General features: G+C 74.0%; 46 protein-coding genes and 4 tRNA genes. 23 read left to right on the top strand and 27 right to left on the bottom strand.

The window, feature by feature from the left end; translation table 11 throughout:
- Window positions 1–6 precede the first annotated feature (6 nt).
- On the bottom strand, window positions 7–1,032 hold the full coding sequence (locus ACUXPL_RS09395) for a dioxygenase family protein (protein ID WP_454183439.1): 1,026 nt from the start codon (window positions 1,030–1,032) through the stop codon (window positions 7–9).
- Between the two features lie 298 nt (window positions 1,033–1,330).
- On the opposite strand from ACUXPL_RS09395, the gene ACUXPL_RS09390 reads away from it, so the two are divergent.
- Together ACUXPL_RS09390 and ACUXPL_RS09385 are read left to right on the top strand one after the other, a co-directional pair.
- Window positions 1,331–5,419, top strand: coding sequence for a Pls/PosA family non-ribosomal peptide synthetase (locus tag ACUXPL_RS09390; RefSeq protein ID WP_454183437.1), 4,089 nt, complete (start codon window positions 1,331–1,333; stop codon window positions 5,417–5,419).
- On the top strand, window positions 5,416–6,861 hold the full coding sequence (locus ACUXPL_RS09385; protein ID WP_454183435.1) for a heparan-alpha-glucosaminide N-acetyltransferase domain-containing protein: 1,446 nt from the start codon (window positions 5,416–5,418) through the stop codon (window positions 6,859–6,861). The genes ACUXPL_RS09390 and ACUXPL_RS09385 overlap by 4 nt, the downstream gene beginning before the upstream one ends.
- Before the next feature lie 16 nt (window positions 6,862–6,877).
- Here the strand turns inward: ACUXPL_RS09385 and ACUXPL_RS09380 are convergent, their stop codons facing one another.
- The 3 genes from ACUXPL_RS09380 to ACUXPL_RS09370 all read right to left on the bottom strand — a co-directional run bounded on the left by ACUXPL_RS09380 (window position 6,878) and on the right by ACUXPL_RS09370 (window position 10,242).
- On the bottom strand, window positions 6,878–8,590 hold the full coding sequence (locus ACUXPL_RS09380) for a thiamine pyrophosphate-binding protein (RefSeq protein WP_454183433.1): 1,713 nt from the start codon (window positions 8,588–8,590) through the stop codon (window positions 6,878–6,880).
- Window positions 8,587–9,603, bottom strand: coding sequence for an agmatinase (gene speB, locus ACUXPL_RS09375; RefSeq protein WP_454183431.1), 1,017 nt, complete (start codon window positions 9,601–9,603; stop codon window positions 8,587–8,589). The genes ACUXPL_RS09380 and speB overlap by 4 nt, the downstream gene beginning before the upstream one ends.
- A 69-nt stretch (window positions 9,604–9,672) precedes the next feature.
- Window positions 9,673–10,242 carry an XRE family transcriptional regulator gene (locus tag ACUXPL_RS09370; RefSeq protein WP_454183429.1) on the bottom strand — a complete coding sequence of 190 codons (570 nt, stop codon included), beginning with the start codon at window positions 10,240–10,242 and terminating at the stop codon, window positions 9,673–9,675.
- Between the two features lie 186 nt (window positions 10,243–10,428).
- On the opposite strand from ACUXPL_RS09370, the gene ACUXPL_RS09365 reads away from it, so the two are divergent.
- The gene (locus tag ACUXPL_RS09365; protein WP_454183427.1) at window positions 10,429–11,937 is read left to right on the top strand and encodes a sodium:solute symporter; all 1,509 of its coding nucleotides are present in this window, start codon (window positions 10,429–10,431) and stop codon (window positions 11,935–11,937) included.
- A gap of 208 nt (window positions 11,938–12,145) precedes the next feature.
- Window positions 12,146–13,339, top strand: coding sequence for an alcohol dehydrogenase catalytic domain-containing protein (locus tag ACUXPL_RS09360; protein ID WP_454183425.1), 1,194 nt, complete (start codon window positions 12,146–12,148; stop codon window positions 13,337–13,339).
- Window positions 13,340–13,414: 75 nt separating this feature from the next.
- Here the strand turns inward: ACUXPL_RS09360 and ACUXPL_RS09355 are convergent, their stop codons facing one another.
- Entirely contained in the window at window positions 13,415–13,738 is a 324-nt protein-coding gene (locus ACUXPL_RS09355) for a DUF202 domain-containing protein (RefSeq protein WP_041103052.1), read from the bottom strand.
- A gap of 4 nt (window positions 13,739–13,742) precedes the next feature.
- Complete coding sequence (locus ACUXPL_RS09350; protein WP_454183423.1) at window positions 13,743–14,162, bottom strand: YidH family protein; 420 nt, start codon at window positions 14,160–14,162, stop codon at window positions 13,743–13,745.
- Between the two features lie 93 nt (window positions 14,163–14,255).
- Here ACUXPL_RS09350 and ACUXPL_RS09345 point away from each other — a divergent pair, with 93 nt between their 5' ends.
- Both ACUXPL_RS09345 and ACUXPL_RS09340 read left to right on the top strand, forming a co-directional pair.
- Entirely contained in the window at window positions 14,256–15,386 is a 1,131-nt protein-coding gene (locus ACUXPL_RS09345; RefSeq protein ID WP_454183421.1) for a VIT1/CCC1 transporter family protein, read from the top strand.
- Between the two features lie 520 nt (window positions 15,387–15,906).
- Window positions 15,907–16,719 carry a hypothetical protein gene (locus ACUXPL_RS09340; protein ID WP_454183419.1) on the top strand — a complete coding sequence of 271 codons (813 nt, stop codon included), beginning with the start codon at window positions 15,907–15,909 and terminating at the stop codon, window positions 16,717–16,719.
- A gap of 108 nt (window positions 16,720–16,827) precedes the next feature.
- On the opposite strand, the gene sucD is transcribed toward ACUXPL_RS09340, so the two are convergent.
- From sucD to pcrA, 3 genes are all read right to left on the bottom strand, one after another.
- The gene (gene sucD / locus ACUXPL_RS09335) at window positions 16,828–17,748 is read right to left on the bottom strand and encodes a succinate--CoA ligase subunit alpha (protein ID WP_087114394.1); all 921 of its coding nucleotides are present in this window, start codon (window positions 17,746–17,748) and stop codon (window positions 16,828–16,830) included.
- A 27-nt stretch (window positions 17,749–17,775) separates the two neighbouring features.
- A complete protein-coding gene (gene sucC / locus ACUXPL_RS09330) occupies window positions 17,776–18,945 on the bottom strand; it encodes an ADP-forming succinate--CoA ligase subunit beta (RefSeq protein WP_180536907.1) in 1,170 nt (389 codons plus the stop codon).
- Between the two features lie 184 nt (window positions 18,946–19,129).
- Window positions 19,130–21,691, bottom strand: a complete 2,562-nt coding sequence (gene pcrA, locus ACUXPL_RS09325) for a DNA helicase PcrA (protein WP_454183417.1) — start codon at window positions 21,689–21,691, stop codon at window positions 19,130–19,132.
- 248 nt (window positions 21,692–21,939) lie between these two features.
- On the opposite strand from pcrA, the gene ACUXPL_RS09320 reads away from it, so the two are divergent.
- The 3 genes from ACUXPL_RS09320 (at window position 21,940) to ACUXPL_RS09310 (ending at window position 24,095) form a co-directional block, all read left to right on the top strand.
- Window positions 21,940–23,127 (top strand): acyltransferase family protein, encoded by a 1,188-nt coding sequence (locus ACUXPL_RS09320; protein ID WP_454183415.1) that lies wholly within the window; start codon window positions 21,940–21,942, stop codon window positions 23,125–23,127.
- 200 nt (window positions 23,128–23,327) lie between these two features.
- Window positions 23,328–23,978 carry a hypothetical protein gene (locus tag ACUXPL_RS09315; RefSeq protein ID WP_454183413.1) on the top strand — a complete coding sequence of 217 codons (651 nt, stop codon included), beginning with the start codon at window positions 23,328–23,330 and terminating at the stop codon, window positions 23,976–23,978.
- Between the two features lie 43 nt (window positions 23,979–24,021).
- Window positions 24,022–24,095 (top strand) — tRNA-Arg (locus tag ACUXPL_RS09310).
- Between the two features lie 26 nt (window positions 24,096–24,121).
- On the opposite strand, the gene ACUXPL_RS09305 is transcribed toward ACUXPL_RS09310, so the two are convergent.
- The 3 genes from ACUXPL_RS09305 to ACUXPL_RS09295 form a co-directional block, all read right to left on the bottom strand.
- The gene (locus tag ACUXPL_RS09305) at window positions 24,122–25,990 is read right to left on the bottom strand and encodes an ABC transporter ATP-binding protein (protein ID WP_454183411.1); all 1,869 of its coding nucleotides are present in this window, start codon (window positions 25,988–25,990) and stop codon (window positions 24,122–24,124) included.
- 75 nt (window positions 25,991–26,065) lie between these two features.
- A complete protein-coding gene (locus ACUXPL_RS09300) occupies window positions 26,066–26,560 on the bottom strand; it encodes an HNH endonuclease (protein WP_020628346.1) in 495 nt (164 codons plus the stop codon).
- 160 nt (window positions 26,561–26,720) lie between these two features.
- Window positions 26,721–27,443 carry a metal-dependent transcriptional regulator gene (locus ACUXPL_RS09295; RefSeq protein ID WP_454183408.1) on the bottom strand — a complete coding sequence of 241 codons (723 nt, stop codon included), beginning with the start codon at window positions 27,441–27,443 and terminating at the stop codon, window positions 26,721–26,723.
- A gap of 128 nt (window positions 27,444–27,571) precedes the next feature.
- Here ACUXPL_RS09295 and serC point away from each other — a divergent pair, with 128 nt between their 5' ends.
- Window positions 27,572–28,699, top strand: a complete 1,128-nt coding sequence (gene serC / locus ACUXPL_RS09290) for a phosphoserine transaminase (protein WP_454183406.1) — start codon at window positions 27,572–27,574, stop codon at window positions 28,697–28,699.
- Window positions 28,700–28,790: 91 nt separating this feature from the next.
- Here the strand turns inward: serC and ACUXPL_RS09285 are convergent, their stop codons facing one another.
- Together ACUXPL_RS09285 and ACUXPL_RS09280 are read right to left on the bottom strand one after the other, a co-directional pair.
- Window positions 28,791–29,312, bottom strand: coding sequence for a DUF3027 domain-containing protein (locus ACUXPL_RS09285; RefSeq protein ID WP_454183404.1), 522 nt, complete (start codon window positions 29,310–29,312; stop codon window positions 28,791–28,793).
- Window positions 29,313–29,315: 3 nt separating this feature from the next.
- A complete protein-coding gene (locus ACUXPL_RS09280; RefSeq protein ID WP_020628350.1) occupies window positions 29,316–29,699 on the bottom strand; it encodes a cold-shock protein in 384 nt (127 codons plus the stop codon).
- A 211-nt stretch (window positions 29,700–29,910) separates the two neighbouring features.
- On the opposite strand from ACUXPL_RS09280, the gene ACUXPL_RS09275 reads away from it, so the two are divergent.
- From ACUXPL_RS09275 to ACUXPL_RS09255, 5 genes are all read left to right on the top strand, one after another.
- Window positions 29,911–30,174 (top strand): hypothetical protein, encoded by a 264-nt coding sequence (locus ACUXPL_RS09275; protein WP_036382536.1) that lies wholly within the window; start codon window positions 29,911–29,913, stop codon window positions 30,172–30,174.
- Window positions 30,175–30,252: 78 nt separating this feature from the next.
- Window positions 30,253–30,960 carry a response regulator transcription factor gene (locus ACUXPL_RS09270; protein ID WP_113913968.1) on the top strand — a complete coding sequence of 236 codons (708 nt, stop codon included), beginning with the start codon at window positions 30,253–30,255 and terminating at the stop codon, window positions 30,958–30,960.
- Between the two features lies 1 nt (window position 30,961).
- Window positions 30,962–32,767: an ATP-binding protein gene (locus ACUXPL_RS09265; RefSeq protein WP_454183402.1), complete on the top strand. Its 1,806-nt coding sequence runs from the start codon at window positions 30,962–30,964 to the stop codon at window positions 32,765–32,767.
- Between the two features lie 55 nt (window positions 32,768–32,822).
- Window positions 32,823–33,113: a WXG100 family type VII secretion target gene (locus ACUXPL_RS09260; protein ID WP_010079419.1), complete on the top strand. Its 291-nt coding sequence runs from the start codon at window positions 32,823–32,825 to the stop codon at window positions 33,111–33,113.
- A 67-nt stretch (window positions 33,114–33,180) separates the two neighbouring features.
- Complete coding sequence (locus tag ACUXPL_RS09255; RefSeq protein WP_454183400.1) at window positions 33,181–34,113, top strand: DUF4031 domain-containing protein; 933 nt, start codon at window positions 33,181–33,183, stop codon at window positions 34,111–34,113.
- 110 nt (window positions 34,114–34,223) lie between these two features.
- On the opposite strand, the gene groL is transcribed toward ACUXPL_RS09255, so the two are convergent.
- The 3 genes from groL to ACUXPL_RS09240 all read right to left on the bottom strand — a co-directional run bounded on the left by groL (window position 34,224) and on the right by ACUXPL_RS09240 (window position 37,514).
- Window positions 34,224–35,855 (bottom strand): chaperonin GroEL, encoded by a 1,632-nt coding sequence (gene groL, locus ACUXPL_RS09250; protein WP_180536897.1) that lies wholly within the window; start codon window positions 35,853–35,855, stop codon window positions 34,224–34,226.
- A gap of 318 nt (window positions 35,856–36,173) precedes the next feature.
- Complete coding sequence (locus ACUXPL_RS09245; protein ID WP_454183398.1) at window positions 36,174–37,166, bottom strand: LytR C-terminal domain-containing protein; 993 nt, start codon at window positions 37,164–37,166, stop codon at window positions 36,174–36,176.
- A 3-nt stretch (window positions 37,167–37,169) separates the two neighbouring features.
- Window positions 37,170–37,514 carry a DUF3263 domain-containing protein gene (locus tag ACUXPL_RS09240; protein WP_454183396.1) on the bottom strand — a complete coding sequence of 115 codons (345 nt, stop codon included), beginning with the start codon at window positions 37,512–37,514 and terminating at the stop codon, window positions 37,170–37,172.
- A gap of 36 nt (window positions 37,515–37,550) precedes the next feature.
- Between ACUXPL_RS09240 and ACUXPL_RS09235 the strand changes: the two genes are divergently transcribed.
- Complete coding sequence (locus ACUXPL_RS09235) at window positions 37,551–38,228, top strand: uracil-DNA glycosylase (protein ID WP_073116088.1); 678 nt, start codon at window positions 37,551–37,553, stop codon at window positions 38,226–38,228.
- 13 nt (window positions 38,229–38,241) lie between these two features.
- Here the strand turns inward: ACUXPL_RS09235 and ACUXPL_RS09230 are convergent, their stop codons facing one another.
- From ACUXPL_RS09230 to ACUXPL_RS09210, 5 genes are all read right to left on the bottom strand, one after another.
- Window positions 38,242–40,152 (bottom strand): threonine/serine exporter family protein, encoded by a 1,911-nt coding sequence (locus ACUXPL_RS09230; RefSeq protein WP_454183731.1) that lies wholly within the window; start codon window positions 40,150–40,152, stop codon window positions 38,242–38,244.
- Between the two features lie 166 nt (window positions 40,153–40,318).
- Window positions 40,319–40,392 (bottom strand) — tRNA-Val (locus ACUXPL_RS09225).
- Window positions 40,393–40,592: 200 nt separating this feature from the next.
- Entirely contained in the window at window positions 40,593–42,044 is a 1,452-nt protein-coding gene (locus ACUXPL_RS09220; RefSeq protein WP_454183394.1) for a S8 family peptidase, read from the bottom strand.
- A gap of 276 nt (window positions 42,045–42,320) precedes the next feature.
- Window positions 42,321–42,397 (bottom strand) — tRNA-Thr (locus ACUXPL_RS09215).
- A 118-nt stretch (window positions 42,398–42,515) separates the two neighbouring features.
- The gene (locus tag ACUXPL_RS09210; RefSeq protein ID WP_454183392.1) at window positions 42,516–43,388 is read right to left on the bottom strand and encodes a DsbA family protein; all 873 of its coding nucleotides are present in this window, start codon (window positions 43,386–43,388) and stop codon (window positions 42,516–42,518) included.
- A 107-nt stretch (window positions 43,389–43,495) separates the two neighbouring features.
- On the opposite strand from ACUXPL_RS09210, the gene ACUXPL_RS09205 reads away from it, so the two are divergent.
- Window positions 43,496–44,797: a DUF4032 domain-containing protein gene (locus tag ACUXPL_RS09205; protein WP_180536893.1), complete on the top strand. Its 1,302-nt coding sequence runs from the start codon at window positions 43,496–43,498 to the stop codon at window positions 44,795–44,797.
- Between the two features lie 13 nt (window positions 44,798–44,810).
- On the opposite strand, the gene treZ is transcribed toward ACUXPL_RS09205, so the two are convergent.
- From treZ to ACUXPL_RS09185, 4 genes are all read right to left on the bottom strand, one after another.
- Window positions 44,811–46,802 carry a malto-oligosyltrehalose trehalohydrolase gene (treZ, locus tag ACUXPL_RS09200; RefSeq protein ID WP_454183390.1) on the bottom strand — a complete coding sequence of 664 codons (1,992 nt, stop codon included), beginning with the start codon at window positions 46,800–46,802 and terminating at the stop codon, window positions 44,811–44,813.
- Entirely contained in the window at window positions 46,799–49,279 is a 2,481-nt protein-coding gene (gene treY, locus ACUXPL_RS09195; protein ID WP_454183388.1) for a malto-oligosyltrehalose synthase, read from the bottom strand. The genes treZ and treY overlap by 4 nt, the downstream gene beginning before the upstream one ends.
- A gap of 62 nt (window positions 49,280–49,341) precedes the next feature.
- The gene (locus ACUXPL_RS09190) at window positions 49,342–49,827 is read right to left on the bottom strand and encodes a hypothetical protein (RefSeq protein ID WP_454183386.1); all 486 of its coding nucleotides are present in this window, start codon (window positions 49,825–49,827) and stop codon (window positions 49,342–49,344) included.
- A gap of 36 nt (window positions 49,828–49,863) precedes the next feature.
- Entirely contained in the window at window positions 49,864–50,907 is a 1,044-nt protein-coding gene (locus ACUXPL_RS09185) for an aldo/keto reductase (protein ID WP_454183384.1), read from the bottom strand.
- A gap of 65 nt (window positions 50,908–50,972) precedes the next feature.
- Here ACUXPL_RS09185 and ACUXPL_RS09180 point away from each other — a divergent pair, with 65 nt between their 5' ends.
- The 5 genes from ACUXPL_RS09180 (at window position 50,973) to ACUXPL_RS09160 (ending at window position 55,237) form a co-directional block, all read left to right on the top strand.
- Window positions 50,973–51,875, top strand: coding sequence for a fumarylacetoacetate hydrolase family protein (locus ACUXPL_RS09180; RefSeq protein WP_454183382.1), 903 nt, complete (start codon window positions 50,973–50,975; stop codon window positions 51,873–51,875).
- Window positions 51,862–52,605: an NADPH-dependent F420 reductase gene (locus ACUXPL_RS09175; protein WP_454183381.1), complete on the top strand. Its 744-nt coding sequence runs from the start codon at window positions 51,862–51,864 to the stop codon at window positions 52,603–52,605. The genes ACUXPL_RS09180 and ACUXPL_RS09175 overlap by 14 nt, the downstream gene beginning before the upstream one ends.
- A gap of 62 nt (window positions 52,606–52,667) precedes the next feature.
- On the top strand, window positions 52,668–54,227 hold the full coding sequence (locus tag ACUXPL_RS09170; protein WP_454183379.1) for a DUF5129 domain-containing protein: 1,560 nt from the start codon (window positions 52,668–52,670) through the stop codon (window positions 54,225–54,227).
- 92 nt (window positions 54,228–54,319) lie between these two features.
- Window positions 54,320–54,817: a carboxymuconolactone decarboxylase family protein gene (locus ACUXPL_RS09165; protein WP_180536885.1), complete on the top strand. Its 498-nt coding sequence runs from the start codon at window positions 54,320–54,322 to the stop codon at window positions 54,815–54,817.
- Between the two features lie 57 nt (window positions 54,818–54,874).
- The gene (locus tag ACUXPL_RS09160; RefSeq protein WP_257747146.1) at window positions 54,875–55,237 is read left to right on the top strand and encodes a GNAT family N-acetyltransferase; all 363 of its coding nucleotides are present in this window, start codon (window positions 54,875–54,877) and stop codon (window positions 55,235–55,237) included.
- Window positions 55,238–55,301: 64 nt separating this feature from the next.
- On the opposite strand, the gene ACUXPL_RS09155 is transcribed toward ACUXPL_RS09160, so the two are convergent.
- A tRNA-Pro gene (locus ACUXPL_RS09155) sits at window positions 55,302–55,378 on the bottom strand.
- A gap of 131 nt (window positions 55,379–55,509) precedes the next feature.
- Between ACUXPL_RS09155 and ACUXPL_RS09150 the strand changes: the two genes are divergently transcribed.
- Entirely contained in the window at window positions 55,510–55,938 is a 429-nt protein-coding gene (locus ACUXPL_RS09150) for a hypothetical protein (RefSeq protein ID WP_454183376.1), read from the top strand.
- Window positions 55,939–56,105 lie beyond the last annotated feature (167 nt).

The following is a 56,105-nucleotide window of genomic DNA, read 5'->3' as shown; positions in this document are numbered from 1 at the left end:
GAAGGCTCAGGGGCGCGCCGGGGGCTGCCCGCCGCCGGGCCCGCCCATCCCGCCCTGCTCCTGCTCGGTGGTGGTGTCGATCGGGACGTCGATGGTGATGGCGAAGCCCTTCTCCACGGAGCCCGTGATCTGCGGCAGCTGCGTCTCGTAGCCGTCCGAGAAGACGTTGTCCGTCTCGAGGCTGACGTCGGCCAAGTTCTCCGTGGACCCGTCGTAGGCCGAGGTGGCGTAGACCTGCGCGGACTGCTCCTCGGGCATGGCGATCTGGGAGGTGAGGACGTTGTTCGTCGCGTCCGTGATGGACGCCTTGTCCGGGAACACCTCGAAGTGCAGGTGGGGCCACCGGCCGGCGTAGCAGCCGGGCCACACCGTGGTGAAGGTGACCGTGCCGTCGTCGCCCACCACCTGGACGCCGCGCAGGTAGGTCTCCTCCGTGATGCCGTCCGAGTACATCGAGTAGCGGCCCTGCGCGTCGGCGTGCCAGAGGTACACGGCGGCGCCGGTCATGGCGGCGTCGCCGTTGGCCATGTCGATCACGTTCATCGTCACCGTCAGCGGGACGCCCTCGGCGACGGTGCCCGTGTCGATGCTCGTGGTCAGGTCGGAGCGCTCGATGCCGGACGCATCGAGCACGTCCGGGCCGTTGGAGCCGTCGCCCGGGTACGGGCCTGCGGTCTCAGTGACCATCTCGGTCAGGGTGGCGGACGGCGAGGCGCTCGCCGCCGACGAGGAGGAGGCCGCGGGCGACGAGGAGCCGGCGCTCGCAGACGTCGAGTTGGAGGAGGACGAGGCGCCCTCCTGGACGCCGCACGCGGCGAGGACGAGGGCCCCCGCTCCCGCGCCGAAGATGCCGAGCGCGTTGCGGCGGGAGACGAGCGTGCCGACGTCGAAGGCGGCGCCCTGGTCCTCGACGTCCTCGGCCGGGCGGTGGAAGGCCCGGCCCTCGAAGGTGGGCGTGACGGCGGGGGCCTCGCCTCCCTCGGTGACCTGGGGGAAGGGACGGCGGGAGCGGGTCGGGAGCCAGGGGGCCATGGAGTTCCTCTCGTGGGGCGCCCGCCGGGTGGCGGGCCGCGTCGAGAGGCCAGCATGGCAACGAATACCGGACGTTTCCGTGAGATCGGCGGGATGGCTCCAGGACGTCTTCTGGGAGGTTTCTGGCACGGGTAGGACCCCCGGCCCTCCCCAGCGCCTCGGGCGACGCGTCAACCTACCCGCCAGCCCAGTTTCATTGCTGCGACATATGCGCTATAAAGGTGGCGCACAACCTCACGGCCGAGTCAGCGGCTCCGGCGCCGGGCCGACCTCCGGCTCGTCGAAGGAGAACAGCAGGATGACGACGCAGCAGTTCGACCCGGCCCACGCGCCGGGGGCCACGAGTCACGCGGAGTCCGAGGACCGCGCGCTCTACCCGGTGGAGCCGCCACCGGCACCCCGGACCCTCGTCGACATTCTGAAGGCGACGGCGGCGGCCCACCCCGACGCCGTCGCCTTGGAGGGCCATGGCCCCGGCGGGTCGGAGGCGCTGAACTACACGCAGCTGCTGGCGCGCGCGGAGCAGGTCGCCGCACGGCTGCGTGAGGCGGGGATCGGCCCCGGCGACCGGGTCGGCCTCCGCGTGCCCTCGGGCACCACGGACCTGTACGTGGCCCTGGTGGCGATCCTGCTGTCCGGTGCGGCCTACGTGCCCGTCGACTGGGACGACCCCGCCTCCCGCGCCGAGACGGTGTTCGGCGAGGCCGCCGTCGCGTGCGTCATGGGCGAGGGCATGGCGATCACCCCCGTGGACGGCGTCGCCCCGCTGCGCCGGACGGGCGCGCCGGGCCTCGAGGACGACGCCTGGATCATCTTCACCTCCGGCACCACGGGGCTGCCGAAGGGGGTGGCCATCACCCATCGCAACGCGGCAGCGCTCGTCGACGCCGAGGCGCGGATGTACCTCCAGGACGACCCGCTCGGCCCGGGCGACCGCGTGATGGCCGGCCTCGCCGTCAGCTTCGATGCCTCGTGTGAGGAGATGTGGCTCGCCTGGCGGCACGGCGCGGCCCTGATCGCGGCACCGCGCGAGGTCGTCCGGTCGGGTCCGGACCTCGGCGCGTGGATCGCACAGAAGCGGCTCACCGCCATCTCCACCGTCCCGACGCTCGCAGCCCTCTGGCCGGACGACTCGCTGACCGGCATCCGCCTGCTCATCTTCGGCGGCGAGGCGTGCCCGCCCGAGCTCGTGGCGCGCCTGGCGACGGAGGACCGCGAGCTCTGGAACACCTACGGCCCCACCGAAGCCACCGTGATCGCCTCCGGCGCGATCCTGCGCCCCGGCCAGGAGGTCCGGATCGGCCTGCCCGTGCCGGGCTGGAAACTGGCCGTCGTGGACCCGGAGGGCAGGCCGGTGCGCTGGGGCGAGGCGGGTGAACTCGTGATTGGCGGGGTCGGACTGGGCCGCTACCTGGACCCGGAGAAGGACGCCGAGAAATACGCCCCGCTGGCGGCCCTGGGGTGGGACCGGTGCTACCGGACCGGGGACATGGTGGTCGCGGAACCCGAGGGCCTGGTGTTCGCCGGCCGCATCGACGACCAGGTGAAGATCAGCGGCAAGCGCATCGAGCTCGGGGAGGTGGACGCCCACCTGACCGCCATGCCCGGAGTCCGGGCCGGGGCCGCCGCGGTGCAGCTCACGGATTCCGGGACCGCGGTGCTCGTGGGCTACCTGATGCCCGAGAAGGGCGTCGAGCTGGACCTGCCCCGCATCCGCGAGCTCATGGGCGAGCGGTTGCCCGGCGGCGTGGTCCCCACCCTCGCCGTCCTGGACGAGCTGCCGCTGAAGTCCTCCGGCAAGGTCGACCGCACGGCGCTGCCGTGGCCGCTGCCGTTCGACGCCGGCGAGGCCCCGCCGCTGCCCGAGGACCTGCGCTGGCTCGGAGAGCGGTGGACCGCCGTGCTCGGCCCGGCTCCCTTCACGCCCGAGTCCGACTTCTTCGCCCTCGGCGGCAGCTCCGTGGCCGTGGCCCACCTCGTCACCGCACTGCGCGAGCACCACCCGCAGCTCGAGTTCCCGCAGGTGTACGCCAACCCCACCCTGGCCGGGATGGCGGACCTCCTGGCCGGCATGGCAGACTCCGGGCCCCGTGTCGAACGGCGACAGCCCGCCGCGATGCCACGCTTCACCGGCCCCGCGCAGATCGCCTGGGTGACGGCCCTGACCGGGGTCGCCGGTCTGCGCTACGTGGCCGGAGCCACCGTGGCGATCTGGGCGCTGGGCCAGTTCTTCGGGGCCGGCTGGGTGGTCACGCCGCCGGTGCTGCCCACGCTGATCGCCTGGGCCGTGCTGTTCTCCGTCCCCGGGCGGCTCTACGGCACCGCGCTCGTGGTGCGAGCGCTGAACGCCGGGCTGCGGCCGGGCCGCTACCGCCGCGGCGGCCTCACCCACCTGCGGGTGTGGGCCGCGGACCGGGCGATCGCCACGGCCCGGCTGGAATACCTGCTCGGGGGGCCGGCCGCCTCGCACGTCCACCGCGTGCTCGGCACTCGGGTCGGCAGCGGCGCCCACCTGGATCACACGCCCTCGGCCACCGGCCTGGTCCGGATCGGCCACGGCGTCAGCGTGGGCGCCGAGGCGGACCTGCACGGCCACTGGGTCGAGGCCGACACGTTCATCCTGGGTGAGATCGTGGTCGGCGACCACGCCCGCATCGGTGCGCGCAGCATCGTGCTGCCCGGTGTGCGTGTGGGCGCCTGGGCGGAGATCCAGGCCGGTTCCCGGGTGGCGTCCTCGGTCCCGGCCCACGAGTACTGGGGCGGCTCCCCGCTGCGCCGGCTGGGCGAGGCCGGCGTCACGTGGCCGTCGGAGGACCCGCGGGCGGCCCGGGGCGTCCGCGCCTGGCCGGTGGCCCTGGCCGCGGCGGGCCAGATGCTCACGCTGGCCGTCCTCGCCCTGCTGCCCTGGGTGGTGCTGGTGCTGAGCCCGCTGCGCGGGGCGACCGACTTCCGGGACATCCTCCCCGTGATGGCGCTGTGGGTCCCGGTGGTGGTGGTCCTGGCCGTGCCCACCTGGTTCCTGCTGGTCTCGGCCTTCGTCCGGCTGCTCGCCCCCCTCGTCAAGCCGGGCTTCTATCCCGTGCACTCGCTCCAGGCGTGGGCGGCGTGGAGCATCCAGAACGTCATGCGCCGCACCCTGATCGGCACCTATCCCGTCTACGCCTCCTCGGCCACCCCCTGGCTCATGCGGCTGATGGGCGCGCGGATCGGCAGGAACGTGGAGATCTCCACGGTGGAGACGATCCCCCACCTGACGGTCGTGGAGGACGGGGCCTTCCTGGCCGACCACTCCATGGCCGCCGTGCCCCGCGTCGGACGCGGATGGGTCCACATCGGCTCCACGGTGATCGGTCGCGGCTCCTTCGTCGGCAACTCGGCGATCGTCGGGCCGGACCGCGATCTGCCGGACGACGCCCTGGTGGCGGTCCTGGGCGTCTCCCCCCACCGGCCCGCACCGGGCACGTCCTGGCTGGGCCGCAGCCCCACGGCCATCCCCCGCGTGAAGGTGGCGGCCGACGCCGCGGCCACCTTCGCACCGCCCCGGCGCCTCAAGGCCGCCCGCTGGGCGGTGGAGCTGTGCCGGTTCGTGCCCGCCTTCATCGTGGGCTGGCTGGACATCGCCGTGGTCTACTTCCTCGCCACCGTGTACATGGGCGCCTCGGGCCAGGGCTCGGACCCGCTGCGCGGCGTCGTCGTCGCCACCGTGGCGTCCCTGCCGGCGGCGGTGGCCGCCGCGCTCATCGCCTCGGCGATGCCGGTGCTGTTCAAGTGGGCGCTGGTGGGCGAGTTCGTGCCCCAGGACCGCCCCCTGTTCTCCTCGTTCGTCTGGCGCAACGAGCTGATGGACGCCTTCGTCGAGGTGCTGGCGGTCCCCTCACTGATCCGCATCGGCCTGGGCTCCCCCGTGCTGACCATGTGGGCGCGGTGGATGGGCGTGGAGATCGGCCGGAACGCGTGGGTGGAGTCCTGGTGGCTGCCGGAGACGGACCTGGTCTCGATCGCGGACAACGCGACGGTGAACCGCGGGACCGTGCTGCAGACCCACCTGTTCCACGACCGGGTGATGACGATGCAGCCGGTCCGGCTGGACGAGGGCGCGACCCTCGGCCCCAACTCCTTCATGCTCCCGGGCTCCAGCCTGGGCCCGTGTGCCACCGTGCGGCCGGGCTCGCTCGTGCTGCGGGAGGACGCGGTCCCCGGGCACTCGGACTGGTCCGGCAACCCGATCCGGGCGGTGCAGGACGCCCCCGCTGCCGCGGCCACCGGTGACACCGCGACCCGCGCCCGGGCCCGCGCCGATCACCCGGACGCGGACGAGCGACCGCAGACCGGGCCGGTCCCGGTCGTCGCCACGAGCACCCCCGCACGAGAGGAGCCGACGTCGTGACACCGAAGCATCGTCAGGACCCGTTGGCCGAGCCGCCCGAGGGCGACTTCACCGAGGCACGGCCCGCCCCCGGACGGCGTCCGGCGCGCACCCCGTGGACGGACATCTCCCGCCGACGCGCGGACGCGGCCCCGGATGCGGCGACGCCCCCGCCGCCACCGCCCCCACCCGGCAGGGTCGGCCATCGGGGTGCCCCGCCGGTCAGCTGGCGGACCCAGGCGCTGCGCTCGGCCCGGCGCCTGCACGGCCTGGACCTGGCCCGGTTCCTCGCCCTCGCCGGGATGATGGCCGTGCACGTGTGGGCGGACGCCATCGACGACCGCGGCCTCGGCGGATTCATCGGCACGGTGGTAGCCGGCAACGCGGCCGCGGTCTTCGCTTTCCTGGCCGGCATCACCCTGATCTTCCTCTCCGGGGGGAGCCGCGGCGCCCGGGGACGGGACCTGCAGCGGGCGCGCGTCGGGATCGCCGTCCGCGCCGTCATGCTGCTCGTGATCGGCCTCGGGCTGAACCTGATCGACTTCCCGGCGTACGACATCCTCCCCTACTACGCGATGCTGTTCCTGCTGGCGATCCCGCTGCTGGGGCTCGGTCCCGCGGCGCTGGCGCTGTGCGCGGTGGCCGCCCTGCTGACCGGGCCGGTGCTGCGCATGGTGCTGGTCTCCACCGGCACACCGGTGCCGGACTTCGACCCCACCCTCATCTCCCTCTTCACCCGGCCCGGCCCGACCCTCGTCCAGCTCTTCGTGACCGGCACCTACCCGGCGATCACCTGGATGGCGTATGTGTGCGCCGGCATGGCGGCGGCTCGCCTCAACCTCTTCGACCGCCAACGTCAGGCCTTCGTGGCGGTCGGCGGGCTCGCCGCCGCCGGGGTGTCCGCGGGCCTGAGCTGGGCCGCCCTGCACGTCTGGGACGGCCGCGAGCGCATCGCCGAGGTGACCGGCATCCGGCCCGACCTCGTGGAGCTGCGGGCCTCCCGCGGCCTCAGCGCGGAGATGCTCTCGACCACCCCGTGGTGGCTGGCCGCCCGGGGACCCCACCTGGACACGCCGCTGTCCACCCTGCACGCCGTGGGCATGGCCGCGGCGGTGGTCGGCTTCGTCCTGGTGCTGACGTCGGGCCTGATGCGCCCCGACGGCTCCCTGCCCGCCTGGACGGAGCCCCTGCGCGCGGCCGGGTCGATGTCCCTGACGGTGTACGTCTCGCACCTGCTGCTCCTCACCGTGCCCGGGTGGGAGGAGTGGCGGGGGTGGTTCTTCGTGGGTCAGCTGGTGCTGTTGGTGTCCTTCGCGACCCTGTGGCGGCGGGTGTCCGCCCAGGGTCCGCTGGAGACCGTCGTCTCCCGCGTCCCCAAGGCGGTGGCCCGGGCCCTCGTCCCCGGCCGGGCCACCCGGGCGGGGCAGGACTACGAGCCGCTCGAGGCCACCGACCCCCGCTGAGCCGCGCCGGGCCGCCTCAGACCTCCGGGGCCTCCCCCAGGTGGCTCGGCGCCCACATCGCCAGGCGGGTCTGCACCACGACGACGTTCGGCCCGTCCGCCTGGAACGCGCGCTCGAGCGCGCCGCGCACGTCCTCCACTCCCACCGTCTCGGCGGGCACGCCGAAGGAGGCGGCGAGGGCCTGGAAGTCCGGCCGGTCGAGCTCGGTGGCCGTGGCCTTGCCGAACGCGTCCTCCATGTACTCGCGCAGGATGCCGTACCCGCCGTCGTCGATGATCAGCCACGTCACCGCCGCGCCGTGCTGCCTGGCGGCCGCGAGCTCGGCGATGGAGTACATCGCCGAGCCGTCGCCGGCGACGGCGAGCACGCGCCCGTCGATCCCCGTGCGACCCCGGTGGGCCAGGCCCACCGCGCCGCCGAACGCGGCCGGGAACCCGTAACCGAGCCCCCCGGCGCCCTGCGCCGAGTGGAACTCGCCGTCCTGCGCGTCCCAGCAGTTCCACGCCCAGTAGGCGGCGATGGTCATGTCCCAGTACGTCTGCATGGTCGACGGGACGGCGGCGCGGATGCCCGCCAGGAGCCGGCGCTCCACGCCGAGGTCCTGGGCGTCGAGGCGGGCGCCGATCCGCGCGTTGACGTCGGCGACCACCTCGGCCGGGGTGCGGCCGTGCCAGACGGCGGCGTCCCGCGCCACCGAGCCCGACTCGCGCAGCGCCGCGGCGAGGGCCTCGAGCGCCTGGCCGGCGTCGGCGCGCACACCCAGCGTGGGGTGGTTGGTCTCCAGCACGCGCGGCTCCGCGTCCACCTGGATGAGGCGGCCGCGCGGCTCGAGCGTGAAGTAGTTGGAGGTGACCTCGCCGAGCGAGGAGCCCACCACGAGCAGCACCTCCGCGTCCTCGAGCAGGTCCGTGACGAGGCGGTCCTCCACCCAGCCGCCGAGGCTGAGCGGGTGCCCCCACGGGAAGGCGGTGTTGCCGCCCGGCGAGCAGACCACGGGTGCCTGGAGCAGCTCCGCGACCTCCCGCAGGCTCTCCATCGCCGCCCGGCCGGAGCGGCGCACACCGCCGCCGGCCACGATCGCCACCCGCCCGGCCCCGCGCAGCCAGCGCACGGACTCGGCCACGAGCTCGGCGCGCGGCGGGTGGTCGTAGGGCACGGCCAGGGCGTCCTCGACCGGGGGCACCATGACCTCGCCGAGCAGCACGTCCTGCGGGATCTCGACCCACACCGGCCCCTGCGGCACGGTGACGGCCTCGGCCCACGCGTCCTGGATGGCGGACGGGATGCCCGAGGCGTGGTGGACCGTGAACTGGGCCTTGGTGACGTTGCGGGCCGAGGCCTTCTGGTCGTCCAGCTGGTGCAGCATGCCCTTGCGCCGGGCGCCGAGCCCGGACAGCGGGATCTGCGAGGCGATCACGAGCATCGGCACACCCGTGGCGTACGCCTCCTGCAGGCCGGCCAGCGAGGTGAGCGCGCCCGGGCCGGTGGACAGGAACAGCACGCCGACCTCGCCGGTGGCCCGGGCGTACCCGTCCGCGGCGAAGGCGGCGTTGTTCTCCACGCGGTTCGAGACGAACTCCAGCGGGGAGCGGGACAGGGCGTCGAAGAGGCCCAGGGCGTGCTGGCCCGGGATGCCGAAGACCGTCCGTGCACCCAGGGCGTGGAGCGTCTCGACGGCGAGGTCGCCGCCGTTGCGCCGAGGAGCCGTCGTCGTCTGCTCGCCCGTCATCGGCCCGGCTCCTCACCGGCGGCCGCGCGGGTGGCGCGGCGGTCGGCCATCAGGGAGATGAGGTCGTACGCCACGTGGGAGGCGGCGACGCCGGTCAGCTCGGCGTGGTCGTAGGCCGGGGCCACCTCCACCAGGTCCGCGCCCACGATGTCGAGCCCGCGCAGGCCACGCAGGATCTCGAGCAGCTCGCGGCTCGTGATGCCGCCGGCCTCGGGGGTCCCGGTGCCCGGCGCGTGCGCGGGGTCGAGGACGTCGATGTCCACTGAGATGTAGAGCGGCCGGCCACCGATGCGCTGGCGCAGCTGGTCCACGATCTCGTCCACGCCCTGACGGAACACGTCCGAGGAGGTGACGATGCCGAAGCCCATGCGGTGGTCGTCGTCCAGGTCCTTCTTGCCGTAGAGCGGACCGCGGGTGCCCACATGCGAGATGGCCTCGGTGTCCAGGATCCCCTCCTCCACGGCGCGGCGGAACGGCGTGCCGTGGGTGTACTCGGCGCCGAAGTAGGTGTCCCACGTGTCCAGGTGGGCGTCGAAGTGCAGCAGGGCCACGGGCTCACCCGCCCGGGCGGAGGCGGCGCGCAGCAGCGGCAGCGCGATGGTGTGGTCGCCGCCGATGGCCATGAGCGAGGAGCCGTCCTCGGTGAGGTCCATCGCGTCCTGCTGGATCGTCTCGATGGCCTCGCCGATGTGGAACGGGTTCACCGCCATGTCCCCGGCGTCCACCACCTGGGCCTGCGCGAAGGGCGAGGTGTCCGTGGCGGGGTTGTACGGGCGCAGCAGCCGCGAGGACTGCCGCACGTGGCCGGACCCGAAGCGTGCACCGGGGCGGTAGGAGACGCCGGCGTCGAACGGGACGCCGACCACCTTGATCTCCGGGGCGACGCCGGCCGCGGCCGCCTCGTCCAGACGCGGCAGCAGCGCGTAGGTGGGGGCGCCGCCGTAGCGGGGCACGAGGGCGGAGTTCACGGGGCCGAGGCGGCCATTGTCCTCGACGCGGGGGATCTCGAGCATCTGGTATGTCCTCTCTGAGCGGTTCGGTCTGGTCGGTCTGGTCTGTCCGATGCGGGCGTGTCGCACGGTTCACGCGTGGCCCACGAGGGTCCACAGCACGACGGCGGGGCGGTCGTCCGGATTGGCCCACGAGTGAGGCTCGCGGCCGGGGAAGGTGACGGTGTCCCCCTCCTCCAACAGGTGCACGGCCTCGGTGGTCCGCAGTTCGAGGCGGCCGGTGACCACGTGCACCGCCTCCACGCGGCAGTCCACGGTGTACAGCTCCGCCTCCCCGCGGCCGTGCGGCCCGATGTCGGCGCGCAGGATCTGCAGGTCGCGACGACCGCGCGGGGTGATGAGGCGCTCGCGGATGCCCTCGCCGCCGAGGCTGACCGCGGGGGCATCGTCGAGGCGCACGACCGTCACCTCGGGCGCGTCCAGGACGTCGCCCGGGCTCGCGCCGAGCACCTGGCACAGGGTCACGAGCGTGCTCACGGACGGGCTCGTCAGGTCCCGCTCGAGGCGGGAGAGGAAGCCCTTGCTGACGCCGGCCGCCTCGGCCAGCTGGGCCACAGTGAGCCGGCGCGCCTCGCGCAGCGCGCGCAGCCGGCGGCCGATCAGCGCCTGGCCCGGCGCGGTCTCGAGCGGGAGGGCCTTCATCGCGCTCCTCCCGACGGCGGCCAGGAGACATCGCCGATGTCATGCTGGACGGCATGTTGTCTGATAAGCAACATGTGTTTACCGTAGACCCGGATCGTGTGATCGGCAACATGCCGATCTCTCCTGCCCCGCCCGCGGCGCCCCCGCATCCCGGCGCCCTGGATCCTCTCGCCCCAAGGACCACCCGTGACCCTCAACCTGACCATCGTCGCCCTCTACCTGGTCGGCATGCTCGCCTTCGGCTGGTGGGGCAAGACCCGCGCCGCCAGCTCGGAGGACTACCTCGTGGCGGGCCGCCGCCTCGGGCCGATGCTGTTCACCGGCACCATGGCCGCCGTCGTGCTGGGCGGCGCCGCCACCGTGGGCGGCGTCGGCCTGGGGTACGAGTTCGGGCTCTCCGGCGCGTGGCTCGTGGCCGCCATCGGCGTCGGCGTGCTCATCCTGTCGGTGGCGTTCGCCCCGATCCTGGCCCGCCTGAAGATCTACACCGTCTCGCAGATGCTCCGCCTGCGGTACGGCCGCGGCGGGGCCTCCCACGCCTCCTCCTTCGTGATGCTCGCCTACACGCTCATGCTCGCCGCCGCCTCCACGGGCGCCTACGCGTCGATCTTCGTGGTGCTCTTCGGCTGGGACCGCTGGCTGTCCGTCCTGGTGGGCGGTGGCATCGTGCTGGCCTACTCCGTGCTCGGCGGCATGTGGTCCATCACCCTGGCCGACATGGCCCAGTTCCTCATCATGACCATCGGCCTGTTCGCCCTCATGCTCCCCCTCTCCCTGGCCAACGCCGGCGGCTGGAGCGCCATGCAGGAGCGCCTGGGCGCCGAGTTCTTCAGCTGGGACGGGATCGGCGTGCAGTCGATCGTCACCTACTTCGTGATCTACACCCTCGGCCTGCTGATCGGCCAGGACGTCTGGCAGCGCGTGTTCACGGCCCGCTCCCCGCGCGTGGCCCAGATCGGCGGTGCCACCGCGGGGCTGTACTGCGTCGTGTACGGCGTCGCCGGCGCCGTGATCGGCATGGCGGCGCGCACGGTGACCGCGGACATCGCCGCCACGGACGACGTGTTCGCGTGGGTCGCCCAGAACCTGCTGCCCGTCGGCGTCGGCGGCGTGGCCCTGGCGGCCGCCGTCGCGGCCATGATGTCCACCGCCTCGGGGGCGATCATCGCGGCCTCGACCGTGATGCGCACGGACATCCTCCCCCTGCTCCGCGGCGAGGCCACCGCCGCCGAGGACGGCGCCACCGCCGAGGACGAGGCTCCGGAGACCGCGGCGGAGCTCGCCTCGAACCGCGGCTGGGTGCTGCTGCTCGGCGCCGTCGTGCTGGGGCTGGCGATCGTCGTCCCGGACGTGGTGGCGGCCCTGACCATCGCGTACGACATCCTCGTGGGCGGCCTGTTCGTCGCGATCGTCGGCGGCCTCGTGTGGAAGCGCGGCACCGGCACGGCGGCCCTGTGGTCCATGGTGGTCGGGACGGTGGGCACCCTCGGCACCATGAGCTGGCTCGAGCTGAACGCGGCCGAGCCCTTCGAGGGCGTCTTCGCGAACGAGCCGATCTACGTCGGCCTGGCCGCCTCCGCCGTCGTGTACGTGCTCCTCAGCCTGATGACCCGGCCCACCGACCCCGCGGTCCTCGAGGCCTGGCGGGTGCGCTCCCGCCACGGCGTCGACCCCGCGGTCCGAGCGCAGGTCTGACCGACGCTCCCGGGGCCCGTGATCCTCCGGCGCCCCATGATGGCCGAGGCCACGTGGTGCGGCGGCGGGTGGCGGCGGGCGACCCTTCCCCCGGGCTCCCCCCGGCCCCTAATGTCTCGATACAGCCCGGGACCGGGACTCCCCCTCGGGTACGCCCCGTCTCCCGCCCCGTCGGGGCCTCGCTGGAGACAGAAAGGCAGCAGTTCCCATGACCACCAAGAACCGCGCCGTGGCATTCCACGGCATCAAGGACGTGCGCGTCGACGAGCTCGACTTCCCCAAGCTGGAGATGCCCGACGGCTCCGCCGCCCCGCACGGCGTCATCCTCAAGATCGTCGCGACCAACATCTGCGGCAGCGACCTGCACATCTACCGCGGGTCCTTCCCCGCGCCCGAGGGCATGGTGCTGGGTCACGAGATGACCGGCCAGGTGCTGGAGGTCGGCAGCGACGTCCAGTTCCTGCAGGAGGGCGACCTCGTCTCCGTGCCGTTCAACGTGGCCTGCGGCCGCTGCCGCAACTGTCGCGCCGGCCGGACCGAGATCTGTGAGACCGCCAACCCGGAGCAGGCGTGCGCCGCCTACGGCTTCAATCTGGGCGGCTTCCAGGGCGGACAGGCCGAGTACCTGTTCGTGCCGTACGCCGACTTCCAGCTGCTGCGCTTCCCGGACCAGGAGCAGGCGATGGAGAAGATCCTGGATCTGGCCGTGCTCTCGGACATCCTCCCGACGGCGTTCCACGGCCTCGTGGAGGCCGGTGCCAAGCCCGGCTCCACCGTCTACATCGCCGGTGCCGGCCCCGTGGGCCGGTGCGCCGCGGCCGCCGCTCGGCTGCTGGGCGCCTCGTGCATCATCGTGGGCGACCAGGACGCCTCGCGGCTGGAGCTGGTGCGCAAGCACGGCTGCGAGACCATCGACCTCTCCGCCACGGAGAACCTGCAGGACGCCGTGAACGACATCCTCGGCGAGCCGATGGTGGACTGCGCGGTGGACTGCGTCGGCTCCGAGGCCCACGGCCTGGGCTCCGCGTCCGATGAGATGCAGCCGATCGCCGCCGTGAACCAGGTCCTGGACATCACCCGTCCGGGCGGCGCCACGGGCATCATCGGCATCTACGGGCCGGACCCGCTCGCGGAGACGAAGGCCGAGCAGGAGGGCACCTTCCCGGTGGACTTCGGTAAGGCCTGGATCAAGTCGCCCCACATCATCGGCGGCCAGGCGCCCGTCATGCGGTACAACCGCCAGCTGATGATGTCGATCCTGTGGGACCGGATGCCGTACCTGACGGAGATGGTCAACCCGCGCGTGATCAGCCTGGACGAGGCGCCCCAGGCCTATGCGGAGTTCGACCAGGGCTCCCTGGAGAAGTTCGTCATCGACCCCCACGGCATGATCGCCCGCTGAGCGGTCCGCCTCCGGGGGCACGACGGCGCCCCTCACCTGCCCGCGCAGGTGAGGGGCGCCGTCGTCGTCCGCGGATCAGGCCGCGTGCAGCAGCGTGGCGGTGATCCCGAGGGCCGCCAGGCCCACCACCAGCGCGACCATGCAGGCCACCGACGCCAGCGCTGGCCGGGCCTGCTCCCGCGCGATCCCGTCCGCGTGCGCCACGTAGCGCCGGCGCTGCGTGGCCAGCACCGCCGCCCCGCCGACGGCCGCCACCACCGCAGGCCCGAACGCCCAGGCGCCGACGGTCGGCCACCACCTCAGGAACGTGAGGCTGAGGACGCCCAGCGCCAGGACCGTGCGGCCCCAGCTCATCACGGTGCGCTCGGGCTGCAGCCCCGGGTCGTGATGCAGGCGCATCGCCTCAGCCCTGCGGCAGGACGACGGCGGCCAGCAGCACCACGACGGCCAGCACGACGCCTCCCGCGAGGACCGGGACGATCAGCGGCAGCGGCAGCGGACGGCCGCGGCGCATCGCGCGCTCCACCCGGAGCCAGCGCGCGCCCGCGCCCAGGGCGAGCAGCGCCGCCAGGACGAGCAGCACCGTGCTCAGCACCACCCGGACCGGCGGCGCGAAGAGGGCGCCGGTGAACGCCTCCACCGCGACCCCGCCGGCCAGCAGCGCCAGCGCCGTCCGGACCCAGGCCAGGAACGTGCGCTCGTTGGCGAGCGTGAACCGCGGGTCCGGCTCCTCCCCGCCCGCCAGGAGGCGGCGCTGCCAGGCCGGCCGGCCGCCGTCGTGGGCGGCGGTCTCGGGGCCGTCGGGGGTCTCTGCTGCGTCCATGCGGCCATGGTAGCGACGGCGTAGACTGGCCGGTCGGGCGCGCCCGGCCGCGACGGCGCCGCCCGTCCCCGCCCGCCCATCCGATGGAGCCCCATGAGCCCCGCCCACACCGCCACGCCCGCGGCACGCCCCGAGCCGACCCGCGAACAGGTCCGACGCTGGCGCCGCTACCTCGCCGACGAGATCGCCGAGGGCCAGATCTACCGCGACATCGCCGCTCGCAAGGACGGCGTGGAGCGCGACATCCTGCTCGGCCTCGCCGAGGCCGAGCGCCGCCACGAACAGCACTGGCGGGCCCTCCTGGGCGAGCACGCCGAGAACCCGCCGCGCCCCTCCCTGCACCGCATCCTGCTGCGCTGGCTCGCGCGGATCTTCGGCTCCGTGTTCGTGCTGGCCCTGGCCCAGCGCGCCGAGTCGGACACTCCCTACGCGGAGGACCAGGACGCCCCCGAGGGCATGGTGGCGGATGAGGCCATCCACGAGGAGGTCGTGCGCGGCCTCGCCGCCCGGGGTCGCGAGCAGCTGGCCGGCAACTTCCGCGCCGCCGTCTTCGGCATGAACGACGGGCTGGTCTCCAACCTGGCGCTCGTGATGGGCATCGGCGCGACGGGCGTGGCGCCGTCCGTGGTGCTGTTCACCGGCGTGGCCGGCCTGCTGGCGGGCGCGCTGTCCATGGCGGCCGGCGAGTACGTCTCGGTGCGGTCCCAGCGGGAGCTGCTCGAGGCCTCCTCCCCCACCCAGATCACCCTCGAGGCGGCCCAGCACCTGGACCTGGACCACAACGAGCTCAAGCTCGTCTACCTGGCCCGCGGCATGACGCCCGAGGACGCCGAGCACCGCGCGCTCGAGCGCCTCGGCTATCTCACGTGCGACTGCAACCCGCAGTTCTCCGCCCGTCCCGACGGCTCCCAGGGGCCGGTGGACCACTCGGACTCCTTCGCGGAGATCGGCTCGGCGTGGAGCGCCTCCCTGTCCAGCTTCGCGTTCTTCGCCTCCGGCGCGCTCGTCCCGATCCTGCCGTACATCTTCGGCATGTCCGGGCTGTGGGCCCTGGGCCTGGCAGCGGCGATGGTGGGCGCGGCCCTGCTCTTCACCGGCGGTGTGGTCGGGCTGCTGTCCGGCTCCTCACCGCTGGCCCGGGGCCTGCGCCAGCTCGCGATCGGCTTCGGCGCCGCCGCCGTGACGTACGTGCTCGGCCTGCTCTTCGGCGCGAACGTGGGCTGACGCGGGGAGGGCGGACGTGAGGGAGGGAATGGGGTCCCCCTGCTCGCCTGCACCTCGGCCCCGACGCACTCCGGCTACGTGGGCCCGTGATTCCTTGGCCTGGGTGGGCCCGGGACTACGGGCGGCTGACCTGGTTGTGCGCCGCGCCGGTGGGCACCCACACGATCTGCACGACGGGCGTCGCAGGCCGGGCCCACTCCGCGAACCAGCCCTCTGGACTGTTCACCACCGACCGCCAGAAATGACCCGGCCTGATGCCCCTGCGGCCCACCCCGCGGCCCCTGCCTCTCTGGATGAGACGCACAGGCCGCGCTGCACCGGCCCTGGCTGGCAGATCGTCTCCAGATCCTCGTGGGTGTGGCATCTCGGCGCCCCCGGATCAGTTCGTCTCGGGTTCCACAGACTTCGTGTGATGGCCTGCACGGCAAACGTTCGATATGGTTGACGTGGCCTTACTGCCGATCTTCTCACCGTAGGGCACCTCCCCGCGGTACGCGGCAGCACCCAGCCTGGAGTATTCATGCACCACCCCACTCTCGCCCCGTCCCGCCGAGCCGTCGTCGCAGGTCTGGCATGGTCCACGCCCGTCGTGGCTGCGTCCCTGGCGGCACCCGCATTCGCCACGTCCCCCCGCTGTCTCGTCACGACCACCGCGACCTGGAACTCCGCCCGGTACGTGCGTTCGAGCTCCACGGAGGGCGTCTACACCTTCCCCGACCCGGACGGCACGGGCCCCCTGCAGGGCATGACGCTCACCGTCTCGACGTCGCTGGGATCGAACACCCGCACCGGCAATCAGGGCCCCAACGTCATCAACAACCCCACCCCCACCGTCAACGACAACCTGCGAGCCCTCGGGGGAGCCACCATCGGCGGGGCGACCAGCCCCCTCGCCCTGCATCAGTCGCCGATCTTCAACTCGAGGAAGACCGACAACACGCTCACCGACGCCAACAAGTCGGTTACCACGTTCACGTTCACCCGCCAGGTGACCAGCCTGTCGTTCACGATCACGGACATCGACTCCGCCTCCAACGATTTCTGGGATGCGGTCGCCGTGGTGAGCCCCACGGCCTACACCGCCACCAAGACGTCGCCCACCCAGGTGACGGGAGCCGGCACCGTCACCAACCCCTGGCAGGCCGCGAACAACAACCTGCCGGTCCCCGACACGTCGACCGCCGGCAACGTCCGGGTGACCTTCAGCGCGCCGCTCACCACGTTCGCGATCCACTACTGGAACCGGACGAACCTCTCCAGTTCTACCATCGACGGCGATCAGCGCATCTTCATCTCGGACCTGCAGCTCACCTACAACGCCTGCCCTGCCTGACCCGCCCCGCACAGCACACGGCCCCTGCCCCTCAGGACGAGGGACAGGGGCCGTGGTGCATCCGCCTGCCGGTGCGGAGCGCCGGATTCGGCGCCCCGCACCGCGGGATCAGGCCTGGGCCTGCAGGATCTCCCGCATCAGCTGGGCGGTCTCGGACGGGGTCTTGCCGACCTTCACGCCCGCGGCCTCGAGGGCCTCCTTCTTGGCCTGCGCGGTGCCGGCGGAGCCGGAGACGATGGCGCCGGCGTGGCCCATGGTCTTGCCCTCCGGGGCGGTGAAGCCGGCCACGTAGCCGACGACCGGCTTGGTGACGTGGGCCTTGATGAACTCGGCCGCACGCTCCTCGGCGTCGCCGCCGATCTCACCGATCATCACGATGGCCTGGGTGTCCGGGTCGGCCTCGAACGCCTCGAGGGCGTCGATGTGGGTGGTGCCGATGACCGGGTCGCCGCCGATGCCGATGGCGGTGGAGAAGCCGAAGTCACGCAGCTCGTACATCATCTGGTAGGTCAGGGTGCCCGACTTGGACACGAGGCCGATGGGGCCGGAGCCGGTGATGGTGGCCGGGGTGATGCCGGCCAGGGCCTCGCCCGGGGTGATGATGCCGGGGCAGTTCGGGCCGATGATGCGGGTCTTCGGCTTGCCGTCCTCGCCGGTCTTCGACTGCGACAGGGCGAAGAACTCGGCGGAGTCCTGCACCGGGATGCCCTCGGTGATGACCACGAGCAGCGGGATCTCGGCCTCGATGGCCTCGATGGCGGCGTCCTTGGCGAAGGCCGGCGGCACGAAGGCGACGGACACGTCCGCGCCGGTCTTCTCCATGGCCTCCGTGACGGAGCCGAAGACGGGCAGCTCGACGGCGTTGCCGTCCTTGTCCTCGTGGGACACGGTGGTGCCGGCCTTGCGGGCGTTCACGCCGCCCACGATGTTCGTGCCGGCCTTGAGCATGAGGCGGGTGTGCTTGGTGCCCTCACCGCCGGTGATGCCCTGGACGATGACCTTGGAGTCCTTGTTCAGGTAGATCGACATAGCTGTTTCCTCAGTCTTTCCGAACGGTCAGTTCGCGGAGTGGGCGAGCTCGGCGGCCTTGTCGGCGCCCTCGTCCATGGTGGCGGCCAGGGTGACGAGCGGGTGGTTCGCCTCCTGCAGGATGCGGCGGCCCTCCTCCACGGCGTTGCCGTCCAGGCGCACGACCAGCGGCTTGGTGGCGGTGTCGCCCAGGATCTCGAGGGCCTTGACGATGCCGTTCGCGACCTGGTCGCACGCGGTGATGCCGCCGAAGACGTTCACGAACACGGACTTGACCTGCTCGTCGCCCAGGATGACGTCGAGGCCGTTGGCCATGACCTCGGCGTTGGCGCCGCCGCCGATGTCCAGGAAGTTGGCCGGCTTCACGCCGCCGTGCTGCTCGCCGGCGTACGCGACGACGTCGAGGGTGGACATCACGAGGCCGGCGCCGTTGCCGATCACGCCGACCTGGCCGTCCAGCTTCACGTAGTTGAGGTCGTTGGCCTTGGCCTTGGCCTCCAGCGGGTCCTCGGTGCGCTCGTCGACGAGGGCGGCGTGGCCCTCCTGGCGGAACTCCGCGTTGTCGTCGAGGGAGACCTTGCCGTCCAGGGCGAGGATCTTGCCGTCGCCGGTCTTCACCAGCGGGTTCACCTCGACGAGGGTGGCGTCCTCCTTCTCGAAGACCTCCCAGAGCTTCTGGATGACCTCGGCGACGTCGGCGCGCAGCTCCTCGGGGAAGCCCGCCTCGGCGACGATCTTCTGGGCGGTCTCGGCGTCGATGCCGGTCAGCGCGGAGACGGGCACCTTGGCGAGGGCCTCGGGGCGCTCCTCGGCGAGCTGCTCGATCTCCATGCCGCCCTCGACCGAGCACATGGCCAGGTAGGTGCGGTTGGCGCGGTCCAGCAGCACGGAGAAGTAGTACTCCTCGGCGATGTCGGCGCCCTGGGCGATCATGACCTGGTGCACGGTGTGGCCCTTGATGTCCATCCCCAGGATGGCCTTGGCGTGCTCGTAGGCCTCGTCGGCCGTCTTGGCGACCTTCACGCCGCCGGCCTTGCCGCGGCCGCCGACCTTCACCTGTGCCTTGACGACGGTGACGCCGCCGATCTTCTCCGCGGCCGCCTTGGCCTCGTCCGGGGTCTGCGCAACGATGCCGGCCAGCACGGGGACGCCGTGCGCCTCGAACAGATCGCGCGCCTGGTACTCATACAGGTCCACGGTGGTGTGTCCTTCTTGGTCGAAGACAGGGTCTGCCGGCCTCGCCCGCGGGCGCGGCCGACGTCGACGCCCCCTCCGTGGCCGGGCCGGGCGCGGGGGCACGGCGGGGCGGCGGACGGCGGCGTTCCACGGCTCACTGTAGTCCACGCCCCGGGGAGACCGGGGGGTCGGCGGGCCGGTCCTGTCAGCCCTCGACCTTCGTCAGCGGGGCGTAGCGCAGCAGCAGCCGCTTCTGCGCCCCGGAGGCGTCGAAGGTGACGGTCGCGACGGTCTTGTCCCCCGCGCCCGCGACGGCGTCCACGCGCCCCTCGCCGAAGGTCGCGTGGGAGACGCGGTCGCCCGGGCTGAGCGCCACGATCTCCTTCTGCGGCTGCACCCGGCTCGGCGCCTTCCCGCGCACCACGCCGGAGGGCACCGTGAGGTCCGCCGGCTCGTCCCCGCGGGTGAGGCGCTGGGGCCGCGCGCCGTCGTCGCCCCGGGACCGCCAGGCCGGCCGCCCGCCGCCGAACCGCCCCGCGTAGCGCGAGGTGCCGGCGCCGGTCAGGCTCAACGAGCCGGCCGAGCGCGTGGTGCCCTCCCGCTCCCAGTCGATGAGCGCCTCCGGGATCTCCCCGAGGAACTGGCTGGGCGGGTTGAACTGGTGCTGGCCCCACAGCGAGCGTGCCTCGGCGCGCGTCAGGAACAGGCGACGGCGGGCGCGCGTCAGGCCCACGTACGCGAGGCGACGCTCCTCCGCGAGCTCCTTCTCGTCCGTCATCGAACGGGCGTGCGGGAACACCCCGTGCTCCATGCCCGTCAGGAACACCACGGGGAACTCGAGACCCTTGGCGGTGTGCAGCGTCATGAGCGTGACCTGGCCCTGCTGCTCCGCGAGCGCCTCGCCCTCCACGTCCGGGGCCGTGGGCAGCTGGTCCGCGTCCGCCACGAGAGCGACCTGCTCGAGGAAGTCGGACAGGGTGCCGTCCGGGTGCGTCGTCTCGAAGGAGCGGACGACGGCGACGAGCTCGCCGAGGTTGTCCGCGCGGGACTCGTCCTGCAGGTCCTCGGACTCGCGGAGGGCGGCCAGCATGCCGGACTGCTCGAGGACGGCCTCCAGGACGGTGGCCGGGCCGGCGGACTCGGCGACCTGGCCGAGGTCGTCCATCATCTGCACGAAGCCGCGGACGGCCTTGAGCGAGCGGGCGGCCATGCCGGGGGCGTTCTCGGCGTCGCGCAGGGCCGCGGAGAACGTGGAGCGGTTGCGCTCGGCCCACGCGGCGATGGCACCCTCGGCCCGGTCCCCGATGCCCCGCTTGGGCTCGTTGAGGATGCGGCGCACGTTGACGTCGTCGTCGGGGTTGACGATCACCCGCAGGTAGGCGAGCGCGTCCTTGATCTCCTTGCGGTCGTAGAAGCGCGTGCCGCCGATGACGCGGTACGGGATGCCGCGCGTCACCAGCCGCTCCTCGAGCGCACGGGACTGCGCGTTGGTCCGGTAGAACACGGCGACGTCGGCCGGGCGGATCCCGTCCTCGTCCTGCAGCCGGTCGATGGTGGTGGCGATCCACTCCGCCTCGGCGGACTCGTTCTCCGCGGCGTAGCCGACGATCGCCGGGCCCTCCCCCTCGGCCGTCCACAGGCGCTTGGGGCGGCGGTCCGGGTTGCGCTCGATCACCGCGTTGGCGGCGTCCAGGATGGACTGCGTGGAGCGGTAGTTCTGCTCGAGCTTGATGGTGACGGCGTCCGTGAAGTCCTGCTCGAACTCGACGATGTTGCGGATGTCCGCGCCGCGGAACGCGTAGATGGACTGGTCCGAGTCGCCGACGACGGTCAGCTCGCCGCCGGGGGTCTCCACACCCTCGGGGTCGCCCGCCGGGCCGGCGAGGAGCCGGATCAGGCGGTACTGGGCGTGGTTGGTGTCCTGGTACTCGTCCACGAGGACGTGGCGGAATCGGCGGCGGTAGTTGTCCAGCACGCGCGGGAACGCCTCGAACATGTGGACCGTCATGCCGATCAGGTCGTCGAAGTCCAGGGCGTTGGCCTGGCGCAGGCGGGCCGTGTAGTCCCGGTAGACGGCGGCGACGGCGCGGCCCCACGGGTCTCCCTCGGCCACGGTGGCGGCGTAGTCGTCCGCCTCCACGAGCTCGTTCTTCAGGGAGCTGATGCGGTTCAGCAGGGCCTTGGGCGCGAAGCGCTTCGGGTCCAGCTCGTGCTGCTTGGCCACGGTGGTGACCAGGCGCAGGCTGTCCGCCGAGTCGTAGATGGTGAACGTGGACTTCAGCCCGATGTTGGCGGCCTCGTTGCGTAGCAGCCGCACGGCGGAGGAGTGGAACGTGGAGATCCACATCCGCTGGGCGGTGGGGCCGATCAGCCCGGCCACGCGCTCGCGCATCTCCGCGGCGGCCTTGTTCGTGAAGGTGATGGCGAGGATCTCGTGCGGCCGCGCCCGGCCGGTGGCGAGCAGCCACGCGATGCGGTGGGTCAGCACCCGGGTCTTGCCCGAGCCGGCGCCCGCCACGATCAGCAGCGGCGCCCCCGTGTGGGTCACCGCGGCTGCCTGCTGCGGGTTGAGCCCCGCCACGAGCGACTCCGGAGTGTGCGCCGGCGCGGCCGGCCGGACGTCCTGGCCCCAGGCCTCGGGGTCCGCGGCCGCGCGCGTGACGGCCGGGGGCACGAGCCCGGGCAGGGCGGTCTCCGGGTCCGCCGGGCGGCGGGTGCGGTCGAGGTTCAGGGGCGTGCGTCCGAGCGCGGAGAAGAGGTCAGCCATGGCGGACCCAGTCTAGGCGCGGCCCCGGACGCGACAGCGGGCGCCGCCGTCGTCGCCCCCGCCCCCACCCCACCCGCACTTTCGAACGTGATGTGGGGCCTATCTCGCGTTCGAAAGTCCCCATGACCCCCATTTCGCGTTCGAAAGCCGGCGGGAATCGACCGGCCCGCTATGGTCTTCTGGGCGTTCCGCGCGATGTGGCGGCGGAGCCCCCTTCCCCCGCCCCGCCACGCCACCCCGGAGCCGCCATGTCCACCACGCCGACCCCGCCCGTGTCCCACGGGTCCACCCCCAGCCGGATGACCTGGATGGACGCGATGCGAGGATTCGCCGTGCTGCTGGTGATGTTCACCCACACCTACACGATGCCGCAGGGACTCGACGCGGCCTTCAGCTCCGTGGCGTTCGCGAACGTGGCGCAGGTGTTCCAGTCGTGGCGGATGCCGATGCTTGTGTTCCTGTCCGGCGTCCTGCTGCCCCGCTCGGTGTCCAAGCCGCTGGGCACGTACTACCGCGGCAAGGCGGAGCGGATCCTGTGGCCGTTCCTCGTCTGGATGGTCGTCCTGGCGCTGGCCACGGGCAGGCCCGGATCCCTGCTGTCCGTCGAGTTCTGGCGCGGCGGCGCGTGGCACCTGTGGTTCCTGTGGGTGCTCATGCTCTGCTACCTCATCGGCCCGGTGATCCGTCGCGTCCCGGCGCTGGTGGTCGCCGTCGTCCTGTTCGTCCTGCTCCTCGAGTTCGTCAGCGGCCCCCGCCACTGGGTGCGCCCTCTGTACTGGGGCGTGTACTTCTTCCTCGGTGCCGCCTCCGCGCGACTGCTCCCCCGGATCCGCACGGCGCCCGCCGCCCTGGGCGTGATCGCGGTGATCCTCATGGTGCTCACCGTGACGGCCACGCGCACCGGCGCGCTCGTGGTGGCGGAGCGCCAGCCCTGGTCCGTGTTCGCCGCACTGCCGGGGATCCTCGTGGTGCTGTGGCTCGGCCCGCGCCTGCCCCGCCTGCCGTTCCTCGAGTTCTGCGGCCGCCGCTCGATGGTCCTCTACGTCGCCCACATGCCGGTGCTGATCCTGGCGGTGGCGGCCTTCCGCGACCTCGCCGCGGTCCGCCCGGTCGACTTCTACGTGGCCATCGCGTCGTTCACGTTCCTCGTGCCGCTCGCCCTTGCGCTCGGCTACCGACGGGTGCGCTGGCTCTTCGAATTCCCGACGGCGGGACGCGTCCGGGCGCGGCCACGCACCCGGGCCTCGGCCCCGGAGGCGGCGGACGCCGTGCCGGCACGGACCGCCGAGCCCGCCCCGACGACGGCGCCCCTGTCGGTCGTCGAGCCGGCGTCCGAGCCGCAGCCCACCGCGGGGCCGGTCCCGGCCACCGACCCGGTGGCCGACGCACCCGTCCGGGTCCGGGTCCCCCGCCCGCGGCCCCGCCACGCGGACTGAGCCGCCCCCGACTCGACCCCGCCACACCCGCCACACCCGCCACACCCGCACTTTCGAACGTGATGTGGGGCCTATCTCGCGTTCGAAAGTCCCCATGACCCCGATTTCACGTTCGAAAGTGAGCTGGGCTGGACGGGGCTGGGCTGGACGGGGCCGGGCCGGCTCGGCCGGTCTGGGAGGATGGACCGCGGAGGTGCCCCGTGTCCCAGAAGTCCCGCAAGTCCCGTCCGCGCCCGTCGCGGCCCGCCGCGCGTCCGGTCGCCGAGTCTCCGCGCTCCCGTCCCACGCTGCGGGACGTCAACGTCCGTGCGGACCTCGCCGCGGCCGCTGAGCGCGAGGGCAGCCCGGCGATCCCGGTGAGCGCGCTGATCGTGACCACCCTGCTCGTGGGCGCGTACCTCCACCTGCTGGTGCTGCAGCAGATGACCCAGCTCAGCGGCGGACTGGCGATGCCGGACTCCCTGCTGTTCTACGGGCAGGACCACATCCGCGCCCTCTCCGCGGTCATGGACGAGGACGCCCGCGGCCAGCTGAACTGGGTGCACAAGACGGCCGGCGTGATCTTCCCGATCGCCGTGGCGCTGACGGTCACCGCGGTCGGCGCCTGGCGCCTGCGTCCCGCCGGGGCCAAGTGGGTCGTCTTCGGGCTGGGCGTGCTGTTCGCGGTCGTGGACATCTGCGAGAACATCGCGATCGAGCAGGCCATCGCCGCCGGCGGCCCGGGCGCCGGCCTGGCCGCCGCCCTGACGCTGACCCGCTGGGTCCTGCTCGCGTTGCTCGCCCTGGCGGTGGCCGTGATGCTGTGGGCCGGGCGGCGCCGTCGCCGTGGTCCCGCCGCGCGGGAGGCCTGAAGGGCTCGGCTAGACTCGCTCACCGGACCGACGCACGGTCCGCGCCCCAGTAGCTCAGTTGGATAGAGCGACCCTCTCCTAAAGGGTAGGCCGTCGGTTCGATTCCGGCCTGGGGCACCTGGGCGGCCGGTCCGGCCGCCGCCTCATTCCGCGTCGGCGAACTGCGTGGTGTAGAGCTCCGCATACCGCCCGCCCGCCGCGAGCAGTGCGGCGTGCGTGCCGCGCTCCACGATCCGCCCGGCCTCAACCACGAGGATCTCGTCCGCGCTGCGCACGGTGGAGAGCCGGTGCGCGATCACGATCGCGGTCCGCCCGGCCAGCGCCTCCCCCAGCGCCTCCTGGATGGCGCGCTCGTTGGTGGAGTCCAGCGCCGCCGTCGCCTCGTCCAGCACCACGACGCGCGGGGCCGCCAGCAGCAGCCGCGCGATCGTCATGCGCTGCCGCTCGCCGCCGGAGAGGCGGTAGCCGCGCTCGCCGACCACGGTGTCCAGCCCGTCCGGCAGCGCCTCGACCACGGGGCGCAGGCGGGCCCGCTCGACGGCGTCCCACAGCTGCTCGTCCGTCGCGCCGGGGCGGGCCAGCGTCAGGTTGGCGCGCACGGTCTCGTGGAAGAGGTGGCCGTCCTGGGTCACCATGCCCACGGCCCGCTGCAGGTCCGCGAACGCGAGGTCCCGCACGTCCACGCCACCGATCTCGACGGCGCCGGAGGTGACGTCGTGCAGGCGCGTGACGAGCGAGGCGATGGTGGACTTGCCCGCACCCGAGGAGCCCACGAGGGCCACGGTGGCCCCGGCGGGCACGGCCACGTCGATCCCGTGCAGCACCTCCTCGCCGCCGCGCGTGTCCAGCACGGAGACCTCCTCGAGGGAGGCCAGGGACACCTGCTCCGCGGTGGGGTAGGCGAAGCGCACGTCCCGCAGCCGCACGGACAGGGGCCCCTCCGGCAGGGCGGCGGGCCGCGCGGGCTCCGTGATGAGGGGCTCCAGGTCCAGGACCTCGAACACGCGCTCGAAGCTCACGAGCGCGCTCATGATCTCCACGCGGGCGTTCGCCAGCGCGGTCAGGGGCGCGTAGAGGCGGGTCAGCAGCAGGGCGAGGGTGACGACGTCGCCGGCGTCGAGGGTGCCCGCGATCGCCTGGAGCCCGCCCACGCCGTACACGGCCGCGAGCGCGAGCGCGGAGACCAGGGTGAGCAGCGTGGTGAAGACGGCCTGGCGCACGGAGATGTCCACGCCGGTGGCGCGCACGCGGTCCGCGCGGCGGGCGAACTCCGCGGACTCGGCGGCGGGGCGGCCGAAGAGCTTGATGAGCGTCGCGCCGGGAGCGGAGAACCGCTCGGTCATCTGGTCGCCCATGGCCGCGTTGTGCCCGGCCCGCTCGCGGGACAGGCCCGCCAGCTTCGAGCCGACCGCCCGGGCCGGCACCAGGAACAGCGGCAGCATCACGAGGGACAGGACGGTGACCTGCCAGCTGGTGGCCACCATGACCCCCAGGGTCAGCGCCACGGACACCACGTTCGCGACGACGCCGGAGAGCGTCCGCGAGATCGCCGACTGCGCCCCGATCACGTCGTTGTTCAGGCGCGAGACGAGCGCGCCGGTGCGGGTGCGCTGGAAGAACGCCACCGGCATGCGCTGCACGTGGTCGAACACGGCGGTGCGCAGGTCGTAGATGACGCGTTCCCCCAGCCCGGAGGAGAGCCACTTGGTGAACACGGACAGCGCCGCGTCGAGCACGGCCACGAGGGCGATCAGCAGGGCCAGCCGCACCACGAGTCCGCGGTCCGCGCCACCGGTGATCGCGTTGACGACGTCGCCGGCCAGCACGGGCGAGGCCACGCCGAGCACCGCGCCCACGATGGACGCCGCGACGAACACGATCAGGCGGGTGCGGTACCGGCCCGCGAACGCGATGGTCCGGCGCACCGTGCCGCGGGCGAGGCTCTGCTGGGCGTCGGACTGTCCGCGGGTCATCCGCATCATGGACATCCGTGCCGCTGACTCCATGCTCATGGGCCCTCCGCTCTCTCGACCGTTCGAGAGTCTAGGAACCGCCGGGCACGGGCGGGCGCGATTCCGCTTCCGGCGTCAGGCCGCCAGGCGCAGGTAGTCCCGCCACGCTTCGGCGGGCCGCTCCAGCTCGCGGATCCGCCACTGGGCCCCGCGCGGGCGCACCGGCTCCACCCGCAGCCGCCAGCCCAGGGCCTCGAGCGAGCGGTCCGCCTTCGCCCCGTTGCAGCGCAGGCAGCAGGCCACGAGGTTCTCCCACGAGTTCTCGCCGCCCCGCGAGCGCGGCCGCACGTGGTCCACGGTGGTGGCGTGGGCGCCGCAGTAGGCGCAGCGGTGTCCGTCCCGGCGCAGCACGCCCTTGCGGGAGACCGGGGCCGCGTCCGTGTGGGGCACCCGGATGTACTGGTGCAGCAGGATCACGAGGGGCCGACCCCACGCGCGGGTGGGGCTGCGCATCGGGTCCCCGGCGTCCTCGAGCACGCTCGCCTTGCCGGTGGCCACGAGCAGCAGCGCCCGGCGGTCGGAGACGACCGAGAGGGGTTCATAGCCGGCGTTGAGGACGAGTGTGCGCATCGGGGGCCTCGGAAGCGTGGGGACACAGGGGGCGTCGTGTCCCCACGCTAGGCGCGGGCGCCGCGGCGCGCCGCGTGTCGCCTGCGGCGGCGGAAGAGGTTCACCGGCCCGTCACCGGGCCATCACGCCCCCGTCACGCACGACGACGGCCCGCCACGCGTCAGCCGTCGAGGCGCTCGACCCACACGTGCGCGGCCGTGGCCACGGCCAGCTCGAGGGCCCCGCCGTCCGCGGCCGCGCCGTCCTCCGCCTCGCCCTCGACCCGGATGTACCCGGCGTCGCGGGCGGCCTCGGCACGCACCACGCGGCCGGGGGTCACGCCGGCGCCGGCCAGCTGGGCCAGCAGGTCGGGGTCGGTCTGCACACCCTCGGCCAGCCCGCGGACGCGGAACCGGCCGGCGGTGGCGGCCTCCTCGGAGAGCCGGGCGCCCGCCAGGCCCATGTCGCGGCTCCAGTCCTCGGCGGAGGCCTGCTCGGGCCGGGGCGGGATCGGGGTGCCGTAGGGGGTCTCGGTGGGGTTCTCCAGCAGCGTGAGCAGGCGGCGCTCCACCTGGTCGCTCATCACGTGCTCCCAGCGGCAGGCCTCCTCGTGGACGAGCTCCCACTCGAGGCCGATCACGTCCGCGAGCAGGCGCTCGGCCAGGCGGTGCTTGCGCAGCACGGACACGGCCCGCTCGCGGCCCGCCACTGTCAGCTCCAGCCGACGGTCCGCGCCCACGTGCACCAGCCCGTCCCGCTCCATGCGGGCCACGGTCTGGGAGACGGTGGGGCCGGAGTGCTCCAGACGCTCGACGATGCGGGCCCGCAGCGGGGGGATGCCCTCCTCCTCGAGCTCGAGGATCGTGCGCAGGTACATCTCGGTGGTGTCGATCAGATCCGTCATGGCACGTCCTCTTCCCTCGGGCTCTTCGTCCCGGACATCCTAGCGAGGCGTGAGTCACGTGGACGGCCGGTGGTCCCGGGCGCGGGAGAATGGGCGCGACCCGCGACCCCGAAGCGTCAGGAGCACGCATGACCTCCCCCGCCGAGATCACCATCCCCCAGGACCTGCTGCCGGCCGACGGCCGCTTCGGCGCCGGCCCGTCCAAGGTCCGCCCCGAGCAGCTGAGCGCGCTCCAGGGCGCGGCCCGGCTGCTCGGCACCTCGCACCGCCAGAAGCCGGTCAAGGACCTGGTGGCGAGCGTCCGGTCGGGCGTCGCCGAGCTGTTCTCGGCGCCGGAGGGCTACGAGGTGATCCTCGGCGTCGGCGGCTCCACCGCGTTCTGGGACGCGGCCGCCTTCAGCCTGGTCCGCGAGCGCGCCCAGCATCTGAGCTTCGGCGAGTTCGGCTCGAAGTTCGCCAAGGCCACCGACCAGGCGCCGTTCCTTGCCCCGTCGGACATCCGCACCTCCGAGCCGGGCACCCACCCCGAGCCGGAGGCCGTGGCCGAGGTCGACGTGTACGCGTGGCCCCACAACGAGACCTCCACCGGCGTGATGGCGCCCGTCGTCCGCCCCGCGGGCATCGACGAGGACGCGCTGGTCGTCGTCGACGCCACCTCGGCCGCGGGCGGCCTGCCGGTGGACGTGTCCGAGGCGGACGTGTACTACTTCGCGCCGCAGAAGAACTTCGCGTCCGACGGCGGTCTGTGGCTCGCGCTGTTCTCCCCGCGGGCCCTGGCGCGGGTCGCGGAGATCAAGGAGTCCGGCCGCTGGATCCCGGCGTTCCTGGACCTCGCCACGGCCGTGGACAACTCCCTCAAGGACCAGACCTACAACACGCCCGCGCTGGCCACGCTCGTCATGCTGGACGCGCAGCTGCGCTGGATGAACGGCCAGGGCGGGCTGGACGCGATGACCGCCCGCACTGCCGACTCCTCCTCGCGCGTGTACGCGTGGGCCGAGGCGTCGTCCTTCGCCACGCCCTTCGTGGCCCGGCCCGAGGACCGCTCCGCCGTGATCTGCACCGTCGACTTCTCCGACGACGTCGACGCGGCGGCGGTCGCCCAGGCCCTGCGCGCGAACGGCGTGGTGGACGTGGAGCCGTACCGCAAGCTCGGCCGGAACCAGCTGCGGATCGCGACCTTCGCCGCGACCGAGCCCGAGGACGTCGCGGCGCTGCTGCGCTGCATCGACCACGTGGTCGAACGCCTGGCCTGAGCCGGCCCCGGACGGGGACACGGGCCCGCGGGGGACTCCCCCGCGGGCCCGTTGCGTGTCCGCCCCGGCGTCTCAGCCGGGGTGCGCCGCCTCAGCCGCGGTCGGCCGCCGCGGGCTCGGGGGCCGTCTGGGCGGCGCCGTCCGGCGCGGCCTCGGGCGCCGGGGAGCCGGGCACGCGGCCCTCGGCCACGGCCTTGAGCCGCTCGCGCTCCTCCTCGTTCACGCGCTCGGCGTACGGCACCCACGGGGGCGCCACGAGCGAACCCTCCCCCGCCATGAGGCCGGTCTCGCACACGGTGACCTGCTTGGCGCGCGGGGCCCGGGCGATCGTCACGTACCAGAGCCAGCCCGCGTAGCCGGGCAGGCGGCACGCGAAGCGGTGCGTCAGGAGCCGGTCGTCGTCCACGAGCACGTCCACGTGCTCCCCCACCTCGTCCGGGGCGGCCAGCCCGGCCAGCCCCGCGCGGGCGGCGTCCACGGCGGCGGCGAGCAGCTCGTCGCGGCGCGGGGCCCGGCGACGCACGGGCGGCACGGCCGTCCTCTCCTCGGCGGGCGTGGGCTCGGCGTCGGGGCTCCGGTGGTCGACGCGCGGGGCGTCGTCGTGGGCGGTCATGGCTCAGGCCTCCAGATCGTCGGCGACGCGGCGCAGCACCTGCGCCATCTTCTGCGCCTGGGCGCGCTGGGGGTAGCGGCCGCGGCGCAGGCCGTTGGAGGTCTGGTCCAGCCACGTGATGAGGTCCTCCATGAGGACGGCCATCTCGGTGGCGCCGGGACGGTGGTTGCGGACCACCGAGGGTGCGGCGTCGAGCACGCGCAGCGAGAGCGCCTGCTTGCCGCGGCGGCCCTCGGCCACGCCGAACTCCACGCGGGTGCCTCCGCGCAGCTCGGTCACCCCGGCCGGCAGGGCCGAGGCGGGCACGTGGACCTCCTCGCCCTCGTCCGTCTGGGCGAACCCGAAGCCCTTGGTCGAGTCGTAGAACTTGATGCGCCCGGTGGGCATGTGCGTCACCTGCTCCTCGTCATGTGGGTCCACCGCGTCGGGCCGGCGCCGCAGGGGCGGCCGTGCTCTCGTCTCGGGTCGGCGGGGTCCGGCACCGGCGTGGCGGTGCGCCGCGGCATCGGTGGGACCAGCCTGGCCGTGCGCCCGGAGGGGACGGCGGAGGACGTGGTCGTCAATGACCTCCCAGGATAGCCCGACTAGAGTGGCGGGCATGCCTCGGACCTCCACCCTCCCCGCCTCCGCGCCCGCCGCCGACCCCGCCGACCACCGGGGCGGTCGTGGCCTCGTCCTGGTGCTGGGCGTGGCCGTGACGGCGGTGTCGGCCCTGGCCCTGGTGGCCCTGCTGGTCGCGTACTTCCTGGCGTGGCCGGCGTCCCCGGCGCTGTTCGCGCTCGCGCTGTTCGGCCTGCCCGTCGGCTTCGGCCTGATGCTGCTGCACGTGGTGCTGGGCGCCGTCCGGCGCTCGCGCCCCTGAGCCGCCGGGCCGCCGACGCCCCGCGACATCCAGCGCCCTTTCAGGGTGTTCCCAGGTCAGAGCGGTTGACTGGGCTCCATGCAGCCTCAGAACCCCGAAGCACGCCTCCTGGTGGTGGACGACGAGCCCAACATCCGCGAGCTGCTCTCCACATCCCTGCGCTACGCCGGCTTCGAGGTCACGGCCGCGGCCAACGGCCGGGAGGCCCTGGACGCCGCCGAGGAGTTCCAGCCGGACCTGGCCGTGCTGGACGTGATGCTCCCGGACATGGACGGCTTCACCGTGACCCGCCGCCTGCGCTCCGCCGGCCGTCACTTCCCCGTCGTGTTCCTCACCGCGCGGGACGGCACCGAGGACAAGATCACCGGCCTGACGGTCGGCGGCGACGACTACGTGACCAAGCCGTTCTCCCTCGACGAGGTGGTCGCCCGCATCCGCGCCGTGCTGCGCCGCACCGCCTCCCTCGACGACGACGCGGCGGTGCTGCGCGTGGACGACCTCGAGCTCGACGACGACGCGCACGAGGTCCGCCGCGGCGGCGAGGTCGTGGAGCTCTCCCCCACCGAGTTCAAGCTGCTGCGCTACCTCATGATGAACCCGAACCGGGTGCTCTCGAAGGCCCAGATCCTGGACCACGTGTGGGAGTACGACTTCAACGGGGACGCCTCGATCGTCGAGTCCTACATCTCCTACCTGCGCCGCAAGATCGACGTCGGCGGCCGCGAGAAGATGATCCATACCAAGCGCGGCGTCGGCTACATGCTCCGCACCGCGGACAAGCGCTGACGTGCGTGCGCGGCTCGACGCCGCGGCGGCCCACGTCCGCCATCCGCGCGCCTGGCTGAGGGGCACGTGGCAGGGGCAGTCCCTGCGCACCAAGCTGGTCGTGATGATCGCGGCGCTCATGCTGGCCCTGGTCGCCGTCACCGCCCTGGCGACCGCAGCGCTGTTCCGCCAGGAGGCGGTGCGCCAGCTGGACGAGGACATGGCCGCCAACCGGGACACCGTCTCGATGTACCTGGCCAACGTCGCCCAGACCGGCGAGTACTACATGCCGCAGCTGCCCATCCTGCGCTTCTACGGCGTCGTGTGGGACAACGAGGGCGCGCGGGTCGTCCAGACCCCGGTGATGCCGGATGCGGACGAGCCTGTCCTGCCGGACATCACCCCGGCCGAGGCCCTCGAGCGCGGCTCCGCCTCCTTCGAGGTTCCCGGCACACAGCCGGACTCGAACGGCTGGCGCGTGCAGCTGTACGGGCTCAGCAGCGGCGACGGCACCATGGCCGTGGCCCTGCCCCTGCAGAGCGTGACCTCCTCCGTCGAGCGCGTCACCTCGATCGTCGTGACCATCGGCCTGCTCGCGACGGCGGGCACCGTGATCGTGGCCAACCTGGCGGTCCAGCGCGCGTTCCGCACCCTGAACCGCGTGGAGCGCACCGCCGCCAAGATCGCCGCCGGCGACCTGAGCCAGCGCGTGGAGAGCGCGGCGCCCGACACCGAGGTGGGCCGGCTCTCCCGCTCCCTCAACGCGATGCTCGCGCACATCGAGTCCGCGTTCCGGGACAAGGAGATCTCCGAGGACAAGATGCGCCGCTTCGTGCAGGACGCCTCCCACGAGCTGCGCACCCCCCTGGTCACCATCCGCGGATTCTCCGAGCTGTACCGGCACGGCGGGCTGCGCGAGGAGGAGGACGTCGCCGCCGCCATGCAGCGCATCGAGTCCGAGGCCACCCGCATGACCCGCCTCGTGGAGGACCTGCTCACCCTGGCCCGCCTCGACGAGCAGCGTCCCCTCGAGCACGCCCCGGTGGACCTGCTCATCCTCGCGATGGACTCCATGATGGACGCGTCCGTGAACGCCCCGGACCGCAAGGTCACCCTCGTGGGCCCCGACGGCGACCGGGCGGCCCCGGCGCCCATCCTCGGCGACGAGAACCGGATGCGCCAGGTGGTGGTGAACCTCATGGCCAACGCCCTGCGCTACACCCCCGCCGGCACCCCCATCGAGATCGCGGTCGGCACCGTCGACCACCTCGGCGGCCAGGCCGGGGCGGACGGTGCGGGCCGCAGCTCCGTGATCGAGATCCGTGACCACGGGCCGGGCGTGTCCGAGGAGGACCGCGCCCGCATCTTCGAGCGGTTCTACCGTGCGGACACCTCCCGGCACCGCGAGACGGGCGGCACGGGGCTCGGCCTGGCCATCGTCGCGGCGATCGTGGCCCAGCACGGCGGCTCCGTCCGACTGCTGGAGACCGAGGGCGGCGGCGCCACCTTCTCCGTCCACCTGCCGTGGGCGCCGTTCGAGGACGAGGCGGACGAGGACGTCGAGGATGAGCGCCCGTCCGCGCAGAACCCCGACGACGACGCGGCCGGCCCACCCACCGGCCCCCTCGCCCTGACCGCACCGTCGGGAGCCGGCGCCAGCGCCGCGGACGCCGCCCGGAGCAGCCGCCTGCTGCGGGCGGCGGAGCGGTTCCGTCGCGCCTCGGCCGAGCGCCGCCGTCGGGCGTCTGCTCCTGCACAGGCGCCTCAGGCCGACGCCCCGTCCCCAGGCGAGGACGGCCCGGCGGCGGAGCGGGACGCCCGTCCCTAGCGTGGTGCCCGGCGGCACCCGCCGCCCATCAGCACTCATCAGAGGGGACAGTCACATGAGCATCGTGCAGATCGACGTCGAGGACCTGCGGGCCAAGAGCGGGGCGGTGGAGGGCTCCATCGGCCGCCTCCAGGCGGAGGTGAGCACCATGGAGGCCAACCTGCGCCAGCTGCAGGACACCTGGCGCGGCCAGGCGGCCGCGAACTTCCAGGGCGTGCTCACCGAGTGGCGCGCCACCCAGCAGCGTGTGGAGGAGTCCCTGGCGGGCATCCGCCGCGCGATGGACGCCGCCGCCACCCAGTACCAGGACGCGGAGACCGCCAACGCCGCGATGTTCCGGTTCTGAGCGCCCGGAACGGTCCGGGGTGCGGCCGGCCGGCCGCGCCCCGGTCCGTGCTTCCTAGAGTGGGGACATGACCGTCCTGATCGACCCGCCCGCGTGGCCCGCCCACGGCACCGTGTTCTCCCACCTCGTCTCCGACGCCTCCCTCGAGGAGCTCCACGCGTTCGCGCGGGCGGCGGGGCTCTCGGAGCGGGCCTTCGACCGGGACCACTACGACGTGCCCGCGCACCGACGTGCCGAGCTCGTGGCCCGCGGGGCGGTGCCCGTCACCGGACGGGAGCTGGTGCGCCGCCTCGCCGCCTCGGGGCTGCGCGTGCCCGCCCGGAGCCGCGCCGAGAAGCGGGACGTGGTCCTCGCCCGGCGGTGGGCGCGGCTGTTCGAGGGCACGGCGGCGAGCCCGGATGCGGTGACGACGGCGGGCCGCGACCTGCTGGCCCGCTGGGCGGAGCCGCATCGGCACTACCACGACCCAGCCCACCTGCTCGCGGTGCTCGAGTCCGTGGACCTGCTCGAGCGGGCGGGGGCGGAGACCGGGCCGGATCCGCGTGCGGTCCGACTGGCCGCGTGGTTCCACGACGCCGTCTACGCCGGGGACCCCACCGCGCCCGCCGGCCAGGACGAGGCGGACTCGGCCGCCCTGGCCCGGGACGTGCTCACCGCTCCGCGGCTGGCCGTGCCGGCCGACGTCGTCGACGAGGTGGCGCGCCTCGTGCTGCTCACCGCCGCCCACGACCCCGCCCCGCACGACGCGGCCGGGGCGGTGCTCTCGGACGCGGACCTCGAGGTCCTCGGCCGATCCCCCGAGGCCTACGCCCGCTACGTGGCCGCGGTGCGGCGGGACTACGCGCACGTGTCCGACGCGGACTGGGCCCGCGGTCGCGGCGCGGTGCTGGACGCGCTGCTGGGCGCCGAGCGGCTGTATCGGACCGCGCCTGGCCGAGCACGCTGGGAGGCCGCCGCCCGCCGCAACCTGGCGGCGGAACGGGCCGCGCTGTCGGCCTGAGCGGGGCGCCCCGGTGCTGGCCCGGAACGCGGCGAGGCCCGCCTCCCCGGGCGGGGAGGCGGGCCTCGCAGGCTGGGCGCCCGAACGGGCCGGGCCGGCTCAGCGGCTGATCACATCATGCCGCCCATGCCGCCCATCGGGTCCATGCCCTCGGCGCCGGCGGCGGCCTTCTCGGGCTTGTCCGCGACGACGGCCTCGGTGGTCAGGAACAGGCCCGCGATGGACGCGGCGTTCTGCAGGGCCGAGCGGGTCACCTTCACCGGGTCGTTGATGCCGGCGGCCAGCAGGTCCTCGTACTCGCCGGTGGCGGCGTTCAGGCCGTGGCCGTCGTCGAGGGTCGTGACCTTGTCGGCCACAACGCCGGGCTCCAGGCCGGCGTTGAGGGCGATCTGCTTCAGCGGGGCCTCGATGGCGACCTTGACGATGTTCGCGCCGGTGGCCTCGTCGCCCTCGAGCTGCAGGCCGCCGAATGCCTTGGCGCCGGCCTGGATCAGGGCCACGCCGCCGCCGGCGACGATGCCCTCCTCCACCGCGGCCTTGGCGTTGCGCACGGCGTCCTCGATGCGGTGCTTGCGCTCCTTGAGCTCCACCTCGGTGGCCGCGCCGGCCTTGATGACGGCCACGCCGCCGGCCAGCTTGGCGAGGCGCTCCTGCAGCTTCTCGCGGTCGTAGTCCGAGTCGGTGTTCTCGATCTCGGAGCGGATCTGGGCCACGCGGCCGGCGATCTGCTCGGCGTCGCCGGCGCCCTCCACGATGGTGGTCTCGTCCTTGGTGATGACCACCTTGCGGGCGGTGCCCAGCAGGTCGAGGGTCGCGTTCTCCAGGGACAGGCCCACCTCGGAGGAGATGACCTGGCCGCCGGTGAGGATGGCGATGTCGGCCAGCATGGCCTTGCGGCGGTCGCCGAAGCCCGGGGCCTTCACGGCCACGGACTTGAAGGTGCCGCGGATCTTGTTGACCACGAGGGTGGCCAGGGCCTCGCCCTCGACGTCCTCCGCGATGATCAGCAGCGGCTTGCCCGACTGCATGACCTTCTCGAGGATCGCCACCATGTCCTTCACGGAGGAGATCTTTGAGTTGACGATGAGGATGTAGGGATCCTCGAGGACGGCCTCCTGGCGGTCCGCGTCGGTCACGAAGTAGCCGGAGATGTAGCCCTTGTCGAAGCGCATGCCCTCGGTGAGCTCGAGCTCGAGGCCGAAGGTGTTGGACTCCTCGACGGTGATGACACCCTCCTTGCCGACCTTGTCCAGGGCCTCGGCGATGAGGGAGCCGATCTGCTTGTCCGCGGCGGAGATCGAGGCGGTGGCCGCGATCTGGTCCTTGGTCTCGATCTCGCGGGAGGCGGAGAGCAGCTCGGAGGTGACGGCCTCCACGGCCTTCTCGATGCCGCGCTTCAGGGACAGCGGGTCGGCGCCCGCGGCCACGTTGCGCAGGCCCTCGCGGACCAGCGCCTGGGCCAGCACGGTGGCGGTGGTGGTGCCGTCGCCGGCGACGTCGTCGGTCTTCTTGGCGACCTCCTTGACGAGCTCCGCGCCGATCTTCTCGTACGGGTCCTCGAGCTCGATCTCCTTGGCGATGGAGACGCCGTCGTTGGTGATGGTGGGGGCGCCCCACTTCTTCTCCAGCACCACGTTGCGGCCGCGGGGGCCGAGGGTCACCTTCACGGCGTCGGCCAGGGTGTTCAGGCCCTTCTCCAGGCCGCGGCGGGCCTCTTCGTCGAATGCGATGGTCTTGGCCATGTGCAGGTCCTTTCTGGACGTCGGCTTCCTACTGCTGGTGGCTGACCCGCGCCGATGCCCGCGACGGACGGCCCTGGGGGGCCTCACCGGTGGACAGGTCCTCCTCCACGGCGCCGGACCGACCGGGGTACGGCTGGCAGTCGCGCCTTCGGAGTGCTAACCCCATTATGAGCACTCGCACCGGGAGAGTGCAAAAGGTCCGCGGTGCGGGGCCCGCCCTTCCGCGGACGGCGGACGGCCCCCGGCAGCACGCCTCGGGAGGCGCCCCGCCGGGGGCCGGAAAGGGTGCGCGGCCGGAACGGCCGCACGACGGGCGGATCAGCCGGTGACGACCACCGCGACGCCGTTCACCTGCAGGTTCGGGGTCTGCATGACCGGGAAGCCGAGCTCCTTGCCGACCGCCTCGGCGGCGGCCTTGTTGGCCGAGCCGTTGTACAGGACGGTGGAGGACTGGATGCCGTAGCCGCTCCAGTTCTTCGCGTCCACCGAGGTGTAGCCGGCGCTCGTGAGCCGCTGCGCGTAGGAGGCGGCGAGGCCCTGGGTGCGGGTCGCGTTGTACACGGTGACGTGGGTGCCGCGCACGGCCGCGGACTGCGCCGCCGCACGAGAGCTCGACGCGGACGCGGACTGCGCGGCAGCACGAGAGCTCGACGCGGCCGCGGACTGCGAGCGCGAGGCCTCCGCCGCGGCGGCCGAACGGGACGCGGCGGCGCGCGAGGACTCCGCCGCCCGGGCGGCCGCCGCCGACCGGGACGCCGCGGCGGACTGCGCGGCGGCCTCGGAACGCGAGGCCTCCGCCGCCTGTGCCTCGGCGGCGGCACGGGACGACTCAGCGGCCTCCGCGGCAGCACGAGACGACTGGGCGGCCCGGGACGACTCGGCGGCCTCGGCGGCGGCCGCCTCCTGCGCCGCCCGCGAGGACTCGGCCGCGGCCGCGGAACGGGACGCCTCCGCCGCGTCCTCGGACGGGGTGGCGGACTCGGTCGCGGATGCAGTCGACGCCGACGCGGAGGTCGCCGAGGAGGACTCGGACGACGCCGACGTCGACGGCGACGTCGACGGCTCGGCCGCCGGGGCCGTCGTCGAGCTCTCGGCGGCGACGGGCTCGGAGCGGTCGCCGGTGAGCCACGGCAGGACGACGCCCACGAACAGGCCGGCGAGCAGGACGAGGCCGGCCACCCAGAGCAGCGGGCTCAGGCGCCGACCCCCGCCCGCGGCGGTCGCGCCGGCGGCGGCGAAGGACTCGCGGTGCGCGCCGCGCTGGTCCGTGTACTCGGGGACCTCGTCGAAGCGGTCGGGCTGGTAGGCCATGGGTCAGTTCTCCTGGCGGGAAGCGGGCGTGGACGGCGCCGGATCCGCGGGTCCCCTCCGGGCCCGGCTGCGGGTGCCGCGCTTGCGCAGCAGCCGCGTGACCAGCAGGGGTCGGTAGGCCAGGGCGGCCTCACGGTCCAGCAATCCGTTCAACACCTGATAATAGGCGGTCGGAGACAGCCCCAGACGCTCTCGGACGGCGTGGTCCTTGGCCCCGCCGTACCGCCAGGTGGCGGCCTCCAGGTCCAGGACCGCACGCTCCAGGTCCGTCAGCTCGTCCCGCCGCGCCCGCGCGTCGGCACCCTCGTCCGGGTCCGGATCGGGCGAGACGGGCGTGGTGTGGGACATGGCGGCCACTGTACCCACCCGGTCTACCCTCGGGGCATGGAGTTCATCGCGCCCCTGGATCCGGGCTGGGAGGCGGCCCTCGCCCCGCAGGCCGCCGCGTTCGAGCAGGTCGGCGAGCGGCTGCGGGCCCGCCGGGCGGCCGGAGAGCAGGTGCTGCCGGCGCCGGAGCACATCCTGCGGGCGTTCCGTCAGCCGTTCGCGGACGTCCGCGTCCTCGTGCTGGGCCAGGACCCCTACCCGACGCCGGGCCATCCGATCGGCCTGAGCTTCGCGGTGGACCGCCACGTACGGCCGCTGCCCCGCTCCCTGGCCAACATCCACCGGGAGCTGCACGACGACCTCGGCATCACCCCGCCCGCCCACGGCGACCTCTCCGCGTGGACGGACCAGGGCGTGCTGCTGCTGAACCGCGCCCTCAGCGTGCGGGCCGGCGCACCCGGCAGCCACCGCGGCCTCGGCTGGGAGCAGATCACGGAGGCCGCGGTGCGGGCCCTCTGCGCGCGCGGCACCCCGCTCGTGGGGCTGCTGTGGGGAGCCGACGCGCGGCGCATGGCGCCGCTGCTGACGGCGGCGGGGGCCGGCGTCGTGGAGTCCCCGCATCCCTCGCCCCTGAGCGCCCACCGCGGGTTCTTCGGCTCCCGGCCGTTCAGCCGGGTGAACCGGCTCCTCGAGGCGGCGGGCGCGGAGCCGGTGGACTGGCGCCTGCCCGACTGAGCCGGGCCGCCGGTCAGCCGCGCTGGTGCATCACGAGCTCGGTGGGCAGCAGCGTGCCCATCCGGTCGGTGATCGGCTTGGCCAGGGTGTTGCCGAAGGCGACGCCGGCCGCGATCGCCACGACGATGACCGCGGCGTTGAACAGTCCCTCGACGCCCAGCAGCGTGGCCCCGGTCTCCACGGTGAACCCGTAGACGGACCGGAACATGGTGAGTCCGGGGAGCAGGAACAGCATGGACGGCAGGACGATCACGAGCGCCGGGGCCGCGAGCCGCTGGGCCACCAGGCGGCCGAGGAACCCGACCGCCGCCGCGGCGACCGCGGGCACCAGCCGGTCGCTGACCCCGATCTGCTGCGCGGCCAGGTACGCGCCGAAGCCGGCCCCGGACACGAGACCGCAGGCCAGGATCTGCGGCCACCGCGACTGCTCCACCACCGCGTCCGCCATGCCCGCGGCCATCACGAGGCCCAGCAGCAGCAGCGGCGGATAGCTCAGCGTCCCCGCCTCGGCCAGGTCCAGCTGTTCGAAACCCACGAGATCCCCGATGCCCACGGCGATCATGATCCCGGCCATCACGCCGGCGAACACGAGCAGCGCGGAGAGGAAGCGGCCCGCAGCGGTCACCGGGAAGCCGTGGATGGCGTCCTGCACCGCGGTGACGAACCTCGCCGTGGGCAGCAGCATCATGATGCCGCCGGCGATCACCAGCGCCGGGTTCACCGGCAGGTCGAGGGCGTAGGCCACCAGCGCGATCACCGTGGCCGTGATCGCCCCGAACATGGTGGAGAAGATCTCCGGGAAGCGCGCCTTGTCGGCCTGGACCTTGAGCCAGAAGACCAGCCAGGTGGAGACCATGCCCAGGGCCGCGCCCGTCCACGTCCCGCCAATGAACGGCACGAAGCAGGCCACGAACACGCCGGAGAAGAGGACCTCGAAGACGGCGGGGAACGGCTTGGGCTGATGCCGGATCTCCACGAGCCGGCGCTGGGCCTCGGCCCGGTCCACCTCGCCCGCGGCGATCTCCTCGACGAGCCGGTGGACGGCCACGAGCCCCTCGAAGTTCACCGAGGACGAGCGGACCACCCGCTGGAGGGTGAACGGGGCCTCGCCGCGTGAGGAGTCGGGCGCGTAGTTCAGGGAGATGGCCTGGTTGGTCAGGTCCACCTCGGTCTCGAGGATCCCGTAGGCCTGCGTGGCCACGATGATCGAGGTCTCCACATCCAGCGAGGCCGCGCCGAAGCTGAACATCGTCTCGCCCAGCTTGAGGGCGAAGTCCAGGGTGGTGCGGGCCTCGAGGGCCTGCGCCTCCGCGCGGCGCTGCTGCAGCGTGGAACGCATGTGGCGCCCGTACGGCGAGGAGTGCAGCCGATCGGCCAGCACGAGCGCCTGCGTCGGCAGGTTCTCGACGAAGACCTCGCGGGAGCGTCGGCCGCGCCGACGCCCGCGCTTCTCGGGCGGGCCCACGGGGACCACCGGGTCCGGGACGGTGATGTCCGGCTCGGGGATCACATCGGGGGCGGGCAGGGCGCCGTCGGCCTCCGCGGGGGCCAGGACGGAGGTGGGCACCTGCTCGGACAGCGGCGGCTCGGTCAGGGGCGCGTCCGCGGCCGGCTCCGGTAGCGTCTCCGCCTCCGGCTCGGCCGATTCCTCCGGCTCCGGCTCCGGGACCGGATCGGCGGCGGCGGGGCGGACCACAGGCGGCAGCGGCTCGGTCGGCTCGACGGCGACCGCGGCCGGGTGGGCCGACTCCGCCGGGTCGAGGTCGAGCGGGCCGGGGCCCTCCGGGTCGAGCGCGGGGTCGCCGACAGCGGCGGCGTCCTCGGCGCCGGCCGGGCGCAGCACGGGGATGAGCGTGGGGACGGCCGGGGGCTCCGCGATGCGGGGGTCGAACCGCGCCGGCTCCTGGGTGCCCTCCTGCTCCATGCGGCTCACCCTCTCCTTCCGTGTGCGGGCGCTGGACGCGCCACGGCGGTGGGCCGAGCCCCGCCGACGCGTCCATCCAACCACGCCGGCACCTCCCCCGCCGGGGCCGTCGGCACCGCGGCCCGGGGATGCGAAAGGGCCCTCCCGGAGGAGGGCCCTGCTGCGGTGGATCTTACTGGACTCGAACCAGCGACCTCTCGCGTGTGAAGCGAACGCTCTAACCAACTGAGCTAAAGATCCGGACGTCGCCCCATGGGGGTGACAACTCGAAGAACGATACCTCAGGCGGCGCCGCCTGTCCACCCGGACGACGGCCGCCCCGCGCACGGCGGAGCGGCCGTCGAGAGCCGACGAGCACGTCAGGCGTCGGTCAGCGTGGCGCCGGGCTCGAAGCCGCCCTGGGCGACCAACGAGGTCCCGGCGCCCGGAGCCGGCTCCGGTCAGGAGCTGCCGCCGAGGGAGGAGACCGCCCTGGTGGCGTCCGCCAGACCGGCGCCGCAGCCCGCGGAGCAGGTCACGGGCATGGACCGGGCCGTGGACTTGAGGGTGGACTCGACCTGGGCCGGGGTGAGGCTCGGTCGCTCGGCCAGCAGCAGGGCGGCCAGGCCCGCGACGTGGGGGGTGGCCATCGAGGTGCCGTTGTAGGCGGCGTGGCCGGCCGTCGTCGGGGTGGTGGCGCCGTTGTTCACGGTCGAGATGATGTTCGCGCCCGGGGCGGTCACGTCCACGGCGGAGCCGAAGTTCGAGAACGAGGCGCGGGCTCCCTGCGAGGTGGAGGCGGCCACCACGATGGTGTTCCGGCAGTTGGCCGGGCGCACGTTGGCGGCGGGCTGGTTCTCGTTGCCCGCCGCCACGACGACGGGCACGCCGCGGGAGACGGCCGCGTTGATCGCGTTCTGGTAGGTGGTGCCGCATACGCCGGAGCCGCCGAGGGACATGTTGATGACGTCCGCCGGGTTCGGGTTGGCCGGCACGCCCGCCACGGTGCCGCCGGCGGCCCAGACGACCGCGTCGGCGATGTCGGACAGCGAACCGCCGCACTTGCCGAGCACGCGGATGGGCTGGATCTTCGCGTTCGGGGCCACGCCGACGACGCCCTGGGAGTCGGCCACGGCCGCGACGGTGCCCGCCACGTGGGTGCCGTGCCACGAGGAGTCGGAGGCACCGGTGGTGCCGCACTCGCCGGCGGCGTACCAGTCGCCCTCGTCGCGCGGGTTGGAGTCGCGGCCTCCGCCGTCACGTGCCGCCGCGCTGTTGGAGATGAAGTCGTAGCCGGGCACGACGTTGCGGTCGAGGTCCGGGTGGGAGGTGATGCCGGTGTCGATGACGGCCACGGTCGCGCCGGAGCCCGTCGTGCGGTCCCACGCACCGGGGACCCGCATGCCGTGGGTGCCGGTGAAGCCCCACTGCTGCGAGTAGAGGGCGTCCACGGGGCTCAGGCCGGTGGCGGTGAGGATGGCGTCCGGCTCCACGGCCTCGACCGCCCCGGAGGCCTTCAGGTCGGCCATGAACTTCGCGGACTCGGCCTGGTCCAGCTTGCGGTCCGCCTTGATCACGCGGGAGCCGAGCGCGGTCTCACGCAGCTCCTTCACGGAGACGCCGGCCTCCTTCGCGGCCTTGCCCCAGGCGTTGGCTCGGCCCTTCGCGTGGGCGTTGGCGGCGGTCTCCTTGTAGGTGACGATGAAGGAGTCGTAGCCGTCGGCGTTCGGGTCCTCGACCTGCGCCGCCGCCAGGGGCGAGGCGGCGGTCGGGCTGGCTGCCGGCGCGGCGGGGGCGCCGCCGGAGGGGGCCGCGAGCGCGGGGGATGAGGTCAGGGTGCCGCCGGCGAGGACGGCGCCGGCCACGAGGGCGCCGATGCGGCGGCGGGTGCTGCGGGGTGTGGAGGACTGCACGGGATCTCCTCGGAGTTCTGAGCCACCGGATGCGGGCGCCCGAGGGGCTCGGGCCGGGGTGGCTGAGATCACGGTAAGGTCACGATTCCGTCACGGCGAGGCCGAGGGTCGAAGTCTGGCGCATGGTCGAGGCACGTCTGGCGGATCCGCCAACCGGGCCTGGCGGATGGTCGCGGACGCGCACAGCGGCGCCCCAGCTTCGGTCCGCGCCGGACGCGACGACGGCGCCGCGCCCTCCCGGCGGAGGTGCGCGGCGCCGTCGGGCCCGCGGTCGGGTGGAGCCCCCTGCCGGATTCGAACCGGCGACCTGCTGTTTACAAGGCAGCTGCTCTGGCCAGCTGAGCTAAGGAGGCCTGCGGCCGGCGCCCGGGGCGCCGCGGCCGGCCCTTCCAGCGTACAAGGCCCGGGCGGAGGACGCGGGGCGCCCCCGCAGGGGGACGCCCCGCGGACCTCGGCGACGGGTCAGCCGGGTCAGCCGGCGATCTTGGCGCCCGCCCAGTCGGTGAAGGTCTTGTCCTCGCCGTCGAGGGCCCAGTTCTTCCCGTCCACGAACACGGTGGGGGTGCCGGCCACGCCGGCGACGCGCGCCTGGCGGGTGGTGTGCTCGACCGCGGAGCGGAACGTGCCGTCCTCGACGCAGGAGGCGATGTCCGCGCCGTGCTCCTGCGCGAGCTGCGTGATCGCCGCGTTGTCCAGGCCCTTGCCCTGGTGCTCGTCGTAGGTGGCGAACAGGGCGGCCACGAAGCCGTTGTAGGCCTCGGGCTTCTGGTCCGCCACGCAGTACGCGGCGTTGGCGGCGCGGGCCGAGTAGTTCTGGTTGTTCGGGGCGCTCAGGTAGTCCACCATCCGGTACTCGACCGTGACCTCGCCCTGCTCGAGCCACTGCTCGATCTGGTCCGCGTTGGAGGACTCGAAGTCCGCGCAGTGCACGCAGTTGAAGTCCGCGTAGAGCACGATCCGCGTCGGCTCGCCGTCCGCCCGGGCCTCGGTGTCCGGCAGGGTCTCGGGCTGGGAGCTCGCGGACTGCTTCGGCACCTCGATCTTCGAGGGGTCGACCTCGCGTTCTCCCGCGCCCTCCGCCAGGCCCGTGGCCGAGGTCAGCTCGACGCCGCCCTGCTCGTCCGTCACGGCGGGGATGGGGCCGGCGGCCGCGGCGTCGTCGCCGTTGCGGTTGAGCACGAACGCGACGACGAGGCCGATCACGAGCACCACCGCGAGGACCGAGCCCCAGATGATGCCGGTGCGGCGGCGGCGGTCCTTCCTGCGCTGCTCCTCCTGGATCTGGCGTGCACGCGCACGGGCGTCCGTCGCCGAGGTGTGCGAGCCTGACGTGTTCCGGGCCAAGGGTCCTCCTCGTGGGGCAGTCGGTCCGGGTCGAGCACCGGAGCCGGCGGGCGGCGGGCGCGCCGCGCCAGGCGAGCATAGCGGCCCTGTCTGGAAGGATCGTGACCATGGACACCGTCGAGACCCCCTCCCCCGTCGATCGACTGACCATCACGGGGGCCCCCTCGGGGGACGCCTCCGAGGACCCGGCGACGTCCCTGCTCGCCCTGCCCTGGGCGCTCCCCCTCGAGACGTGGCCGCGTGAGGTGCTGGCGGCTCTGCCGCGCGGCATCTCCCGTCACGTGGTGCGCTTCGCCCGCATGGGCGGGGGCATCGTGGCGGTGAAGGAGACCACGGAGGAGCTCGCGTTCCACGAGTACCGGCTGCTGCGCCGGCTCGAGCGGGGCCCGGCGCCGTCGGTGGTGCCGGTGGCCGTGGTCACCGGGCGCACCCACGACGACGGCACGCCGCTGCCCGCCGCCCTCGTCACCCGGCACCTGCGCTTCTCCCTGCCGTACCGCGCCGTGTTCTCGGAGCGCCTCGAGCGCCGCACCCTCGTGCGGCTCATGGACGCGCTGGCGACCCTGCTCGTCGAGCTGCACCTCGAGGGGTTCTTCTGGGGTGACGTCTCCCTGTCCAACGTCCTGTTCCGGCGCGACGCGGGCGGGTTCGCCGCCCACCTGGTGGACGCCGAGACCGGCGAGCTCCGGCAGCGGCTGTCCACCGGCCAGCGCGAGCACGACCTGGACGTGGCCGCCGTGAACGTGGGCGGCGAGCTGCTGGACCTGCAGGCCAGCGGGCTGTTGGACCCGGAGGTGGACCCCGTCACCACGCCGGACCTGCTCGTGGCCTCCTACCGCCGGCTGTGGGACGAGCTGACCGGGCCCCTGCTGTTCCCCCGTGCCGAGCCGTGGCGCCTGGACCGCCGCGTCCGCCGTCTGCAGGAGCTCGGCTTCGAGCTGGCCGAGTACTCGCTGCGCGCCGCCGACGCCCCCGGGATGATGATCGCCCGGCCCGTCGAGGTCCACGCGGGCTACCACCGCCGTCGGCTGACCCGCCTCACGGGACTCGAGGTCCAGGAGAACCAGGCCCGGCGGCTGCTCGTCGACATCGAGGCCGCCCGCCGGGAGTGGGACCCGTACATGGACATCGAGGGCGCGGCGCACCGCTGGGTGGTGGAGGTGTTCGACCCCGTGGTCCACTCGGTGCCCCTCGAGCTGCGGGCCAAGCTCGAGCCCGCCGAGGTGATGCACCAGCTCCTCGAGCACCGCTGGTACCTCTCCGAGGCCCGCGGCCAGGCCGTGCCCCTGCAGGAGGTGGTGGACTCCTACGTGGACACGGTGCTGCGGGCCCGCCGCGACGAGGACGCGGTGGCGCTGCACCCCACGACCACCATGCTGCGCGCCGTCCCGCCCGCGGACGCGGACTGACGCCGGCCGCGGCTCAGCGGCGCAGGAGCAGGAAGCCGGGAGCCGGGACCGCCGCCGGCACCGCGCCGGGGCCGAGGGGGCCATCGTCGCCGTGGCCGGTGAGCAGCTCGGCCCGCGCCAGGTCCGCGGGCACGGGCAGCGGGTCCGCGCCGAGGGCGACGAGCAGGATGACGTCGGCGTCCGCGCCGGCGCGGGTGAGGCGCACGTGGCGCCGGGCCGCGTCCACCTCGGCCCGGACGCGGTCGCGGCGGGGGTCGGTGAGCTGGGGCAGCGTGCGGCGCAGGCCGATCAGGGTGCGGTAGGCGGCGAGCACGCGCGCTCCCCGACCGTGGCCGTCCGCGCCGCCCGCGGCCTCCGCCCAGTCCAGCACGGCCGCGTCCCGCGTGGCGGGGTCCTGCGGGTCGGGGACGTCGGCCGGGTCCCAGCCGTGGGCGGCGAACTCGCGGCGACGTCCCTGCCGGACGGCGTCCCCGAGCTCGGGCTCGCGGAACGAGGTGAAGAACGGCCACGGCGTCGAGGCCGCGAACTCCTCCCCCATGAAGAGCATCGGCACGTGCGGGCCGGTCAGCAGCAGGGCGGCCTCGGCCGCGAGCGCGCCCTCGGACAGGGCGGCCGCGGTGCGGTCGCCACCGGCGCGGTTGCCCACCTGGTCATGGTTCTGGATGCTGGCCACCCACGCGTGGTTGGGGACGGCGTCCGGCACGGGGCGGCCGTGGTCGCGGCCGCGGAACGTGGAGCGGGTGCCGTCGTGGAAGTAGGTGCGCTCCATGACCTTGGCCACCGCCTCCAGCGGGGCGAAGTCCCCGTAGTAGCCGTGGGTCTCCCCCGTCGCGGCCACGTGCAGGGCGTGGTGGACGTCGTCGTTCCAGGCCGCGGCGAGGCCGAGCCCGCCGGCGTGGCGGGGCAACACCAGACGCGGGTCGTTGAGGTCGGACTCGGCCAGGAGGGGCACGGGTCGGCCGGCGCGGGCCGCGATCCCGTCCGCGAGCGCGGCCATCTCCTCGAGCAGGTGCACGGCGCGGGCGTCCCGCAGGGCGTGCACCGCGTCGAGGCGCAGCCCGTCCACGCGCATCTCCTCGAGCCAGAAGCGGACGTTGTCCAGGACGAACCGGCGCACCTCGTCCGAGTCGGCGCCGTCCAGGTTCAGGCCGTCGCCCCAGCCGGTGCCGCCCTCACCCAGATACGGCCCGAACACCTGCAGGTAGTTGCCGGAGGGGCCCAGGTGGTTGTGCACGACGTCCTGGACCACGCCGAGGCCGGCGGCGTGGGCGGCGGCCACGAAGCGGCGGTAGGCGGCGGGGCCGCCGTAGGACTCGTCGACGGCGAACCACGCCACCCCGTCGTAGCCCCAGTTCCGCGGCCCGGAGAAGGAGTTCACGGGCAGCAGCTCGACGTGGGTGACCCCGAGGTCCGTCAGGTGCGGCAGGCGGGCGATGGCGGCATCGAGGGTCCCCTCGGCCGTGAAGGTCCCCACGTGCAGCTCGTAGAGGACGGCGCCGCGCAGGCCGCCGCCCTGGGGCGCGGCCGGATCGGACTCCACCCCGGGCGGCCCGGCCCAGCCCTCGTCCGGCCACGCGAAGACGCGGCCGGCGACGTCGCGGCGGGAGGGCCCGTGGACCGTGTCGGGCTGGCGGCGGGAGCGGGGGTCCGGCACGGGGTCCGCCCCGTCCACGCGGTAGCCGTAGCCGGGGTCGGCCGGCGGCTGGGCGGCGTCGAGGCCGAGGGCGGCCAGCGGGTCCTCCGTGGGCGTCCACCAGCCTCCGGCGGCGGGGTCCATGGCCACGACGGCGGCGACGGGCCAGCGGTCCTCGGCGTCGTGCAGGGCGCCGGGCTCGGTGTCGACGAGGACGAGATCGACGCTCTCGGCGTGCGGCGCCCACACGGCGTAGGGGACGGCGCGCGCGGCGTCGACGGCGACTCGATCGGCCGCGGCGGGGTCCACGGGGTCGGAGCCGATCGGGTGCAGGCCAGGGGCGGGGGCGTCGGCCGGGCGGGGGTCGGTCACGGGGCGGTCCTCTCTCGGCGGTCGGACGGGGCGCGCGCCGGGACGAGCAGCGCGACGGGCAGGGTGCTGAGCAGTTCGTCGAGGCGCACGGCGCCGCGCGCGTCGGGGTGGACGGGGTGGCCGGTGACGGCGTCCTCCCACCGCCCCGCCGGCACGGTCACGACGGTCTCGCCCCAGCCGCCCGCGGCCGCCAGGCGGACGGGCCAGCGGGTGGCCACGGCGAGCGCCCCGCCCCGGTCGAACGCGATCGCGTGCTCGGCGGCGGGGCCGGAGACGTCGAGCGGGCGGTGCCCGGTGAACAGCTCGGGCCGGTCGCGGCGGGCGCGCAGCACGCCGGCCACGACGGCCAGCTTGGCGGCGGCGGGGTCGTCGAGGCCGGGCGTGTGGCCGGCGTCGAGGCGGTCCAGCAGGTCGGCCCGGGCCGCGAAGTCCACGGGGCGGCGGTTGTCCGGGTCCACGAGGGTGGGGAAGGGCACCTCCGTGCCCTGGTAGACGTCGGGGACGCCGGGGGCGGCGAGCTGGACGAGCTTGTGGCCGAGCTGGACCACCAGGCCGGGCTCGGCGATGCGGTCCGCGACGGCCTGCAACACGCCCCGCGCAGGCCCCTCGGGGGAGGTGACGGCGGCGGCGAGCGCGGCGAGCCGGGCCTCGAACTCGGGGTCCTGGTCCGTCCAGGTGGTGGCCAGGGCCGCCTCGCGGGAGGCCTTCTGCAGGAAGCCGAGGATCCGCTCCTCCTCCGGCGCGGTGCCGTCCGTGGGCCAGACGCCCACGATGGACTCCCAGAGCAGCCGCTCCGCGTCGGGGTGGCCGAGCGGGTGGAGGCGCCTTAGCTCCGCGAGCTCGGCGGCCCAGCGGTCGGGCTCCTCGGCGAGCACGGCGACGCGGGCGCGCACGTCCTCGCCGCGCTTGGTGTCGTGGGTGCTCAGGGTGGTCATGGCCGTCGGCCAGGCGGCCTGGCGCGCCTGCTGGGCGGCGTGGAAGTCGGCCAGGGACAGGGCGACGTGGGAGGGGTCTCCGCCGACCTCGTTCAGATTGGCCCACCGGGTGTACCGGTAGAAGGACCGGTCCTCGACGCCCTTGGCCATCACCATGCCGGAGGTCTGCTGGAACCGGCGGGCCACGGGCGAGTCCGGGTCGGTCAGCTCGGGCCGCAGGTCGCCGAGCACGTCGGCGAGGCCCGGCTCCGCCTCGGCCGCGTCCGCCAGCGCGCCCTCGAGCACGGCCAGGCCCACGGGCAGGTAGGTGCGGTACACGGGCAGGCGGGCGAGCACGGCGGCGAACGCGGCGGCCACGTCCTCGTCCGGGTGGGCACCGAGGGCGTGCACGGCGCGGACCTCCCGGACCAGCCGGGCGGTCTCGGCCGCGAGGGAGCCGGTGGCCACGTCGTGCTTGGCCCGCACCACGGCCTCGTCCCACTCCCGACGACGGCGCGCGTCCTCCGCCGCATCGCCCGCGGCCTCGGGGTGCATGAAGACACGTTCGACCTCGCCGAGCGCGTCGTAGCCGGTGGTCCCGTCCACGGGCCAGTCCGCGGGCAGCGCCTCACCGGGCTCGAGGATCTTCTCCACCACGAGGTAGCCCTCCGGCAGGACGTGGGAGCGCAGGCGCCGCGCGTAGCCGGCCGGGTCCGCCAGGCCGTCCGGGTGGTCAACGCGCAGCCCGTCCACGAGCCCTTCGCGGACCCAGCGGGCGGGTTCGGCATGGACGGCGTCGAAGACCTCGGGCTCGTCCACCCGGACGCCCGCGAGCGTGGTGACGGTGAAGAAGCGGCGGTAGTTCAGCTCGGCGTCGCCGCGGCGCCAGCCGACCAGCCGGTAGTGCTGGCGGTCGTGCACGGCGCGGGCCAGGCGGGCCTGCTCCGCGGTCGGCTCCTTCGCCGGGTCCGCCGCCGCGAAGACCTCCGCGGCGCGCAGCCCGGTCTCCGCCTCGGCCGCCTCGAGCGATCCGGGGGCGAGGGGGTAGACGTTGTCCCAGTAGCGAAGACGGCCACCCTCGGCGTCGACGACGAGACGGTCCAGCTCCGCGTCCGCGTCCCCGTCAGGGCCGTCCCCCAGCACGGGGATGAGCAGGGACCCGTCGCCGGCCGCCCAGTCCACGTCGAACCACGCCGCATGCGCCGCCTCGGGACCGTGGGTGAGCACGTCCCACCACGCCGGATTGGCCTGGGGCGTGGCCACGCCCACGTGGTTCGGCACGATGTCCACGAGCACACCCATGCCCGCCTCGTGGGCGGCGCGCGCGACCGTGTCCAGTCCCTCGGCCCCGCCGCGGGCGGCGTCCAGCCGGGTGGGGTCCACGACGTCGTATCCGTGGTCGGAGCCGGGCTCGGCCTCGAGCAGCGGCGAGAGGTAGAGCCAGTCCACGCCCAGGCGCCGCAGATAGGGCACGAGCCCGGCCACGGACTCCAGCGGCAGATCCGGGCTGACCTGGAGCCGGTAGGTGGACGCGGGGGCGGAACGGACGGTCGAGGTGCTCACGCGGCGACGCTAACAGAGGCCCCCGACGCGACATCAGGCCCGACGGACGACGGCGGGCGCGGTCACGGGGCCGGACGCAGCGGCAGGTCCTCGTACTTCTCCGGCGGGTTGTGGAAGATGTCCTCGCCGACGAAGGGCTCGCCCGAGGGGTCGACCAGGACCATCTCGTCCCGCAGGACGGTTCCGTCCGGCTGGGTGAGGTCGATGATGAACCCCGTGCCGGACTGGCGGATGCGCTCGATCGAGGTGTAGCCGTACTTGGCCGTCAGGTTCTGACGCAGCGTGTCCAGCCCCGCCAGGTGCGTCCACACACCCACGCCGGCCAGTACGGCCGCGGCCGCAAGCACCACGGCCCCCACCCGGCGCTGCAGCCGGGTGTTGTCCAGGACGTCCACCTCGGTGTTGCGTCCGTGCTCGTCAGCGTGCCGGCGGTGCCGGCGCTCACGCCAGATCCCGGCGGCCAGCAGGATGCCGCCGACGATGAGCGCGAGGGCGGCCGCCCAGTAGGCGAGCCAGGGGGTGAAGAGGTTGACGGGCTCGGAGGTCATGCCCCCAGTGTGACATCCCTCACGCCCACGGGTCGCTCAGGGCAGCGGCCGGCCCCGCGCCGCGGTCCACAGGCGGTGCCACTGCGCGGAGTCCATCGCCTCGGCCGCGGCGGCCGCCTCGGCGCATGCGGCGACGCGTTCCGGGTCCTGGGTGCCGATCACGGGCCGCACGCCCCACGGCAGGCGCAGCAGCCAGGCGAGCACCACGGCCTCCCGGCTGGCGCCCAGCTCCGCTGCGACCTCGCCGACGACGCCGGCCGCGCCGTCGTCGCCGGAGCTGAACCGGCCCTGGCCCAGCGGCCCCCAGGCCTGCAGCTCGATCCCCTCGGCGGCGCACACCGGGCCGAGGCGCCCGGCGTCGGCGTCCGCGGGGGCGTCCGGGTGGTTGGCGAGCACGACCGCCTCCAGGAGGGTGCGGTGGTGCAGGCCGAGCTCGACCTGGACGCACGCCAGCCCGGTCCCGTCCGCCGCCTGGCTCTCGAGCTCGCGCTGGAACTCGAGGACGCGGCCCACGCCGAGGTTGGAGACGCCCAGCTTGCCGACCAGGCCCGCCTCCCGCGCGTCGAGGAAGGCGCGCACGGTGTCGGCCACGGGCGTGAGGACGTCGGGCCGGTGGATGATCAGGGTGTCCACGCGCTGCTCGTCGAGGCGGGCCAGCGAGCCCTCCAGCGAGGCGCGCACGTGCTCGGGCGAGGAGTCGTAGCGGGTCAGGCGCCGTCCGGCCGGGTCCGTCTCGTGCAGGACGATCCCGCACTTGGTCTGCACCTTCAGGGCGGAGCGCTCCTCGTAGGGCAGCTCGTGCAGCAGCCGGCCGACGGTCTCCTCGGAGCGGCCGGCCCCGTAGATGTCCGCGGTGTCCAGCAGGTCGACGCCGGCCTCGATCCCGGCGCGCAGGGCGCGGCGGGCGCGCTCCACGGCCGCCTCGGCCTGGGCTTCGCCCGCGGGCCCCTCCGGCCCCGCCCCCGGATCGGCGTCCGGGGGCGGCGGGGGAACGGAGCCCCAGGCCATGGTCCCGAGGACGATCGGGGTGGCCGGGGTCGGGTCGGGGTCGAGCGGCGGATGCGTGGGGGCTGTGCTCATGGCCTCACCGTCTCATGTCCGCCCGCCCCGGGTCCGGACCCGCCGCCCTGTGATGGGATGGGCCCATGAAGCTCGCCACGTTCCGCCAGCCCGACTCCGACGCCGCCTACCCCGGCGCCACGTTCGCCGCGGTCATCACCTCCGTGCACCCCGAGGACCCCGAGGTCGCCGTGCGCGCCGTCGCCCTGCCGGACTGTCGCGACGTCGGCGAGTACCTCACCGCCACGCCGGAGGAGCAGCGGGAGATGGTGGAGGGCGCCCTCCGCGCGGCGCAGGCCGACCGGTCCCTCCTGCTGGACACCTCCGGCCTCGTCTACGACACGCTCGTCCCCTTCCCCACCAAGGTGTTCTGCGTGGGCCTGAACTACACGAACCACATCGACGAGACGGGCCTGGAGCGCCCTGAGCATCCGACCCTGTTCGCGAAGTTCCCGCAGTCCCTCACGGGTGCCCTGGACCCGATCGAGGTCCCCGAGGAGGACCACCGGGTCGACTACGAGGGCGAGCTGTGCATCGTGGTCGGGGAGCCGGGCCGACGCCTCGCCGTCGAGGACGCCCCGGAGCACATCGCGGGCTACGCGGTGGCCAACGACATCTCCATGCGCGGCTTCCAGGGCCGCACCTCCGAGTGGCTGCAGGGCAAGGTGTGGGAGGCCTCGACGCCCGTGGGTCCGTGGCTGGTCACCCCGGACGAGTTCCCGGCGGATGCGCGCGTCCTCACGCACGTCAACGGCGAGCTGCGTCAGGAGGACAGGGTCGCCGACGTCGTCTTCTCCCCCGCCGAGCTGGTCTCCTACGCCTCGCAGCTGATCACCCTGAACCCGGGCGACCTGATCCTGACCGGCACGCCCGCGGGGGTCGCCCTGGCCCGCCGGGACGCCGAGGGCCGCCGCCCGTGGCTGCGTCCCGACGACGTCGTCGAGGTGGAGATCACCGGGCTGGGACGCCAGCGCAATGAGCTCGTCTGAGGCGGCGGCGCCGGCGGACGCCCTGCCCCGCGTCGTCGGCATCCTCGGTGCGGGGCGGGCGGGCACCGCGCTGGCACGGGCGATCGCGCGCATCCCCCGCCTCTCCCCGGGCACGGCCGCCCCGCGGGTGATGGTCGCGGGCACGCGGCGCCCCGCGGCGGTCCAGCGCCACCTGACGATCTACGCGCCCGAGGCCGTCGCCGTGTCGGCCGAGGACCTGGCGGCGGAGGCGGAGCTCGTCGTCGTGGCCGTGCCGCGCGAGGCGCTCGACGACGTCGACCCGCTCGCCCTCGCCGGGCCGGCCACACGCGCCGTGGTGGACCTGACCAACACGTGGCAGGGCGAGCCCGTCCCGGCGTGGCTCGACGACGACGGCGCGCCCGGCTCCGTCCGGATCGCCGCGCGCTGGGCCGCCGCGGGGCTGCGCGTGCCCGTCGTGCGCGCGTTCTCGGAGATCTCGCATCACGACCTCGAGGACGCCGGGCGGGCCACAGCCCCGCGCCGCGCCCTCGCGGTGGGCACCGAGCCGGCCGACGCGACGGCCGACCCGGCCGCGGTCGCGGCCGCGCGCGACACGGTGGTCGCCCTCGTCACCGCGATGGGCTTCGACGCGGTCCCCTACACGGGCCTCGACCGGGCCGGCGTCCTCGAGCCGGGGGCGGCGGGGTTCGGCACCGCGCACGACGCCGGCCGGCTCGCCGCGCTGCTCGCCGACGCGCCCGCCGGCTGAGGCGCGCCACCGGCCGCGGTGCCTACGCTGGGCGGGACCGCCGACCCTCCCAGGAGGCCCCCGTGACCCGTCCGACGCACCGCATCGCCCGCCGCACTCTCACCGCGGTCGCCCTGTCCGCCGCCGCCCTCACCGGGCCGGCGGCGTCCGCCACCGTCGTCGCCCTGCCGGTCACGGCGGGGGTGACGGGCGCCGTCGTCGCCGCCGCGCCGCAGGCCCACGCCGTGGCCTGGGAGCAGGTGGAGCTCGTGGATGACGCGGGCGTGATCGACCCCGCCCAGCTGCGCCGAGACCTGGCGGGGATCGAGTTCCGGGAGCCGACCCGCGTCGCCGTGGTCACCGAGCGCGGCCCGGACCTGTCCGCGCTGGACGACGACCGCGCGTCTCAGGCGTTCAACGGGCGGGTGCTCGAGCGGGCTCGCGCCGAGCACCCGGACTGGCTCAGCGCGGACGGCCAGAAATGGGCCGACGGCCTCGTGATCGTGGCCCTCGACCCGGACAACCGGTTGATCGGGGTGTACGTGGGCGAGGACCGGATGCTCAGCACGGACCAGCTGCGGGAGGTGCGCGAGGCCGGACACGAGGCGGCCCGTGCAGCCCGATGGACGGACACGGTCGTGGATGTGACAGACGCCGCCGCCGAGCTGATCGGGCGCCCCTGGTGGCAGGCTCCCGCGCTGTGGTTCGGCGCGGGGATCGTCGGCGTGGCGGGCGGCGGCGCCGCGGCCGCGGCACTCGCCAGCCGACGGCGTCGCCGCCGTCGGACGGCCGACCTGCTGGCCGAGGCCCGCACCCACCTGACCTCCGTCACCCTGGAGATGGACGCCACCGAGGTGAACGCGTCCACGGTGCCCGAGGACTCGCCCCACGCGGCCGCGCTGATGGAGCGCTTCCGCAACTTCCGGCACCAGGCGCTCGATGCGTCAGCGGAGCTGGACCGCCTCGAGGCCCTGCCGGAGCGCAGCCTGCATCGCACGGAGCACGCCCGGGCCGCGGAGGACGTCCGGGACCGCGCCCGTGAGCTCGACCGCCTCGACGACGCCGTGGCCGCGGCGAACACCTTCCTCAACCGCCACCCGGGGTGGCCGGCGGCGTGGGACCAGCAGACCGCCCCGCTGCGGGCCGACCTGGACGCCGTCGGCACGCTGGCCTCCTCCGTCGGCTCCGCCGGACCCGTCCGGTCCGCCGTCGCCGCGCTGGAGTCCTTCCGCACCGAGGCCCAGGACCGACTCGAGGCGCTGGGCGCGGACCTGCAGGAGGAGCGCCTGACCCCGGCCGCGGCGCTGGGCGAGCTGGACGCGCTGCGGCGTCGCCTGACCGGGCTCGTCTCCGCCCTCGCCGACGCCGAGGTGGCGGCGTTCGGCAAGGACGAGGCCGAGCGTGAGCTGCTGCGCGACGAGCTGCGCTCGCACCGTGGCCCGGCCCGGTCCGCGCGCGGCTCAATCCTGGACTCCGCGCTGCCGGCGGATGCCTACTGGACGGTGGTGGCCTTCAACACGGGCCACCAGGCCGGCGAGCGGTCCGTCCAGGACCACCGCCAGGCGCAGTCCAGCTCCTCCGGGACCGGCTACGGATCCTCGGGCGGCTCGTTCTCCGGGGCGGGCTCGTCCGGCCGATTCTGAGCCGGCCGGGGCCGGATCTGAGCCGGAAGCTCGTCCGGGCCGGGCACCCGGTCCCTGGCCCACCGCCCCGTTCTGCGAGACATTGAAGGACCATGACCGCCGCTGACACCCCCGCACCCCGTCAGGACCCCCTCGCGTTCTTCCTCGACAAGGCCGTGCCCGAGGCGTGGAACGCGGTCGGGCCGCTGGCCTCGGCCGCGCGCGCCGCCGCCGAGCAGGCCGGGCTGGACCGGCAGCTCGTGGAGCTCGTGAACCTCCGGGTCTCCCAGCTCAACGGCTGCGTGTTCTGCCTGGACCGGCACACCCGCCAGGGCGCCGACGCCGGTCTGAGCGTGCAGCGCCTGGGGCTGCTGCCGGCATGGCGTGAGGCCGGGGCCGTGTACTCGGAGCAGGAGCGCGCCGCGCTCGAGCTCGCCGAGGCGGTCACGGACCTCCCCGAGCAGGAGCAGCTGAACTACGTGCAGGCCTCCACGGCCGCCGTGCTCACGGACGCCCAGTACGCGGCCGTGCAGTGGGCCGCGATCGTGATGAACCTGACGAACCGCATCTCGATCCTGTCCCATCACCCCGTGCGGCGCCGGGACGGCTGACCCCTTCCCCGTCGCCGACCCGGCGGCGGGGTCCACCCAGGAACGAGAGGACCGACCATGACCGAGCAGACCCCCAGCCTGGAGCACCCGCAGGTCCGCAAGAACGCGGAGAGGTACGAGATCGTCGTCGACGACGCGGGCACGGTGGCCGGCTTCACGGTGGCGATCGACTACGACACCGCCGACGGCCCGGCCCAGCGAATCTTTCCGCACACCAAGGTCGACCACCAGTACGAGGGCCGGGGCCTGGCCTCGACCCTCGTGCGCGAGGCGCTGAAGGACACCGTGGCCGCGGGCCGCCGGATCGTCCCCGTGTGCCCGTACGTGAAGGATTGGGTGGACGAACACGACGACGTGGCCGGCGAAGTGGACCCGGCGCGCCCCGAGCACCTCCAGTTCCTGGAGTCCCGCCAGGACTGACGCCCGCACCCGGTGAGCACCCGGAGACGAGAAGAGCCCCCGCCGATCCGGCGGGGGCTCTTTCTGGTCGGGGTGACAGGATTTGAACCTGCGGCCTCGTCGTCCCGAACGACGCGCGCTACCAAGCTGCGCCACACCCCGTTGGAGGTCTCAGACCTGAATCCAACAGAGAGCGACTATACCAGCCACACCGGGTGCCGCCAAACCGAGATGCGGGGCAGAATCGCACACGTGAGACCTCTGCGCACCCGACGAATCCGAGAGAGGCCGGCATGAGCTGGTGGCCGTTCCTGCGTACCTCCGCGAGCCCCTCCCCCGACGACGACGGCGCCCCGGCCGCTGCCGAGCTCGAGGAGGCCGTGGTCGACCTGCGACGGCTGTTGCGCGCGGAGCGGCACCGACTGCGCCCGGACAGCTGGGCCCTCGCGTGGGAGATGGTCGAGCACGCCGCCGAGTACGGGCCGGCCTGGACCCGCCTGCAGCGCACACGGCCCGTGGAGACCCAGGAGCTCGTCCTCGCCCTCACCGGGCGCTTGGAGCCGCTGCTGCGGGACTTCCTCGCTCTCCCCGACTCGGAGAAGCCCGCCCATGCCGACGCCGTGCACGCGCGCCTTCTCCAGCAGAGCACGGATCACGACCGGGTGCGCCGCCGACTCACCCGCGCGCTCACGGCACGACTGCGGGCCGGCGAGGAGCTCTGAGCGCCGCGGGGAATGCACCCGGGAACGCAGAAAGCCCCGTGCAGATCGCACGGGGCCGCCCGGTGAATCCTCCCAGAAATGCGGAAGGGCCTCGCACCCAACGGTGCGAGGCCCTCCCTCAAAGAATGTCCGGCGGCGACCTACTCTCCCACAACCTCCCGGCTGCA

The sequence above is a fragment of the Micrococcus sp. 140720015-1 genome (assembly GCF_053627595.1).
This window is presented reverse-complemented; position numbering and strand designations above follow the sequence as displayed.

Excerpts from the sequence above, each read along its gene's own strand:
- ACUXPL_RS09395 (WP_454183439.1), bottom strand. The coding sequence starts at position 1,032 with ATGGCCCCCTGGCTCCCGACCCGCTCCCGCCGTCCCTTCCCCCAGGTC.
- ACUXPL_RS09390 (WP_454183437.1), top strand. The coding sequence starts at position 1,331 with ATGACGACGCAGCAGTTCGACCCGGCCCACGCGCCGGGGGCCACGAGT.
- ACUXPL_RS09380 (WP_454183433.1), bottom strand. The coding sequence starts at position 8,590 with ATGACGGGCGAGCAGACGACGACGGCTCCTCGGCGCAACGGCGGCGAC.
- speB (WP_454183431.1), bottom strand. The coding sequence starts at position 9,603 with ATGCTCGAGATCCCCCGCGTCGAGGACAATGGCCGCCTCGGCCCCGTG.
- ACUXPL_RS09370 (WP_454183429.1), bottom strand. The coding sequence starts at position 10,242 with ATGAAGGCCCTCCCGCTCGAGACCGCGCCGGGCCAGGCGCTGATCGGC.
- ACUXPL_RS09360 (WP_454183425.1), top strand. The coding sequence starts at position 12,146 with ATGACCACCAAGAACCGCGCCGTGGCATTCCACGGCATCAAGGACGTG.
- ACUXPL_RS09355 (WP_041103052.1), bottom strand. The coding sequence starts at position 13,738 with ATGCGCCTGCATCACGACCCGGGGCTGCAGCCCGAGCGCACCGTGATG.
- ACUXPL_RS09350 (WP_454183423.1), bottom strand. The coding sequence starts at position 14,162 with ATGGACGCAGCAGAGACCCCCGACGGCCCCGAGACCGCCGCCCACGAC.
- ACUXPL_RS09345 (WP_454183421.1), top strand. The coding sequence starts at position 14,256 with ATGAGCCCCGCCCACACCGCCACGCCCGCGGCACGCCCCGAGCCGACC.
- ACUXPL_RS09340 (WP_454183419.1), top strand. The coding sequence starts at position 15,907 with ATGCACCACCCCACTCTCGCCCCGTCCCGCCGAGCCGTCGTCGCAGGT.
- sucD (WP_087114394.1), bottom strand. The coding sequence starts at position 17,748 with ATGTCGATCTACCTGAACAAGGACTCCAAGGTCATCGTCCAGGGCATC.
- pcrA (WP_454183417.1), bottom strand. The coding sequence starts at position 21,691 with ATGGCTGACCTCTTCTCCGCGCTCGGACGCACGCCCCTGAACCTCGAC.
- ACUXPL_RS09320 (WP_454183415.1), top strand. The coding sequence starts at position 21,940 with ATGTCCACCACGCCGACCCCGCCCGTGTCCCACGGGTCCACCCCCAGC.
- ACUXPL_RS09305 (WP_454183411.1), bottom strand. The coding sequence starts at position 25,990 with ATGAGCATGGAGTCAGCGGCACGGATGTCCATGATGCGGATGACCCGC.
- ACUXPL_RS09300 (WP_020628346.1), bottom strand. The coding sequence starts at position 26,560 with ATGCGCACACTCGTCCTCAACGCCGGCTATGAACCCCTCTCGGTCGTC.
- ACUXPL_RS09295 (WP_454183408.1), bottom strand. The coding sequence starts at position 27,443 with ATGACGGATCTGATCGACACCACCGAGATGTACCTGCGCACGATCCTC.
- serC (WP_454183406.1), top strand. The coding sequence starts at position 27,572 with ATGACCTCCCCCGCCGAGATCACCATCCCCCAGGACCTGCTGCCGGCC.
- ACUXPL_RS09285 (WP_454183404.1), bottom strand. The coding sequence starts at position 29,312 with ATGACCGCCCACGACGACGCCCCGCGCGTCGACCACCGGAGCCCCGAC.
- ACUXPL_RS09280 (WP_020628350.1), bottom strand. The coding sequence starts at position 29,699 with ATGCCCACCGGGCGCATCAAGTTCTACGACTCGACCAAGGGCTTCGGG.
- ACUXPL_RS09275 (WP_036382536.1), top strand. The coding sequence starts at position 29,911 with ATGCCTCGGACCTCCACCCTCCCCGCCTCCGCGCCCGCCGCCGACCCC.
- ACUXPL_RS09270 (WP_113913968.1), top strand. The coding sequence starts at position 30,253 with ATGCAGCCTCAGAACCCCGAAGCACGCCTCCTGGTGGTGGACGACGAG.
- ACUXPL_RS09260 (WP_010079419.1), top strand. The coding sequence starts at position 32,823 with ATGAGCATCGTGCAGATCGACGTCGAGGACCTGCGGGCCAAGAGCGGG.
- ACUXPL_RS09255 (WP_454183400.1), top strand. The coding sequence starts at position 33,181 with ATGACCGTCCTGATCGACCCGCCCGCGTGGCCCGCCCACGGCACCGTG.
- groL (WP_180536897.1), bottom strand. The coding sequence starts at position 35,855 with ATGGCCAAGACCATCGCATTCGACGAAGAGGCCCGCCGCGGCCTGGAG.
- ACUXPL_RS09245 (WP_454183398.1), bottom strand. The coding sequence starts at position 37,166 with ATGGCCTACCAGCCCGACCGCTTCGACGAGGTCCCCGAGTACACGGAC.
- ACUXPL_RS09240 (WP_454183396.1), bottom strand. The coding sequence starts at position 37,514 with ATGTCCCACACCACGCCCGTCTCGCCCGATCCGGACCCGGACGAGGGT.
- ACUXPL_RS09235 (WP_073116088.1), top strand. The coding sequence starts at position 37,551 with ATGGAGTTCATCGCGCCCCTGGATCCGGGCTGGGAGGCGGCCCTCGCC.
- ACUXPL_RS09230 (WP_454183731.1), bottom strand. The coding sequence starts at position 40,152 with ATGGAGCAGGAGGGCACCCAGGAGCCGGCGCGGTTCGACCCCCGCATC.
- ACUXPL_RS09205 (WP_180536893.1), top strand. The coding sequence starts at position 43,496 with ATGGACACCGTCGAGACCCCCTCCCCCGTCGATCGACTGACCATCACG.
- ACUXPL_RS09190 (WP_454183386.1), bottom strand. The coding sequence starts at position 49,827 with ATGACCTCCGAGCCCGTCAACCTCTTCACCCCCTGGCTCGCCTACTGG.
- ACUXPL_RS09185 (WP_454183384.1), bottom strand. The coding sequence starts at position 50,907 with ATGAGCACAGCCCCCACGCATCCGCCGCTCGACCCCGACCCGACCCCG.
- ACUXPL_RS09180 (WP_454183382.1), top strand. The coding sequence starts at position 50,973 with ATGAAGCTCGCCACGTTCCGCCAGCCCGACTCCGACGCCGCCTACCCC.
- ACUXPL_RS09175 (WP_454183381.1), top strand. The coding sequence starts at position 51,862 with ATGAGCTCGTCTGAGGCGGCGGCGCCGGCGGACGCCCTGCCCCGCGTC.
- ACUXPL_RS09165 (WP_180536885.1), top strand. The coding sequence starts at position 54,320 with ATGACCGCCGCTGACACCCCCGCACCCCGTCAGGACCCCCTCGCGTTC.
- ACUXPL_RS09160 (WP_257747146.1), top strand. The coding sequence starts at position 54,875 with ATGACCGAGCAGACCCCCAGCCTGGAGCACCCGCAGGTCCGCAAGAAC.
- ACUXPL_RS09150 (WP_454183376.1), top strand. The coding sequence starts at position 55,510 with ATGAGCTGGTGGCCGTTCCTGCGTACCTCCGCGAGCCCCTCCCCCGAC.